This window comes from Bradyrhizobium sp. WSM2793 (assembly GCF_000379585.1).
Lineage (GTDB): Bacteria > Pseudomonadota > Alphaproteobacteria > Rhizobiales > Xanthobacteraceae > Bradyrhizobium.
Window position 1 is genome coordinate 1 of the sequence record NZ_KB902800.1, and the last position, 56,348, is coordinate 56,348.

Sequence of the window (56,348 nt, forward strand, 5' to 3'; positions counted from 1 at the left end):
CCCTGCGCGGCATCGCCCTGGGGCGGAAGTCTTGGCTGTTCTGTGGCTCCGACCGAGGTGGTGACCGGGCCGCCATGATATACAGCCTGATCGTCACGGCCAAGATGAACGACCTCGATCCACAAGCTTGGCTCGCCGACGTCCTGGCGCGCATCGCTGCACATCCGGCCCACCGGCTCGACGAACTCTTGCCCTGGAATTGGCGCGACCGGAACAAGCAAGCCAATCAGGCTGCCTGAGTGACCGCTGCGCGGTACTCACCGGATGCTTACGTTGGAAAGAGCAATGAGCGTGACCGACGACCCACGCAGGACGAACTCGACGAACTGATCGAATACTTCGAGACGAACCGTCGGCAGTTCATACCGATGGGACGGATCGTCAGATACGCTGTGGCAGCGACCTTGCGTCAGGAAGAGAGTCGATGCGGACGATCTCGACGAAGCCGCCTGCGTCCGGGCGTTCGGATTCAAGTTCTCCGAAACCTCGGTCGCAGTTGGCACCGTACATGACATGCTATTTCAGGAAGCCGAGCAATTTGGCGAGGAGCACGGCTCACGGCTGGGCACCAAGCTCGCTGCGACGACCAATTTCTGCGATCTCGATCTTGTCGCCGGCGATGAACTAACCCAGAAAATCATTCTCGAAGACTTGGAGATCGCTGAAGACGCCGCTCGCGTGTATCATCTTTTCGTTCGGTTGGTCGATAAAATCCAAGACAAACGCTTAGAGCGCATCTGCGAAGGACGCCCGATCGAAAACTGTACGCCGGAGCAGGTCATCGATACGACTGACTTCATGGTTAGTCTCAAGGCGCGCTACCATGGTGGCACGATCCCCATCGTGGGAGTTCCGTGGAGCCAAGCCCTCAAAGGCGTCTTGTCGAGCGTCTCTCACATTCTCAAGAAGCCAATGACAGAACTGGCTGCGGAGAAGCAGGATGGCAAGACGGCCACCGATCAGGTCAAGCTCTCCGAATAATCATTCATAAGGTCAAATGCATCGCTCACCGAGTCGGATCGAGCGGTCATGTTTGACCAGCTGATCTATCCAGTGTCGGCGCGTGCGGGAGCGAATTTGATCTGAATACTTTATGGGGTTAATCCGACTTCCGCGACATCTCGCAGAGCTTTCGCGCGACGTGATCCACGCACCGTGCGCGATGCGCTTGTCTCGGACCACGAAGCAATCCAGGCATCGCACGCGCAACGAACGATTGTATCTTAAGTGCTATCTTGAACGACGGCGAAAGCACGTACATGCCGCCGACCCTGGTTCGCATCGACACGCTGACTTTTCGCGGTAACGCTCTTCCTTATCTAGAAGATCGGATATTAACAAATCTCAAAGCAGGAATCGATGCGCACGAAAGTGCTTGAACCCTGTACTCGCTGCGCGCCTGCCGGAGCGTCGGTCGGCTTCGCCGCCCTAGCGCGCGTGCAGCTCCTGCGGCCTTTCCGCGCGCGTGGTCCCGACTACTCGTCCATGCTTCGGTATCTCGCCGCGGACCGCTAGCCGCCAACACGATGGCAGGAGCCGTCTCTGGATGGGCTGCAGCCCTCGAGGCGAGCCGTCGCCGCCTTTTATCTCCCTCGCGGCTGCTTCGTGACGCCATTCAATACGCGGAGCACGGTGTAGCGCTTACCCGTGATGGCGCCCAGATCGCGGCCAATAAGAGCCCGGAGTTGAAGAATTTGCCCGGTGCCTACGCAAGCATTTTCGAGCGTGCGGGGCGACCGATGGTGGAAGGCGAACGCTTCCGGCAGCCCGCCCTCGCGGCATCTCTCCGCCGCCTGGCTTCCGAGGGACTCGGAACTTTCTATAATGGTCCTCTTGCTACGATGATTGCGTCCGATCTGGAGGCGCTGGGAAGTCCACTTACAGCGGCCGACTTCGCCGAGCATTTGGCGGACCGCTCTGAACCGCTTTCGGTAGACATTTCCGGCGCCCGGCTCTTCAACACCGCTCCACCAACTCAGGGGCTCGCATCGCTGCTCATTTTAGCTTTGTTCGACCGCATTCCCGCAGACAAGCCAGAAAGCTTTTCGCATTTGCATGGTCTCGTCGAGGCCACGAAGCAAGCTTTCTTGGTGAGGGACACGCATGTGGGCGATCCGGCCTGGATGAACCTAAATCCGCAGTCGCTCCTGGATGACAGCGACGCCCTCGACAAAATGGCGGCTCGAATCGAAAGTCACCGTGCCTTGCCTTGGCCTCAGCCCCCTTCTGCCGGCGACACCACTTGGTTCGGGGTGATCGACAATGAAGGGCGGACTGTAAGTGCAATCCAGAGCACCTACTTCGAGTTTGGCTCCGGGCTTGTTCTGCCACGCTCCGGCATTGTATGGCAGAATCGAGGGAGCAGTTTCCGATTGTCGCGCGGCGGCTGGAATGCTCTGGAACCGCGCAGAAAGCCGTTCCATACGTTGACTCCAGGCCTGGCCCGTTTCCAAGACGGACGGGTGATGACTTACGGCACAATGGGGGGCGAAGGCCAACCACAAACGCAGGGCGCAATTTTCTCGCGCTATGCCCGCTTTGGCATGCCCTTGCAGCAGGCGATCACGGCACCCCGCTGGCTGCTCGGGCGCGCTTGGGGGGACGCTAGCACTTCCCTAAAATTGGAGGACCGCTTCGACCCGGAACTTTATGAGGCACTACGCAAAGCCGGTCATGAGGTTGAGCTCGTCGGTCCTTTCACGTCTCAGATGGGCCACGCCGGTGCGATCGTTCGGCATCCCGATGGCCTCCTTGAGGGCGCGTGCGATCCTAGAAGCGATGGGTGCGTGGCGGCATGGTGATCTATTGTGCGCCAAGCATAGATCATTCTTGTTTCGCAGTGGAGGGATGGGAGCGACGACATCTGTCGTCCCAATTGGAGTTGTCCGATTCGACTAGCGTCCGTCAGTGATCAGGAAAGCGGTGTCCAGCCCCCCAGAGCCGAGCCGACACAGGCTCAATCGATCGGAGCGCGCCGGGTATGCCAGTCCGTCGCCGATTGGAAGGCATGCCCGGCGCGCGCGAGCACATCCTCCGACAGATGCGGGCCAACGAGCTGCATGCTGAGCGGCAGGCCGTCCGACGCCATGCCATTCGGCAGCGTGATGGTCGGGTTGCCCGAGAAGTCGAACACCGCGGTGAAGCGCAGGATGCTGAGCAGCACGTTCGGATCGGCGCCGTACTCTCCCATCCTGGTCAGTGTCGGGATCGGCACGGGCATGGTGGGGATCAGCAGCAGGTCGATATCGCCAAACAGGGCGGCCAGGCTGCCGCAAAATTTCAGCCGCTCGTGATGGATTTGCGCGATCTCGACGCCACTCATCGACCTGCCCTGCTCGATCAGCTGCGCCAAGTCCGGGCCGTATTCCGACTTCCGCGACGGATAGGTCTCAAGATGCGCCTCAGCGGTCTCGATCGAGCACATCGGAATCCACATGCTCACGAGCTTCTCATAGGCCGGGAACTTGACCTCGCGGATGTCGGCCCCGAGCGCGGCGAGCGTCCGCTCGGCTTCGAGCAACGCGGCGACCACTTGCGGATCGATGCCGTTCTGGGTGTAGCTGCGGTCGACGCCGATCCGCAGGCCGCGGACCCCGTCACCGATGCCCGCGAGATAGTTCGGCACGGGCGCCTGCAGGGCGGTGGCATCGTTGACATCCGCCCCTGCGATGACGCCGAGCATGGCCGCCGCATCGGCTGCGCTCCGGCACATCGGCCCGACATGGTCGAGCGAGTCGGCCAGCGGAAAGACGCCATGGCGGCTGACGCGTCCCCAGGTCGGCTTGATCCCGGTCAGCCCGCAGGTTGCCGATGGAAACCGGATGGAGCCGCCGGTGTCGCTGCCGATCGAGCCGAAGCAGAGCCCCGCCGAGGTCGCCACGCCTGATCCGCTGGAGGACGAGCCGACCCAGTAATCGACGCCCCAGGGATTGAGCGGCGCCTGATCGTTGGGATGATGGCTGGTGTAGGCCCCCTCGGTCATCTTCAGCTTGCCGAGCGTGACGGCGCCGGCCTGCTCGAGCCGGTCTACGATCGTCGCGTTGAACGACGGGACGAACTTGGCGTGGATCGTGGTGCCGCCTGCCGTCGGCGCGAAGCTGGTGTAGCAGAGGTCCTTCAGTCCGATCGGCACGCCGTGCAGAGGCCCGCGCCAGATGCCACTGGCAAGCTCGGCGTCACAGCGCTTCGCCTGCGCCATGGCGCGCTCGGCAAGGACGAGTGCATAACCATGAAATTTGCCGTCGAGCCTGGCGATCCGGCTCAGCATTGCCTCGGTCACCTTCGAGGGCAAAAGCTCGCCGCGATGGAACAGCTCGGAGAGTTCGGTGATCGACTTGTAGTGGATTGGATCTGATGACATCTGACAGCCCTGTTGTTGTCGGAAACGGCTTCGCTCACCGGCGCCGCGACGGCCCGGTCTCGTAATGGCGCGATGCTGGATACGTCTAGAACTGCACCCCGCGCGTGAGCGCACCATCGACGACGAGGTTGGTGCCGGTGATGAAGCTCGCCGCCTTGCTGGCAAGAAACACCGCGCCGTTCGCCATTTCCTGCGGCGTGCCCATCCGACCCATCGGGTTCAGCGCCAGCGCGGTCTTGTACAGCTCGGGATTGCCGTCCTTGATCTGGTTCCAGACGCCGCCTTCGAAATAGGTGTTGCCCGGCGAGACCGAGTTGGCGCGGATGCCCTTGCCGGCAAGCTGGAAGGCAAGTCCTTGCGTGTAGTGGATGATCGCGGCCTTGAATGTCCCGTAAGGACCGCTGGCGAAATCGACTTCGCGGCCCGAAACGCTGGAGATGGTGACGATCGCGGCCGCCTTGCTCTTCTCCAGATACGGCATCGCCGCATTGACCAGCCGCACCGTGCCCATCATGTCGGTGGAGAACTCCTTCTCCCAGCTCTCCTCATCCTGCCCGATCGAGAGCGCACTGACATTGGCGACGACGATATCGACGCCGCCCAGCTTGGACGCCATATCCTCCACCCAGGCCTTGAGCGCCGGGCCATTGGAGACGTCCACCGAGCTGCCGAACGCGGCGACGCCCTTCGCCTTGATCGCGGTGACCGCGCTGTCGACGTCGGCCTGGTTGCGCGCGCAGATGCCGACATAGGCGCCTTCGGCTGCAAAGGTCTCGGCGATCGCCCTGCCGATGCCCTTCGTGCTGCCGGTGACGAGAACCTTTGCGCCCTTGAGTCCGAGATCCATGTTTATTCCCTCCCTATTGACGACTTGAAAGCACGCCTGAGGCCGTTCAGAGCAGAAGCTGTTCCCGCACATTGTCCTCGTTGACCTCGCCGCCGGCGAGCGACCGCGTGATCTTTCCCTTCTCCATGATGTAGCAGCGCTCGGCGATCGCCAGGATCGTGTCGAGGTTCTGCTCGACGAAGATGATGGTGGTTCCGAGCTCGTTGCGAAAGGACCGGAGCGCTTCGCAGATGTGCTGGACGATGGAGGGCTGAATGCCTTCGGACGGCTCGTCCAGAATCATCAGGGATGGATTGCCGATCAGCGCACGGCCGATGGCGAGCTGCTGCTGCTCGCCGCCCGACATGGTGCCCGCGGGCTGGCGCCGACGCTCCTTCAGCCGCGGGAAATATTCGTAGACCAGCTCCGGCAGCTTCTTGCCGGCGGGGCCGCCGATCAGCTCGCCGACCTGAAGGTTCTCCTCGACGGTCATTTGCGGGAACACGTCGCGCCCTTGCGGGATGTAGCCAAAGCCCGCCCGCGCCCGTGCGTCGGCTTCCAGCGCCGTGACGTCCTGCCCCATGAAGCGGATCGTCCCGCGCCAGGTTTGCAGCAGGCCGATCAGGCAGCGCATCAGGGTCGATTTTCCGACGCCGTTGCGGCCGATCACGCCGACGATCTCGCCACGCGAGACCGACATGGTGACGCCCTGCAGGATCGGCGTCGCACCGTACCCCGCCCACAATTCGGCGACGTCGATAATCCGCTCTGAGGACGACGCTTCAGTGAGCATGGGTCTTACCCAGATAGATTTCCGCGACCTTCTCGTCCTGCAGGATGCTGTCGAGCGTGCCGCGCGCAAAGATCCTGCCGAGATGCAGCACCGTGACGCGCTGGGCGACCTGGCGAACGAAGGCCATGTCATGCTCGACCACGAGCACCGTCATGCCCTCGGAATTGAACGACCTGATCAGTTCGCCGGTCCTGAAGGTTTCCTCGGGCGACATGCCCGCGGTCGGCTCGTCCAGCAGCAGGAGCTGCGGCTTCAACGCCAGCGCCATCCCGATTTCGAGCCATTGCTGCTGGCCGTGCGACAGCGCGCCCGCCAGCTTGTCGCAATCCGCCGCAAGATTGAGCAGCGTCAGCAGGCGATCTTCCTCGGCGCTGCGCTCCGAGCCGGACAATCGCTCCTGCAGCGCGGTCTGGATGTTCTGGCGGACAGGCAATTCCTTGAACACACTCGGGGCCTGCATCTTGATGCTCATGCCCCGCTGCACGCGCGCGTAGGGCCGCTCGGCCGTGATATCGACGGTGTCGAACAGGATGCTGCCCTCGGTCGGCGGATAGAGGCCGACGATCAGCTTGAACAGTGTGCTCTTGCCGGCACCATTGGGGCCGATCAGGCAGTGGATCTCCCCGGCGTTGACCGTGAGGTCGACGCCGGAGACGGCAGTCAATCCGCCGAAGCGCTTCGAGACGCCTTTGACTTCGACCAGCGACATGATCAGGAATCTTCCGGTTGCAAGCGGCCGGCCTCTGCCACAACGTCACTAGGCCGTCGGCGTCCCCGCCACCAGTCGGCGGCTAGCTTGCCGATGCCGAGCACGAAGCCCTGCGGCGCCAGCATCACGGTCGCGAGCAGCAGCGCTCCCATCAGCACCAGCGCCGCCTGCTGGCTGTAGACCGTGATGGTCTGGAAGCCGAACAGCAGCAGGAACGAGCCGACCAGCGTCGCGGTCAGATCGCTGCGCCCGGAGAATGCCACCCACACGATGGGCATCGCGGCGGCCGGCAAGCCGATGCTGGACGGCGTGATGAACTGCCCCCAGGACGTGTACAGCGCGCCGCTGAGGCCGGCGAGACCGCTGCCGATCACGAAGGTCAGCAGCTGATATTTCCTGACGTCGTAACCCAGCATCTCCGCGCGCTGCGGATTCTCCCGCGTCGCCACGATGACGTTGCCGATGCCCGAATTCACCAGCATGCGCAGCGCGAGATAGACGATCACGATCAGCGCGACCATGACGTAATAAAGCGCCGATCCCTCGATGTAGAAGTCGCCGACCGTCAGCGGGTCCATGCCCTTCATACCGTTGAAGCCGTTCAACCGCGCCGGGCCGATATGCCATTCCGGCCCGGCCGTCTGGCCGAGGAAAAAAGCCAGCACCAGCGTCGCGGACAGCGTCACGATGCCGAAGAAGATGCCGTTGATGCCGCCCCAGATCATGAAATAGCCGAGGATGCCGGCGGCGATCATCGCCAGGACCACGGAGAGCGCGAGCGCGGCGATCGTCGCGGTGCCGCCGCCCATGTTGATCGCGAGCACGCCGTAGCCGTAACCGGCGATGCCGAAGAACAAGGTCTGGCCGAAGGACAGCATGCCGCCATAGCCCCACATCAGGCAGAGGCCGAGCGCCATGAAGATCCAGATCAGGAAGTAGGCGAAATTGCCGACATCGTAGGAATCGGCGAACAGCGGATAGGCCAGCGCGCCCGCGAGCACGACCAGGAAGCACGACCAGAACATCTTGCCGCGTCCGAGCGTCTGTGGACCTTCGAGCAGCTTGAACATCACAGATTCCCCTTTAGCGTCCACGGCGAACCAGCACGCTGGAGAGTCCCTCGGGCAAGACGCGGATGATCAGGATGACGGCGACCAGCATGCCGATCTGTCCGATGATCTGGCCGTAGCTCGCGTTCAACGCCATCCGGATCATCGCCAGGAACACGGCGGCCGGCGCCGTTCCGAGCAGCACGTTGGCTCCGCCGATCACGACGGTGACAAAACTCTCGACCACGAAGGTCGCGCCCATGGTCGGGATCAGCGTCATGGTCGGCGCGTAGAGCGCGCCGCAAAGCCCGGCAAGGCCGGTTCCGATCCCGAAGCTGATCGCATAGATGCGGCCGGTGCGTGCACCCAGCGCCTTGGCCATTGCCGCATTTTGCATCGTCGCTCGCGCGATCACGCCAAAGCGCGTCTTCATGAAGATGGTGTAGAGGCCGGCCAGCACCGCCACGGCGCAACCGAACAGCACCAGGCGGTAGGTCGAGAACGTATAGCCGCCGATCGCAAAGCTCCCCTCGGGCGTCCCGATGCCGCGCACGGCGGAACCGACGATCAGGAGCATCGACTGCGTCACGATCAGGCTAAGTCCCCAGGTCGCGAGCAGCGAATCCAGGGGGCGCTTGTAGAACCGCCGCACGACGAGGAATTCAACGAGGACACCGATGAGCCCGGCCGTCACCGCGGCCAGCATCTGGGCAATCGCGAGCGGCACGCCGAGATTCACCAAGCCGACGGTCACATAGGCGCCGCACATTATGAATTCGCCATGCGCCATGTTGATGACACCCATCATGCCAAACACGATGGCGAGGCCTGCGGCCGAGAGAATGAGGAACGCGAAGACGTCGGCGAACTGGTAGAACAGCGAGAACACTTCAGCCGACATCTTGGTCCCCTTGCCGATCCCGACGCCGCGTCGTTGCGGCGCCGGTCTTGTTCAGAAACGTGACATCAAACACGAGCAAGATCCGTGCCCGCCTCAGGACTTCTTGGGGAGATGGCTCGGCGTGTACTGATCCTTGTCGTTCTTCTTGGTGAGATCGCACCCGATCTCGCCAAGCCAGTAAGGCTGGATCGTGCCGTAGTCCTTCTCGACCTTCACCTCGTGCTTCGGCCCGACCGATATCAGGCGCATGCGGTGAGAGGTGTGCTGGCTCTTCGGGTCGATGCAGACCTTGCCCTCGGGCGCGTCGATGCAGGCATCGCCGGTCGCGATCACTTTCCGCATGTCCTCGAGCTTGATCGATTTCGCCTTCTCGACCAGCGCCTTGTACATGTAGAGCGCGTTATAGGCGTTGTACCCCATGTCGTTGATGTAAAGCTCGTCAGGGAACTTGGCGTGCCAGCGCTTCTTGAACTCGGTGGCCTCGGGCGTATCGATCTCCTCGAACCAGTTCGCAGTCGCGTGCATGTTGTTGAGGGCCGGCGGCTTGAACCGCTTGTGCTCGAAGCCGAGCATGACCTTGATCGACGAGCCCATCGGCAAATTGAGGTTGGCCGCCGCCGCCTGCTCGAAGAACGAATCTTGGGCAGCGCCGACATTGATCGTCAGCAGCCAGTCGGGCTTGGCCTTCTGGATGTTCTGGATGGTCTGCGCGAACTGCGACACGCCGAGCGGGATGAACTCCTCGCCGACGACCTCGCCGCCGAGTTCCTTCATGATCTTGCGGTTCCACTCCGCCGAGATCTGGCCGAAATTGTAGTCGGCCGCGATGACATAGACCTTCTTGCCGAACTTCTCGACCATCCAGGGGATCAGCGTCGAGAATTGCTGCTCGGGCACCGCGCCCATGCTGATCATGCTGGCATCGCAGACGCCGCCTTCGTACTGGTTGGTGTAGAAATACGGCGTCGTGGTGCGATCGACGATCGGACGCAGCGCCTCGCGCGAGGCCGAAGTGATGCCGCCGATCAGTACGTCCACCTTGTCGCGATTGAGCAGGCGCCGGCCGAATTCCTGGTAGCGTGCGTTATCGCCCTGGGGATCGAGGTGGATCAGCTCGATCTGCCGGCCCAGAATGCCGCCGCTCTTGTTGATCTCCTCGACGGCGAGCTGCGAGCCGTGCAGCTTCGGCATGCCCATGAAGGCAAGATCGCCGGACACGTCTTCGAGCAGACCCACCTTCAGCGGCGGCTCCGCGGCGTTGGCAATACTCATCGACGCCGCGGTTCCGAACATGGCGCCGAGCAAAACCATCCGTAGCTTGTGTCCCGAATTCATCGTGATGTCCCCTCTATGGAAAGCGGCTGGGTGTCATGGCTTGAGGTAATTCTTCAAGATGGACGCCCCCATCGTGTATTTGGGGTCGACCATGTTGCCGAGGCGCATGCGGCCGGCCTGGCTGAGCAGCATGTAGGCGTCGATCTCGTCGAAGCCGTAATCGGCCGCCATCCACCGCACCAGTTCGCGATAGGCGATGCGCGCGGCGTCCTCGAGCGGACGCGCGCTGCCGATCGTCATGATGAAGTCCTTGGTCTCGAGCCGCGGCCAGGCGAAGCTCCAATTCTTGATCAAATCGACCTGGAGCGTGACAGTCGCACGCTGCTCGAGCGCAACGCCGGAGAGTTCGCCGTCGCCCTGCGTTGCGTGGCAGTCGCCGACGTAGAGCATCCCGCCGTCGGTATGCACCGGGAAATAGATGATCGCGCCGGGCGCAACATCGGGCAAATCCATGTTGCCGCCGTGATAGTCCGGCTGCAGCGACGAGATCGCCTCGATCTCCGGCGAGACGCCGATGGTGCCGATGAAGGGCTCGTAGGGCAGCGTGAGCTTGTCGTTCCAGCGCACGCCGCTCCTGTCGACATGCAGCTTCTTTACGCGCTCCGGCAGCGGCGGATTGAGCAGTGCCGTCGACCCGGTCCCGACCAGCCCACCGAACTCCGGAATGATGCAGGTCGTGCCGGCCGGCTGCTCGCCCCGTGTCTCGACGTCGCGAATATAGATCGCGAGGCAATCGCCCTTCTTGGCGCCCTTCACCGCGATCGGCCCGCATTGCGGGTTGAGATAGGGAAAGTTCAACTTGGCGGTGGGACTGTCGGTGTCCTTGGTCAACACGCCGCCGAACGCATCTTCGGTCTCGACGACGACGACCCCGCCGGGGTCGATCGACAGGGTCGGCTTGGCATAGGGACCATAGACGTAGTGGAAGTCCCCCTGCTGCTCGATGGTCAGGCTATGTGTCGTGCCGGTCGCGCCCTTGGCGACGGCGCGCTTGGCCATGATGGATGTCTTCAACCAGTCTTCAGACATGAGATCGGCTCCTCGACTCAGATCGCGGGATGACGCTTGTGCCAGTCGGTGACGCGCTGGAACGCATCGCCCGCGCGAACGAGACCGGCCTCATCGAAATGACGGCCGACGAACTGGAAGCCAATCGGGCCGCCGTTCGCCGCGAAGCCGCCGGGCAACGTCACGGTCGGGCTTCCCGTCATGTCGAACGGGCATGTAAAGCGGAGCAGGCCTCCGATCAGCGAGGCGTCCTCACCGAGCGCTGCCATCTTGGCAAGCGTCGGCGCGGCGAACGCCTGGGCCGGGATCGCGAGGAGATCGACCGTCTCGAACAGCACACGCACGGCGCCGCGAAACGCTTCGCGTCGGAGCGCGATCTTCTGGTAATCCATGCCGGACTGTTGCCGGCCGAGATCGAGCAGGCCGGTCAACGCCGGGCCGTACTCGTCCTTGCGCGCTGGATAGGTCTCCTCATGCGCGACCGCGACTTCGATGCCGCAGAGCGGGAACCAGTCGTCGATGATCGCTTTGGGATCGGGAAAGGCAACTTCCTTGATCTTCGCACCGAGATCGGCCGCGACCCGCAACCCCTCGGCCAGCACCTTGCCGGCATCGCCGTCGGTGCCTTCGCTGGTCCAGCGCCGGTCGAGGCCGATGGTCACGCCGCGCAGATCGCCGGTCAGGCCGGCGAGATAATCGGGTACCGACAGCGGAACCGCCGTCGTATCCTTGGGATCTTGCCCGGCGATCACGCGAAGCAGCGCGCCGCAATCGACCGCGCTCCGCGCCATCGGGCCGATGTGATCCAGCGTCGGTGCCAGCTCGAACGCGCCGTAGCGGCTGACCCGTCCCCAGGTCGGCTTGAGCCCGGTGACACCATTGGCCGCGGACGGAAAGCGGATCGACCCGCCGGTATCGGTGCCGAGCGAGCCGAAGCAGAGGCCGGCCGCGGTCGCCACGCCCGAGCCGCTCGACGATGCGCCGGGCCAGAGATCCGCGTTCCACGGATTCTTCGGCGGGTCGATCTTCGGATGATGATCGGCATAGGCGCCCTCGGTCTGCTGCAGCTTGCCGAGGATGATCGCGCCGGCCTCCTTCAGCCGCGCAACCACCGTGGCGTCCTCGGTCGGGCGAAAGTCGCGATGGATCGTCATGCCATGCGCGGCCGGCGCGCCCTTGGCCCAGCAGAGATCCTTCACAGCGACCGGCACGCCGTGCAGCGGTCCCCTGATCTTGCCGGAAGCGATCTCCTTCTCGGCCGCGGCCGCTTCCGCGAGCGCCGAGTCGGCCATGACATAGGCGAAGCTTTTGAGCTTGCCGTCGAGCTTCTCGATCCGGCCGAGCATCGCCTTGGTGGCTTCGACCGGCGACAGCTCCTCCGCCTGGATCTTCCGTCCGACGTCGACGAGACCGAGATAGTGGAGATCTGTTGCCGCCATCGTTCCTATCCTCCCACGCGATGTGACTCACACGCACGCTCGCGCGCGGACATGCGTCACCGTTCTGGCGACGCGGACGCATCGCCAGCTGTCCTGGCGGCAAAACGAAAAAAGCCACCCGCCCCTCCCGAATGAGGTAACGAATGGCTCAAATGCCGCGGCTATGATCTATCGCTTAGGGGCCGTGATCGAACGAAGCACTTGGTTAGCAAAGAGCTGGACGTCATCGGCCAGATCAGCGCACGCGAGGTTCGACAGGTCGCCCTGTAGGAGAAAAGTCTAAGTAACTGACCATCGTGTTGTCAACGATACTCCCTGCCTAAATTTCGAGAGTGCTGCGCAGCAAAACGGCAAGCCGACTCTAAGCCCCTTGCGCTCTCATCGGCGATGATGATTTCATCTTCGCGTTTCGCGATCGAAAGCCGTCAATGACAAAGCCGTCTGTTCCCGTTGGCATCATCTGCTCGCAGTCAGGGCCCTATCAGGCAATGGGCCGCGAGATCCTCAAGAGCGCGATGATGGCGGTCGACGAGATCAACACGCAGACCGAGTTCGCCTTCTCGATCACGCCCCACATCCGCGACCCCCGCGGCATCGTCTCCGAATATCACACGGTCTGTGACGATTTGATCCGCAATGTCGGCGTCGAGCACATCATCGGCTGCTACACCTCGGCCTCGCGCAAGCAGGTCCTCCCCATCGTGGAGCGCACCGATCGCCTGCTCTGGTATCCCGCCCGCTACGAGGGCTTCGAGTGCTCGGACAACGTGATCTATGTCGGCGCCTCGCCTAATCACAACGTGTTGCCGCTGGTCCGCTACGTGCTCGACAATCTGTCGCGAGAGTTTTTCTGTGTCGGCTCCAACTATGTGTGGACCTGGGAGACCAATCGCGTCACCCGTGAGCTGGTCAGCGCGGCAGATGGCCACATCCTCGCCGAACGGCTGCTCGAGCTCGGCGAAAGCGCCGTCGGTCACATCGTCGACGAGATCGTCCGCCGCAAGCCGCCGATCGTGTTCAACACGCTGGTCGGAAGCTCGAGCTACGACTTCATCCGCGCCTTTGACGCCGGCACCAAAGCCGCCGGCCTCGAGATACCCATGCTGAGCTGCAGCCTCTGCGAGCCGGAACTGGCGATCGTCGGTCCGGCATCGGCCGGCTGCATCACCTCGTCGGCCTATTTCGAGAGCATCCGCCTGCCGGAGAACCGCGCCTTCGTCGCACGCTGGAAGGCGCGCTACGGCGCGGACAGCAGTCCTTCCGTGGACGGGCAGTCCGCCTATGTCGCGGTCTATCTGCTGGCCCGCGCGTTGCAGCGCGCGGGGACGTCCGACATTGCCGAGGTGCGGCGCGCCGCGGCGGGCTATCGCTACAATTCGCCGCAAGGACCGGTGTGGATCGATGGCGGCAACAATCATTGCGTCCTTACACCACGGCTTGCCGTATCCAATCCGCAAGGACAGTTTGATATTTTCTGGGAAGCCGACGCGCCTGTTAAGCCTGATCCCTACCTGACGCAGCTCGACGTTGCCGTCAGCCCGTCGAAAGACACCTCGGCGGGCTGCGCATTGCCGAACGCGCCGCATTTGCGGGTTGTGAAATGAGCAGACCGTCTTCATTTTCGCTACGCGGACGCAAGGCGCTCGTCGCCATCAAGGACGAGCGCGACTCAACCATCGTGCGACGGCAGTTCGAACGTCTCGGGATCGAGGGTGTCGCATGGACGCCGGCGGAGCCCGTCGGCTTCGCCCCTGATCTATCGCTGATCGACGACGAGTTCCTGCCCCTGCTGCAACCGGCGCAACGCGCGTACCTGGCGCGATCGCCCGTCATCGCCCTGCTCGGCACCGAAACGCCGAGCCGCCTCAAGCTGGTGTTCGAGCTCGACCCGGCATCGTTCCTGATCAAGCCGCTGCGGTCCGCCGGCATTTACGCAGCGCTCGTCATGGCATTCGAGCGCAACGAACGCACAGGCGAATTGAAGCAGCAGATTCTCAAGCTTGAGCAGCGCCTGCGGTCGCGTCGCGTCGTGCTCGCCGCCGTTCTCCAGGTGATGCATTCGCATGCGCTCGCCGAACCTGCCGCCTTTGCCCTGATCCGCAGAACCGCGATGGAGCAGCGCAAGACGATCGAAGAACTCTCGGCGGAGATCACTGCCAGGGGCGTGCTCCCGCGCGCAACTGGTTAGACTGCCTGTACTGCTCCGCACAGCGAACAGCCAGGCCCCCGCCTATTTCGGAAACAGCTTGTCGCGAATGTAGCGCGAGGTTGGGGTCAGCTTCAGTCCGCGCGGCTTGCGCCATTCCGCCCGGTCGAGCTCCTTCTTGTCGCCGATCTTCAGGGGACCCGAGGCCTTCTTGCCCAGGAAGATCGCATCGCTCATCCTTCGGCCGGACCTGCGGTTCTTGCCGTTGACTTCCTTCCACAGCCTCAACTCGCCAAGCCTGAGCTTGGGCAGCTCCTCCATGATCTCGCGATCGAGGCACTTTCTCTCACTCTCGCCGGCACGCCTGCGGCCGCCCGGAAACATCCAGCGCTTGTCGCGCCGCCGCCTGACGAGGAGCACCCTGCCCTTCCTTGCCACAACAAGCTTTGATGACTTCGCCATTCTCTAGTCCGCCACTTCGATCCCGAGGGGTTGGTGGTCGGACGCATCGGTTGCTGCGTTGACCTCGATGCTGCGCACGCGACGGACCAGATCCTCCGTGACGAAGATGAAGTCGCGACAGTCCGGCCCGTCGGGCCATTGCGCGCGGTCGTAGATTCCGCATGTTGGCGCCCGCTGGCGTCCCGGACGATTGGCGGTCCACGCATCGCGGTAATTCAGACCGCGTCGCCCGGAGCGGTCGATCAGGGTGTGCTGGGGATCGGCCACGTCGAAATTGAAATCGCCGCACATCAGGCTCGACGCAGCGACGGTCTGGCTTCCATATGGCTCATCGTGCCCGGAGCTGGCCTGCTTGGGACTCCCCGATGCGTCCTGCTGCAGATCGAGCAGCCGCGTGATCTGCGCGTGACGCTGATCGGCCGAATGAAACTCGAGATGCGTGTTGACGATGCGGATCGCGCCAAACGAGGCTTGAACCGTCACCTCGAGGGCGTGACGGCGCATGCTGCGCACCCCACCCGCGCCCGGGAACGGCAAGAGGTGATTGGCGATCTGCAGCACCGGCAACCGCGACAGCGTCATGTTGCCGAAACAGTGGATACTGCCCGCGCGATCCACCGTCTCGATCGCCGGCCGGAATATCGCGGAGTAGCTGGGCAGCAAGGCCACGAGCTGGGCGCTCTGATCCGCGCCATCGCCAAATCTCGAAAAATTGGCGCTCACTTCCTGGAAGCAGAACACGTCGGCATCGAGCGACTGCCTGGCGACGGCAACGATCCTGGACAGATCGGTGACGCCGTCGCACCCCTTGCCGCACTGAATGTTCCAGGTGAGAAGCCGCATTACCGGATACCCGCGCGCATGAATGACTGAACGAACTGACGCTGGAACAGCAGGAACGCGATCAGCAGCGGGGCCATCGTCATCACGGTCGCGGCCGTGATCACCGACCAATCCACACCAGTTTCAGGCGCGCCGAACACGGCAAGACCCACCGTGAGCGGACGCGCTTCCACCGAATTCGTGACGATCAGCGGCCACAGGAAGTTGTTCCAGTGATAGCTGACGGAGACGAGGCCGAAGGCGACGTAGGTGGGGCGTGCCAACGGCACATAGACCCGCCAAAGGATCACGAGTGGGCCTGCTCCCTCGACCCGCGCGGCCTCGACCAGCTCCTGAGGCACGCTCTTGAAGGTCTGCCGCAGCAGAAAGATGCCAAAGGCGCTCGCCATGTAAGGCAGCGCGATGGCAGGGATCGTATCGAGCAAGCCCAGCTTGGCAATCGCGCGATAGTTCTCGACGATGAGGACGTCGGGCATGATCATCAGCTGGAGCAGCACGAGGGCGAACGCCATGCCGCTACCTTTGAACCTGAAGCGCGCAAAGGCATACGCAGCCAGCGTCGACAGGATGAGTTGGCCAACAAGAACCAACGTCACCAGCACGACCGTGTTGAGATAGTACCGGGCGAACGGCGCCTGCTTCCAGGCCCGCGTGAAATTCTCCAGCGTCCAGGGCGCGGACAGGCTGAACGAGGTGGCGTAGGCAGCCGGATGCAGCGCGCTCCAGAAGGCATAGGCCAGCGGGGCGAGCCAAATCAAAGCCAGGAGCCATGCTGCGACGGCTTCGACGGGGTGTGTCCGGCCTCTCATTGGTAGTGGATCCTGCGATCGAGATAGCCGAACTTGATCAGCGCAATCGCGCTCAGGAGCATGAGAAGCACAACCGTCAACGTTGCCGCGTAGGACGAATCCTGGAACGTGAAGGCGACCTCATAGATGTAATAGAGCAGTAGCGTGCTGGCGTTGTTGGGACCGCCCTTGGTCATGATGACCAGATGGTCCACCAGCTTGAACGAGTTGATGACCGCATTGATGGCCACGAACAGCGTGGTCGGCATCAGCAGCGGAAAAGTGATCCGGCGGAACGTGTACCATCGGCTCGCNCCCTCGATGGAGGCGGCCTCATCGAGGTCCGGCGAGAGCTGCTGCAGCGCCGCCAGATAGAAGATCATGAAGAAGCCGGCTTCCTTCCAGATCACCATAACGATCAGGCAGCCCATCACCGTCGAGGGATCGCCGAGCCAGTTCCGGCCGCCGAGGCCGAACAGCCCGCGCAGCTGATCGAGCGCGCCGTAATCCGGCGTGTAGAAGAACAGCCAGATGTTGGCGACGGCGATCATCGGCAGCACGGTCGGCGTGAAGTACGCCAGCCGCAGAAAGCCGCGGCCGCGCATGTTGCGATTGACCCAAACGGCCATGATCAGCGCGAGCGCGATCGACGTCGGGATCGTGCCGAGCGCGAACCAGAAATTGTTGACCAGCGCCTTCCAGAAGATCGGATCGGCCGCCATGGCCCGGTAGCTGTCCGCCCCGACGAAGACCTCGGTGCCGTTCCGCTTGGTGATGAACAGCGAATGCCGGATCGTCGCCAGGATCGGCCAATGCGTGAACGCAACCAGCAGCACCGCCGCCGGCAACAGCAGCAGCCACGCATTCACGGCATTCCACCACGCCTGCGACCGGGCGCGGCGTTCGGAGATTGGCGATGAGGCGGCGAAGTCGGTCATTCTAGAGTCGGCGGAATGGCGGCGAACCGCCACCCCGCCATGTCCCTTACTTTGCGCTTACTTGGCGGCGCGCAGCACGCGGTCGGATTGCGCCTGCGCTGCGGCCAGCGCTTCCTGCGGCTTCTGCGAGCCCGTGACCGCAGCCTGCACGGCATCGTTCACGAACTTGTAGATGCGACCGTTCTCGTGGACGGAGAGCTCCGGCACGGCATGCTCGAGCTGATCGCGCGCGACGGTCGCCTGCGGAAAGCCCTTGGCGTAGTCTTCCATCGCCTTGGTCTTGTAGGCGGCCGGCGACACCGCGACGTAGCCGGTCTTCATGCTCCATTCCGCCGCACGCTCGGGCGCCGTCATCCACTGGATGAACTTGACGGCGGCCTTCTGCTGCTCGGCCGAAGCGCTCTTGAAGATGTAGAAGCTGCCGCCGCCGGTCGGCGATCCCCGCCGCTCCTTGGCCGGCAGCATGGCCACGCCGAACTGGAATTTCGCGGCGTCCTTGACCGCCGTGAGGTTGCCCGTCGTGTGCCACATCATCGCCGTCTTGCCTTCGAGGAAGTCGGTGCGGAGCGTCGCCCAGTCGATGCTGCCGGTCGGCATGACGTTGCGCTTGCGCGACAGGTCGACCCAGTAGTCGAGCGCGCCGACCGTCTTCGGCGCGGTGAGATACACCTCGGTGCCGGCCTCGTTCATCATCTTCTGGCCGTTCTCAATGGCGAGCGCCTGCAGCATCCAGTAGCCGTAGCCGGTCGTCGGGATCTCGACGCCCCAACGCGTCGTGTTGGCGCCGTCCTTCCTGACCAGCTTCTTCGACATCTCGACCATTTCGTCCCAGGACGCCGGCGCCTTCTCGGGATCGAGGCCGGCTTCCTTGAAGGCGTCCTTGTTCCAGTACAGCACGATGGTCGAACGCTGGAACGGGATGCTCCAGGTCTTGCCGTCCACCTGGCTGTTGGCCATGAACGCGGGATAGAATTCCTTGAACCAGGCCTTGTCGCCGACGAGGTCATCAAACGGAACGATGGCGTTCTCGTCCATCAGGGTGAAGACGTCGGTCGACAGCAGGACCGACAGTTGCGGCGGCTGTCCGCCCTTCATGGCGGTCATCGCCTTGGTCATCGCGTCCGTGTAGTTGCCGGCATAGACTGCCGTTACCTTGACGTCCGGATTGTCCTTCTCGAAACGTGAGACCATGTCATCGATGATCTTGGTGACGGGACCTCCGACCGCGACCGGATAGTACATCGTCAGATCCACCGCAGCGGCGGGACGCATCGAGAGCACGGCAAGTGCGGCTGCCATCAACATCGTTCGTCGCGCAAACATCTCTCTCTCCCTCTGTAATCCGCCGAGCGCCTGAAACCACCGCTGCTATCCAGCGGAGGTCGCCAGCCGGCCCTCCCTGGCTGAAGTTTCCCATCGGCATTCCGTAGCCGGATCGAACCGATGCTCGTGACCGGCCTCCCAGGCGAGCCGAACATCCTCGCCGGGCTGAACCTTGCTAAACCCGTCGAGCCGCACCGAGATCGGCTGACCGTCGATGTCGCACAGCACGATGCTGTCGGCTCCGAGATGCTCGACGGCCTTGACCCGCGCGGCATGATCGCCACCGGACACGATGCGAATGTGCTCCGGCCGGATGCCGATCAGATGATCGCCCTGACGCACCAGGTTCATCGGCGGTGTGCCGATGAAACGCGCCGTAAACGCCGTCGCCGGCCTGTTGTAGAGCTCTTCCGGCGAGCCGTTCTGCTCAATACGGCCATCGCGCATCAGGACGACGCGGTCCGCCATCGTCATGGCTTCGGTCTGATCATGGGTCACGTAGACCATCGTCATGCCAAGGCGCTGCTGCAACGCGCGGATTTCCGTTCGCATCTCGTGCCGCAGCTTGGCGTCCAGGTTGGACAGCGGCTCGTCCATGAGACAGACCCGCGCCTCGGCGATGATGGCGCGTCCCAGCGCGACGCGCTGGCGCTGCCCTCCCGACAATTGCGACGGCTTGCGATCGAGCAGATGCGCAAGACCAACGATGTCGGCGACGAGACGAAGCCGGGCGTCGCGTTCGGCGCGCGACACCCGCCGCACGCGCAGGCCGAAAATGATGTTCTCGGCCACGCTCAAATGCGGGAACAGCGCATAGGACTGGAAGACCATGGAGATCTTCCGGTCCGCCGGCGACAGGCGGGTCACGTCCACGCCGCCGATGGCGATCGTGCCGGCATCGGCCTCCTCGAGCCCGGCGATCAGCCGCAATGTGGTCGACTTGCCGCAGCCGGACGGCCCCAGCAGCACCAGCAGCGAGCCCTCGTCCGCCGTCAGACTGATGTCATCGACGGCGCGCATCGCGCCCCACGACTTGGAGACATGATTCAGCGTAATCGCCGACATGGCCGGTTCGCTCTCAGCATGATGCAGCTACGCTGATGGCGGCTCGCTCCAACGGAGCAGCACAGTGCCGGTCAAAGACCAGTACATGCGTCCTCCCTCGAGCCACGCTCATTCATCGGCGTAGCAGCTATTATGTTCATATGAACATAGTGTGGCACCATATGAAACAGAAAATTGCCTCTTGCCCCTTCAAATGATATTTTTGTCGCGAACGGAGGGCTCATGGCCAGGAGCGCCAGGACACGTCAGGTCCACATACTGGAGATCGTGCGCGAGCAAGGCTTCGCTTCCATCGAGCAGCTTGCGGCGCGTTTCGAAGTGACCCAGCAGACTATCCGCCGCCTTGTGAATGCGCTCTGCGACCAGGGATTGCTTCGGCGCGTGCATGGTGGGGTCAGCCTCCCCGTCCAGAATCAGAACCTCGCCTACAGCAGCAGGCACAGGCTGAACGCCGAAGCCAAGCGGCGGATCGCGCTTGCGACCGCCAAACTCATTCCCGACGGGACGTCGCTGATGATCGGGCTCGGCACGACTCCCGAATATGTCGCGCAGGCACTTTCCCGCCGACGGGATCTGCGGGTGATCACCAACAGCCTGAACGTGGCCGCAGCCTTCTCGCACAATCCGGACGTGGAGATCACCATCGCCGGCGGCACGCTGCGGCCGCTCGACCGCGACATCATCGGCGAGGCCGCCGTGCATTTCTTCTCTGGATTTCGCGCCGACTTCGGAATCTTCGGCGTCGGCGGCGTCGATGCGGACGGCTCGCTGCTCGACTTCCATGTCGATGAAGTCAAGGCACGCCAATCCATCGCCGCCAATTCACGAACGTCCGTGCTCGTGGCCGACATCACCAAATTCGGGCGCAATGCGACGGTTCGCGGCGGCCACCTCGACGAGTGCCACCATCTCGTTATCGACGACCGATTGCCGGCAGCGTTCGAGCTGAGCGCACAACGATATAGCGGCCAGATCCATACGGCCGGCGACGCTCGCGCAGATTTCGAGCTCCTCGGCGACATCTAGCCGACACTGCATCTGATCGCTGCTCGGCTTGATCGCGCCTCCCGGAGGCGAGGTCCGCGGTCGTTCCCCGCTCCGCGCTGGCAGCAGGTTTCCGGCGAGACCATCACGGTCGCCGTGATCCCGGCGAGCTATTTCGAAAACCTCATTGCACTGGCGCCGCAGTTCAAGGCGCTCACCGGCATCGACGTCCGCTTCGAGAAGATCCCGCCGGCGCAGATCCGGCAGAAGAGCGTCATCGACCTGACCTCGAAGACGGGCACCTACGCAACCCACGCTGCCGATCCCATGTATTACGCGCTCTATGCCGCGAACAAATGGGTCGAGCCGCTCGACACTTACCTCGCAGACAAATCGCTGACCGATCCGGCCTGGTTCAAGCTCGACGACATCATTCCGGCCTGGCGCAGCGCCAACGGCATCGACGGCAAGCTCTACGGCATGCCCTATGACGGTGAAGTCACCATTCAGGTCTATCGCAAGGACCTCTACGACGCGAAAGGCCTGAAGCCGGCCGACACACTAGAAGCCTACATGTCCAATGCCGCGGCGTTGAACACGCCGAACGATCGCGTCTGGGGGGCTGCGCTGCGCGGCGTCGCCGGTGCCGGCCAGAACATGTACATCTATCCGTCGATCTTCCGCGAGTTCGGCGGCGACTGGATGAAGGGCGGCAAGCTCACTGTCAATGGCCCCGAGGCCGAGGCGGCGCTCGCCTGGTACGTCGACATCATGAAGAAGTACGCGCCGACGGCAGCCGCCAACTGGAATTGGCCGGATGTCGCCGACGCCTTCTCGCAAGGTACCGTCGCCAGCTACATCGACGCGCATTCGTCGGCTTCGGTCATCAACAATCCTGAGAAGTCCAAGGTGATCGGCAAGGTCGCCTATGCCCGCTGGCCCAAGGGGCCCTCGGGCAAGCGCACCACGTCGATCTGGAACTGGGGCTTTCCGATCAATTCCGCGCTGCCGGAGAAGAAGCGGAAAGCGACCTGGCTGTTCATCCAGTGGGCCGCGAGCGCCGAGACCCAGGCGCGCACCGCGCATAAGTTCGCCGGTCCCACCAAGCGCTCGGGTGTCAACCGCACCTCGGTGTGGAAGGATCTTCGTTGTAGGTGGGAAGCAGCATGGCAGTGCGGCTCGCGATCGCAGGCAGCTCCGCCTCTGCCGCGAAGGCGCGTTATCGCCGGCGACCGGCTGGAGCGCTGTGTTCAGGGAGCCCATCGGTAGACCAGACTTCCGACAAGGGTTTGTCGCCCTCTGTCAGAAATGCCCGCAGCTCGATCGGCTCTCCCTTCACCTGGCACTGGAAGCTCTGCCGCCAACCGCCGGTGTAGGGATTGGGCTGCGTGACGATATTCTTCACCTCGGACTTTTCCGCCGTCACGACCCCTTTGACGCCGGCAGGATCGACGCCCTTCAGGTTGTCGCCGAACAGATCGAGGACGAAGAGGCGGGCGTCTTCGCCCCTCGCCCCTATTCCGCTTCGCGTGAAGCGGGCCAGCGAATGCGGCTTCGGGCTATCAGGTCCCCAGTGCAGTCGATAGGTGTAGTTGTGTTCGCCCTTGGCCTGTAGCGGATTCTTCGGGCGCCAGAGTGCGGCGATGTTGTCGTGAACCTCTTCCTTCGTCGGGATCTCGAACAGAACGACCCCGCCCTCGCCCCAATCGCCGATCGGCTCCATCCAGAGACTGGGGCGTTTTTCGAAGCTGGATTCGATGTCCTGATAGGCGAAGAAGTTTCGCTCCCGCTGCATCAGCCCGAACCCGCGGGGATTTAGATCCTGAAACGTGCTGATCTGGAGATCGCGGGGATTGTTGAGCGGCCGCCAGAGGCTTTCTCCCTTCCCGTTGAAGATCGCGAGGCCGTCGGAATCGTGGACCGACGGGCGGAAGTCGTCGATATCGTTGCGTCGTTCGGACCGTAGAAGAACGTGCTGGTCATCGGCGCGAGACCGGCCCGCTGCATTTCGACCCGCGGATAGACTGACATTTCGACGTCGAACACCGTGGTTTCGCCCGGCCGCACAGTGAAGCGGTAGCTTGCCGCGCAGCTCTTGCTGTCGAGAAGAGCGTGGATCACCATCGAAGTTGCACCCGAAGCCGGCCGCTCGAGCCAGACGGCCTTGAAGAGCGGAAATTCCTCGCCCTTTGCTTCGCCCGTATCGATCGACAGTCCCCGGGCGGAAAGGCCGTATGTCTGCCCTTTGGCGACAGCGCGGAAGTAGGTCGCGCCCAGGAAGACGCAGACTCGTAATAGTCGGGACGGTTCATCGGCGCATGGATGCGGAAGCCCGCGCACCCGAGATCGCTGTCCTCGAACGGCGGGAACTTCTCGCCGAAGGAAAAGTCCGCCTTGCGGTACTTGAGGTCGGTAGCCTTTCCGTCCGCGACCTCGAAGATGCTCACCCTGTTCTTGTAGAAGAAGCAGCGATGGAAGAGCTGCGCCTCGAACGGAAGATTCTTGCCGCGCCAAAGGGCGCGCTCGGGCTGGAAGCGGATCGAACGGTACTGATCGTAGTCGAGGTTCTTCAACCCGCCTGGCAGCTTCTCATCTGGCGCCTCGTACGGTTTGCGCCCCAGCATACGGGCGAGGTCCCTCACGGTGGAAGGACCGAACGCGCCCTCCGGCGGGCCAGCAGCAGCGAAACCGCTCCGCGAAGCGAGCAACAATGCCGGCAGCAACGCCGACCCTCGAACAAACTGGCGTCGGTTCACGGGTTCTCCTACTCGCTACTGCTATCGCGGCCAAGCAACGGCCACCGCGCCCGCGAGTTCGACCCGACCGGCCATCACTGGCGGGAGGAAAGTTGAGCAGCCCAATCACGGGCATCTGCCGGAATCCGGGGTTCCGGTGCCTCAAAACGTGCTGGTTGATCAGGTTCAACGGAGGCCCGCCCGCAGTTGGTGGATTTCTCTCATCCAATTGTCGCCTATTGGCGCGTAGCCTGACTTTCACGGTGATGCCCGCTGAGCGACGCTTCTGGCCCATAGCCGACCCACAGCGTCTCCCGCCAAGGATGAGTGACGAGGCAGAAGGTCTGCTCTCATTCACCACATTTAAACCTTAAGATTTTACGAAGGAGGACTCACCACAGACCGCAGGAACATGCGAACAGCCTTTGTACAGAAGCCATCCGTGGACTTCGGGCAATGAAGGTTTGGCAGACGAGCTGCATCGCGGCTGCGGTCGCATCCGTGGGACTTTATCTAGCCGCCGGTAACAGGCCGGCCGGGACGGGGCCGAATGTCATACTGGGCGCTGCAGCGAACATAGCGGCTCCCGAGAACATGGCGGCTCCTGCGAACATGGTGACGCCCGCCTTGTACGCCGAGGCATCGGCCAGACTTGCGATAGCGCTTCGGGCAGAAGGAGCCAAGCTGGGCTCGGTGACGTCAGCAGGTTCCGGGCCGTTGAGCACCGGAGCCGAGATCGTCGATGAACCCGTCACGACCAAATTGGCGTCGTTGGGGCAGGATATCGTCAAACCGCTGCCGGCAGGACGCGATGCGTCCAACGATACTCCGAAAGCGGCGTCGACGCCGGATTTCCGTTATCTGGTCTACTACGTCTGGTCTGAACTGCCGTCCGCCGAGAAACCGGCGGAGATCGTCTTGCGTTCGTTCAAGGACATCCCAGTCGGAACGCCGGCCGAAGAGATCAAGCGCGCTTCCGACGCGTTTGGTCTCGATTTCAATTTCATGATGGCGGTTGCCAAGATCGAATCCGGTTTCAATCCCAATCAACGCACCGGGTCGTATATCGGCCTGTTTCAGCTGAGCCAATATGAGTTCGGGAAGTTCGGCTTCGGGCAGATTCGCAGTCCGAGGGATAACGCCGTTGCGGCCGCCTATAAGGTCATTACGGAAGGCATCCTGTTCGAGTGGATCACGCACCGGAAGCCGGATTTGAGCGATCTTTACCTGATCCATCAGCAGGGCTGGGAAGGCGCCGCTGAGCACATCAGCCAGCCCGCTCGCATCGCTTGGAAATCCATGTGCGCCACCAGCGAAGGCAAGGAGAAGGGCGGAAGGTGGTGCAAACGCGCTATCTGGGGCAATGCACTTCCAGCGTTCAAGCGTACTTGGAAATCGGTGGACAACGTGACTTCAGAGGCGTTCGTCGGTATGTGGCGCGGCCGGGTCGCCGAATTCTACACGAAATATGTGGCGACTGCCGCTGCGGCGGCAAGCCAATAAATCCGTTTTCGGCAGGCCCTGCCACCGCTTGCAGGCTATACCAAGTCCGCTCATGCCCCGTAGCTGACCATCCGCACTGCTTGAGCCGACGCCCGCAATGACCCAAAGCTGGCGTGACGCATCGCAGTTTGACTGCGCCAGCTGGCGCGACGTGTTCTGCGCTTTGTCGACGAGCTAAGCGCAGGTCCAATGTCAGGACAGCTGACGTGCCACACGGCCACGTCCATCTCTGGCTCTTCTCCGAACGGAATTGCATGGTCGGCCTGTGTGAACAGGCTTAGAATGCGCGCCTCGCAAAGTTAGTTCTCGCGTGGAGGCAGGTCATGATCAAGACGCCATTCGCTATCGCGGCTACGGTTGTGTTGGGCCTTTCGTTTGCACAACCTTCGTTAGCAGAATCGGACGGCGATCAGCTCGGTACGGTGCATTTCGAAACATCGTGCAAGCCGGAGGCGCAGAAGCTTTTCGATCGCGGGATGCTGTACCAGCACTCGTTCTGGTACCGCGCGTCGCAGCACGCGTTCGGAGATGCTCTGAAGGCCGATCCGGAGTGCGGCATCGCATACTGGGGCATTGCCCTCAGCCTCTTGTGGAATCCCCACGTTCCCACCCCCGCGAAAAACCTCGCCGAGGGTGCTGAGGCGATCGCAAAAGGAAAGCTCATCGGCGCCAAGACCCAGCGCGAACGCGACTACCTCGATGCGCTTAGTGCCATGTACGCCGACTACGACAAGGTCGATCATCGCACGCGCATGCTGGCTTACGCCAAGGCCATGGAGCAACTTGCGCAGCGGTATCAAAACGATGACGAAGCGCAGATCTACTATGCGCTGGCCCTCAACACCTCGGCGTCGCCGGCCGACAAAACCTACACTAACCAGCTCAAGGGTGCGGCAATCCTTGAGCCGATCGCAATACGGCAGCCCCAACATCCCGGCGTGGCGCACTACTTGATTCATCTTTACGATTATCCGCCAATTGCCGAAAAAGGGCTCGAGGCTGCGCGACGCTACGCCAAGGTTGCACCAGCGGCAGCCCACGCCCAACATATGCCGTCCCACATCTTTACCCGCGTCGGATACTGGAGGGAGTCGATTGCTTCCAACACCGAATCGTCGCGTGTGGCGAGAGCGGACAAAGAGGGCCACGATCAGCTGCACGCAATGGATTACCTCGTCTACGCCTATTTGCAACTCGGGCAGGACGAGAACGCAGCAGCCGTTGTCGACGAGATGAAGGGGGTCACAGGCTTCACCGAGACTTTTATCGCCGGGCCATACGCGCTGGCCGCCTCGCCGGCACGCTATGCAGTGGAGCGCGGCGATTGGAAGGCTGCTGCGGCGCTTGAGGTTCGTCCCAGCCTGCTGCCTCACGTGCAGGCGGTAACCTATTTCGTGCGGGCGCTGGGCGCGGCCCGTGCAGGCGAGCCAGAAGTCGCGAAGGCCCACATCGCCAAACTCGCCGAACTGCGCGACAAGCTACGTGCCGCCAAGGACACCTATTGGGCCGAACAGGTCGAAATTGAGCGGCAGGTTGCGACGGCTTGGCAGCTTTTCGCCGAAGACAATCGTGACGCTGCGCTGAATGCCATGAGCGCCGCCGCCGCTGCCGAGGACAAAACGGAGAAGCATCCAGTGACGCCGGGAGTGCCTAAACCGGCGCGCGAACTCTATGGAGAAATGCTGCTTGAGAGCGGCAAGGCAAATGAAGCGCTTGGGGCATTTGAAGCAACGCTGCGGAAGGAGCCAAACCGGCTCGGCGCTTACGTAGGCGCAGCCAAGGCGGCGGAAAAGTCCGGCGAATCCAACAAGGCTCAGCAATACTATAAAAAGGTCATAGCGATCGCTGATGCAGCTGATAGCACCCGAACGGAAGTTGCCGAGGCGCGGGCATTTCTGATGAAGCGCTGAGAAACGGGCACGAGAGGCATGGGAGCACACGTGAAATCAATATTGCTGGCGATCGTTCTGGGCGTTGTTGCGAGTGCGGGAAACGCTCAATCGCTCGAGGTTGTCGGATATTCCGGTCACCTCGGCGAATGGGAGTTGACAGCCACCGTCACGGAAGCGGCCTCCGGCCAAGTCATAAAGGAGTACTCCGGACCATTGACGATGAAGCACGTCGGGTTGTGCACTCAGGATGGTCCGGAGGAGAGGATCGGCGAAATGCGCCTGCGGATGTCAGTCTTAGCATCGCGATTGAACGCGACATTTTCGTTTTCTGGCGTCGAATGCACCTACACCGGAAGGCTGTCAGACTACTACACAGGCACGATGATTTGCCCTGATCGGCAGCCGGTTCCGCTCAAACTATGGGTGAAATAGTTGGGTCAGGAAACAGCCAGGTTCTTGGAAGAAGGACGAGCACTGCGCTGATCGCGAAGAGATGGGCTAATCGCCTGCCAAGGCTTTTACGTTTGAAGCGCTCGCCATTCCCCCGCCGGCGGGCACGTGGCTGCCGTAAGTCCGTTTTTGGCCCATCGGCGAAGTTGCGCCTCGACTGGCGGAGATCCGCTCATGGCGGCAGAGCGGGCCAGATTTGCTCAACCTGAGCTCTTCACAGGTTGACCCTAAGATGACCTCAGTCGGCCAGGCACATGCAATGTGGCTTGACGTCGTTGGCAACTGACCTACTATTCGCACCAGACATTGATGGGGATGGAGTCCCCCGATAACTGCTGCAATGCTGATGGCTCCTACCAGACGCAGGGCGTCGGTAGGGACCTATTTGCTCCCAGCAGCGCCCGAGAAAGGGCGAACAATGGCTGGGCTTCCTTTTTGCTTGCCTTTCGCAAGTTGGTTTGTACCTGCCCTATGGTTGGTCGACACGATTGCGTACTCAGTTGGTTACGCGACTGAACTTGTTTGGCTCTCAACCTGGATCGGATCGGGCTGTACGTTGATTGCGCGGCACCATCTTGCGATGAGGCAAATCTTTAGGCCGGGAGAGTGCCACGACTGAAATCTGGACCTTGGCCGCTCTATGGCTCGGCCTCGCACTCGTGGCCACCCTGATATCAATCTGGCTGCGCATCGCGACTGCATTGTCAGAAATCGTAGTGGGAACCATCGCTCAGCTCGTGATCGGCGCGACAATAGGCTCTGCCATATTGGGCACCGATCAGACATGGGTAAAGTTCTTGTCGGGAATGGGCGCGATCCTGTTGACATTCCTCGCGGGTGAACCGGCGGCAAGACAGGCCATCATGCGCGGTCAAGAATATGAGAAGCTTGCTTCCCGCTATATGGGCCTGTTCACACGCACAGCGCGAATTAGCTCGGCTCGACGGGGCCGGACCGGCCTGTCAGAATTCCAGTTGGTCGCGTACCGCCTCGATCCCTGCTTTCGCGCACGCTTCGTCCGCGTCGCCGCCGGGGGCCCCGGATACTCCGACTGCGCCGACCAGAGAGCCGCCAGCTTCGACGATCAGTCCTCCTCCGATGATGACCGCTCCTGGCAGATTGCGAATGCCTGCCTGCATCGTGCCCGGCTGGCTGGCCGCATTCAGCTCGGTCGTGCTCGTCTTGAAGGACATGGCGTCCATGCCTTGCCGGAAGCGGTCACGGGCGCGCGAGGTCCCGCAAAGCGATCGCGGAGCAACACTTGAGTGACGCCGAAGCGATCGACAACTGCCACCGCGACTTGGTAGCCACGGCCACGGCAGCTATCCAAAGCAGCGCGCGCCAAATCGAGGGCCAGCTCCGGACTAAGCGATTTGTAGACGACGATGGCCTCTGTCGCCCGGGCGGGACTGCCGAAGAAGGTCAGCAGGGCGGTCGCGACTAACACACCTCGCACATCCATGACTATCTCCGGCAGAGCTGAGCGGCGGTCTAATTGATCTCGCCATATGCCAGATCATCGAACAGGGTCAAACTGTCGGCCTTGGTCCACAAGCCAATCATGCCGGCGTCAGGAATCGTGCCGTCCTCCACCTCGAATATGGGCTTTCCATCATAGGTCACCTTGAACCGGCTTCCCATGAAGTCGCAACGCAGCGTGTGCCATTGCCCGGACGCCACCGGCGCACTGATGCCATAGCCGCCCTTGCGTCCGACAATGTCGAGCGAGGTTCGGACGCCTTTGATGGTCTTGTAGAGCACCACGTTGTCTTCCAGCGCGTTGGCTCGCACGACGTAGTAGTTCTCGGCGTCTTTCGCGCGCCAGATGATGCCTGCGGCGCGATCCTCTGAGCCGGCGATCGCCTTGAATTTGACCTCCACGAAGCCGTCACGGACGTTGGAATCGCTCCTGATGGCCACGGGGAAGGTCGCCCGCCCGGATTGCTTGAGCACGTTCGGCTTGCTCGGCGCCGTGGCGTCGGCCTCAACGGTCCATTTCGATTGTCCCCGGCCGGTCTTAGTCAAAGTCCATCCTTCCGGCGGCATTCCGGCAGGAGTGCTGTCAAAGTTCAGGGTGTTGGCCACGGCGTTACCTCCCATCAAGAAAATCAGGATGACCGTCCAGGCAAACTTCGCCCGGCCTAAGAATTTGCGTGGAAGGACAGATGGGCAGATCGATTTGCGTTTCATCATATCCTGTCCTTAAGCGCGCTCTTTACGAACCAAGCCCATCCCGGCGAGTTGATGCAGACCTCCAGCGAGGAAGGGAGATCATCATGAGAAATTCAGCATCGGCAGCCCTGTTGTCCTCTGTCGTACTGGCCTTCGCATTCGGTGGAGGCGCGGCACAAGCGCAGTCCACCCCTGTCCAGCAACCTCAGTCGCCGCAGCAGTCGGAACAGTCGCGCGAGCAGGACCGCAGCCGCGCGGAAGACGTCACGATCGGACGCGACTGGAAGGCTCAGGGCGGGGAGGCCGATCACGCCGGCCAGGCGACGCCGAACGAAGACCATCAGACTGTCGGCCGCGACTGGCGCGCTCATCCGGACGACAAGAATCGGCAATAGGCGCCCTCGCCAGACTCGAGATATTGGATGTGCAGCGGTAGAAGCGATCGCCGCACTTCGCTCCGCCGCCACACCATTCCGAAGCCCCACGCGCATGGTTACTTCTCCCAGAGCCCGATGAGCACCAAGCCGGCTGAAGAATCGGATGGGCGACCGGACCCACGATGGCCGTGACGGCAATCAGCGATGCCCGTCGCCGTCATCACTTCGTCCCATCCCCTTTGAATGCTGGCTCCAATATGCCGTCGATCGGACCGCCGGGCCCCGTTGGCTGCAGCTCAAACCGTTTGCCGCTTTGTGTCACGCGATAGCAGTCGTCGCCCATGTCCTTGATATAGAGACAATTTCATCCTTCTGGATTCGCCATTTTCCGACCTGCTTCACACCCATCGAGTAAGTTCGCAGCGTCCCGTCGCCGTCATAAACAAACCGATAGTGGACCTCGTCGGTCAGTTGCTTCCCGGTGAAAGCCGCTCGGATCTGCGCGCCGGTCAACGCCCGAACGCTTTCGGCTGCGGCAAAGCCGGCATCGAGGGCGACCAGTCCCCCGATGCCGGTAGCGAGTGCCCCGATAAGACACCTCGCAAGTTGGCTGTTCGATTCCGCCAGCCTCACTTTTTGCACGCCTTCCGACACATCTGGTACTCTGTCTTGCATGCTGGCCCGGCGTAGTTTCTCACGCAGGCGGCACGCTGATTGGCGCAAACCTTGCAAGTTTGCGCCCCAGCCGCCTGTGGGGTGACAAGACAGGCCAGCGCCAAAACAGCGACGGCAATGTTTCTCATCCCAATAATCCTTCAGATTTCCTTCGCGTATCGATCGTAGAGCGCGGAGGCGTTTTCCCAACGGATGGCCTCCATGTAGACGTCGACATAGCGGGCTGCCGCAGCGCCGAAGTCCATGTGATAGGCGTGCTCATACATGTCGAGCACCAGCACCGGACGACCGCCAGCGAGCGTCGTCGTATGATCGGCAGCCCACTGGTTGACGAGCCGCTTGTTGCGAGGGGAATAGGAGAGGATCACCCAACCTGAACCACCGCCCTCCGCCTTGCCCATCGCAGCGAACTCCGACCGCCATCGATCGATGCTGCCGAAGTCGCGCACGATCGCTTCGGCGAGCGCTCCGCCCGGCCTACTGGCGCCGCCAAGACCATCGAAGTAGATCTCATGCAGGATCATCGAGTTCGCCGCGATCAGCTCTTCGCGCTTCAGGCCGTTGACGACGAAGTTCGGTGCCTTCGCGAAGTCTAGCTCGGCGAGCTGCGCGCTGATCGCGTTCAGCCGCTTCACCGCGCCGCCGTAGTTGTTCTCATAGTGACTGACGAGCACCTTTTCAGAGATACCGCTGATCGATTTTGGATCGAACGGCAGCGGCTTGGTTTCGTAGAGCATCAGGCGACTCCTTCGTTCAAGCTTCGGCTCAACTCTTCGTACTGGCCGTCTTGTCGAGCGCCGCACGCAGGCCTTCGGCGAGCTTCACGGCGTCGTCGTTCGCCCAGAAGTGCATGAAGAAGAGCCTCGGCTGCTCGTCGAGCATGTGGCTGTGCAGCGCGGTCACCTCGATGCCGTGTGTCCGCAGCGCCAGGATGACCGGGTTAACCTCGTCACCGGTCAGCACGAAGTCGCCCGTGATGGCGGCCTTCCCGCCTCCCGTCGGCTGGAAGTTGATAGCGATCGCGACGCCCATCGGGCCGGCCGGGGTCAGCGGCATGCCGTCCTGCGTGATCGGGTCTCGCCGCTTGACGTTGAACTGGTAGACGCCGCCATTGGCCTGGCCTTTTACGCCGATGATCTGGTCGAGCTTCGCCGTGTCGACATCGATGGCCGGCGGCGGGCTCGACGGCGCCGCGGCGGTCAGCGGCGTCTTGCTCTCGGCGAGCGCATCATGGATCGCCGACGCAAGCTTGACCGGGTCCCCGTGGCCGGCCACGTGCATGTAGAAGGTGGCCGGGCTCGCCCGCAGCAGATGATTGTGCACGGCCGTGATCTCGAGGCCGCTCGCGATCATCTTCGCCATTACCGGGTTGATCTCGGTTTCGAGCAGCACTAGGTCGCCCATGATCATGGCGCCGCTATGGGCGGGCTTGAACGCGACCCATCCGCCTAGGGCGAGCGCCGGCTTGATCGCCACCCCATCCAAGGTCACGGAAAGGTCGCTGCGGGGAAAGCCGTAGCGGCGGACGTCGTCAGACACCGCTGGCTTGCGGCCAAGTGCCTCGTCTACCTTCTGCCATTCAGCATCTTGAGCATACGCCGGGATGAAGGGCGCGAAGCGAATTGCGAAAAAGCAGACGGCGAGGCCGACCACAGCCAAGATGGTCCTTTTCATGGTGCAGCTCCTCGACCTCAATTCCGCTCTTTGATCTGGCCACTGCTGTCGACGACCAGCTTCACCGGCTTGCCGTCCTTCACCGCATTGGCGGTGATGCCTTCGGCCGTCGATTTGACGTCTTGCACCTGCGAGTAGCCGGCCGCCTGAATCTTGGCGATCAGCTCGTCCTGGGTTAGGGCGTGAGCGGGCGTCCATCCGCTCGCCACCGCGAGCAAGATAGTTGCTTGAAGGAATGCACGTGTACGCATGTTGGCTCTCCTGGTGTTGTCCCCAACCCCGGTGAAGGGTGTGCGTAGCAGTGTCCCTAGATGACGCCTCCCAATCGCAGCAAGATGCCCGAGACGCAGGAAGCGGCCAAAACGACGAGCATTCCAATGTTGAACCGGAAGATCGCCGTCGCCGCGGCTACTGATAAGGCGAGCGCCGGTAGGTCAATGCTAGTCAGCACTGGGGCGTCGAAGGACAAGCCGAATCCCTGGACCGGAAAGGTCTGCCGGAACAGAGTATGGAGCGCGAACCAGATCGACAGGTTGAGGATCACGCCGACCACGGCGGCGGTGATTGCCGAGAGCGCACCGGCGAGCGCCTTGTTGCCCCGCAGCGCCTCGATGTAGGGCGCCCCGACGAAGATCCAGAGGAAGCAGGGAGCGAAGGTCACCCATGTCGCCAACAATCCGCCGAGCGTTCCCGCCGCCATGGGAGAGAGCCCGGTTGCTTCGCGGAAAGCGGCCATGAAGCCTACGAACTGGACGACCATGATTAGCGGGCCAGGTGTCGTCTCGGCCATGCCGAGGCCGTCGAGCATCTCCCGCGGCGTGACCCAGTGGTAATAGCCCGCGGCCTGCTGCGCGACATAGGCCAGCACCGCGTAGGCACCACCGAACGTCACCATCGCCATCTTGCTGAAAAAGATCGCGATCTGGCTGAAGACCTCGTTCGGACCAAGCGCGATCAGAAGAGCGAAGACGGGAACGAGCCAGATGGCGAGCCATACGGCCAGAACCCGCAGCGTGCGCGTCGTATTCGGCCGAACGTGGTCCGGAATCCCCTCACCCAGCATGCTGTCGATCACAGCGGAGTTCTTGCCGCCATGCTCCAGCGCCGCGAACTCCGGCCGGTCAAGCCGGGCGCCGACAAAGCCGATCAGGGCTGCCGCAACGATGATCAGCGGAAACGGCGCTCCAAAGAAGAAGATCGCGACGAAGGCGATTGCCGCCAGCGCGACCATAATTGGATTGCGAAGTGCACGTTTGCCGACGCGGGCCACTGCCTGAATCACGATGGCGAGCACGGCCGCCTTGAGGCCGAAGAACAATGCCTCGACAAAACCGACGTTGCCGTAGGCGGCGTAGATGTAGCTGAGCCCCATGATGGCAAAGACCCCGGGCAGGATGAACAGGCCTCCTGCGACGATGCCGCCAACGGTCCTGTGTAGCAGCCAGCCAATATACGTGGCCAACTGTTGCGCCTCAGGACCAGGGAGGAGCATGCAGTAGTTCAGCGCGTGCAGAAAACGGCTCTCCGAAATCCAATTCTTCTCCTCGACCAGAATACGATGCATGACAGCGATCTGTCCGGCCGGCCCACCGAAGCTCAAAATAGCTACTCGCATCCACACAAGAAGCGCTTCGTTGAAGGTGATGCCGTGGGCCGGCGCGTCTGCGCCGGCCTTCTGGGTTGCAGCGATATCAGTCATGCCTTCACCTTGTTGGTTGGCCAGTTGTGCAACTCCTTGGTCGCGTCGCGGCACCATCGGTAGAATGCATCATAGAGCTGGAGACCGGCGTTCAACTGCTCAAGGTCATCGTCGAACATGCGCGATAGGCCGAGCGATGCAGCAAGCAGGCCCGGCGCCTCCGGAGACAGATCGAGGCGTCCCGTGTCGGCGGCGCGGACCATCGTCGCCAGCCGCTCCAACGCAGGCGACGACAGGCCAAACTCCTTGACCATGACGTCGAAAGTGCAGAGCTCGCCGCGATGGCTCCAGAAGACGTTCTCGATGTCGAAAGGCGTGGCCTCGAAACGTTCGGCAACCGCCTCGACTTCAGACGGCGCGACGAACAGGAATACCGCAGTGGGATCGACGAAGCGGCGGATCAGCCATGGACACGCGATCCGGTCGATCTTGGGGCGCGCTCGCGTGACCCACACCGTGCGACCACGCCCATCGCGCTTGGGAATCCTGGCGGCCGGCACCGTCGGATGGTTCGCTTCCTTCCATGCGACTTGACCACCTTCGAGGTTCTCGGCGGCGACGTTGCAGCAGCGGAGCCAGACCGCAGTCCCCTCGCTGAGCTTCTTGCCCTTGTGACAGACCACGACGACGGACTGGCCCGTCAGGCGGAACGCCCAATCCTGGATGTCGAGATGCGAGCGCCGCACGGCGCCCGGGATCAGGCGCGGATCGGCCGAGAAGTCCTCTTCGATGCGCACGTCGATGAGCGTCGGCGCGGCCGCCGTGCCGACCAATCGAGACAATTTATCGGGTGAAATGGAGGTGTACGATGCTGACATGCTGCGCCCTTGGTGATCAGGACGCGATTCTTGGGCATGACGCCTCGCGGGGAGATCGCACACCCCCGATCCGCGAATAAAAGCCCAGTTAACCGGGCTGTCAACCCGCGGGGAGGCGAACGATTCCAGAAATTATCAGAAGAGCGTCACGGAGATTTCATCCAAGTAAGGAACTAAGCCGACAAGTTAAGCCTCAATGAAGCCTCCGACGGAGTTTCTTGATGATTTCCCGGAGATCCTTCGCATACTCTTCGATGATCTTTACGGCTTCCTCCAGACGCGAGTGCCCGGACTCCGGAACTTCCCTATCTCGCTCTGGTCGGTCCGTATCGTTCATGCCCAACGATTCGACGGCGGCGACAAGCGGTGTTGAGCCAGATCAAGGTTCGTACGCTACGATCTTGAAAGGTCCGGAGGAATTCACGTAGACTGCCGGTCCGGGACGAAGCAGACTCCCGGCGAGACTTCGGTCCAAGTTCTGCGCAGCACGCAACAACGTGGAGCTTGCGCATGGATACCGAACGACAATCCTCTCCCAAACGTACCGTTGCCATCCTCTCGCGAGGAGATGCGGCCGCGCGCCGAGATGCGACCTCGAAAAGCGGCCGCTTCGCCGACGTCTTCCAAGCGCTGGCCGCCGTCGGCGTCGAAGGGCGCCCCGCGATCTACGACGAAAGCTTCGCCGATGCCGTCCGCGAGCAACTGCTTGCGGTGGACGGCGTGCTCGTCTGGGTCAATCCGATTCAAGACGGCCGAAGCCGCGCAGGCCTCGACGCCCTGTTGCGCGACGTCGCTGCGCAGGGCGTGTGGGTGAGCGCTCATCCTGACGTCATCCTCAAGATGGGCACCAAGGAGGTCCTCTATCGCACTCGCTCGATGAGCTGGGGATCGGACACGGCGCTCTATCAGACCGCAGAGGCGATGCGCGCCGAGCTGCCTGCACGGCTCGCCGCCGGTCCGCGCGTGATCAAACGCAACCGGGGCAACGGCGGCCAGGGCGTCTGGAAGGTCGAGAAGCTGCCGACCTCCTCCATGATCAAGGTCCTGGATGCGACCAAGGATGCGCCCGAGGAGCTCACGCTCGATGATTTCCTTCGTCGCTGCGCGGAGTATTTCGAGAGCGGCAGCGTGATTGACCAGGCGTTCCAGCCTCGCCTGAGCGAGGGTGTGGTGCGCTGCTACATGGCAGGTGACCGCTGCGCTGGCTTCGGCCATCACAAGGTCAAAGCCCTTGTCGACTCGCCGGCCGCGCGTTCAGAGGCTGGACCGCGGCTTTACTCGTCGAACGCGGACCCGCGCTTCCAGCGGCTGCGGCGGTTGATGGAGGACGAGTGGACGCCGCAGCTAATTTCGCTGCTGGAGATCGCGCGCGGTGATTTGCCCGCGATCTGGGACGCAGACTTCATGCTCGGGCCGGTCCAGACCGACGGGAGCGACAGCTACGTGCTTGGCGAGATCAATGTCAGCTCGGTGCATCCCTATCCGAACGAGGCCCCCGTGGAGATCGCCCGGCGGGTTGCCGATCGGCTGCAGGTTAAGCTTTGACGCATGCTGACGATCAGAGGGCTCAAGCGCCTGCACCTCTCCGTATCATTTGACCTGCAGGACGGCGAATGCGTCGTCCTGCAGGGGCCTTCCGGAGCCGGGAAGACCTTGCTGCTCCGCTCCATCGCGGATCTCGATCCCAACGAAGGAACAGTCAAGCTGGACGGCATGCTCCGAGAGGCGATGCCCGCTCCGGCATGGCGAAGGCGGGTGACCTACCTCGCCGCCGAGCCGGGCTGGTGGTCTGACACCGTGCAAGATCACTTCGCCGCCTGGGAGGATGCCCTTCCGCTGGTCGCGCGACTGGGCTTGCCGGACGACTGCGGAGCGTGGTCGATCCAAAGACTTTCGACCGGCGAGAGACTGCGGTTGGGACTTGTGCGGGCGCTCATGCTGCGATCGCGAGTGCTTCTGCTGGACGAGCCGACCTCGGCTCTCGACCCGGCAGCCGCTGCGGCTGTGGAAGGTGTGATTGCCGAACTCATCTCGGATGGAACGAGTGTCCTCTGGACTACCCACGACGGCGCCCAAGCCCGCCGGGTCGGGACCAGGATTTTCGTGATGAGGCCCGACGGCGGGATCGAGGAAAACCGGCCGTGACCTACATCCAGCTCTCCTACGCCGACTTGGTTCTACCCGCGCTCCTCGTCGTCATGGACGGCATCTTCTCGCTCATTCTCCGCCTCAAGCTCGAGAAGCAACTGGCTATTGCGGCCGTGCGCATGGTGGTGCAGCTCGTCCTCGTCGGATACGTGCTGACCTTCCTGTTTGCCGCGGTGTCGCCGCTCTGGACCGCTCTCGCCGCCCTGATCATGGTCCTCTTCGCCTCGAGAGAGATCGTCGCGCGGCAGAAGCGGCGCCTTCAGGGGGTTTGGAAGTACGGCCTGGGCGCGGGATGCACGCTGCTCGCCGCAGGTACGGTCACGATGCTCGCGCTCCTTACGGAGCTACGCCCCGATCCGTGGTATCATCCGCGCTACGCGCTGCCTTTGCTGGGCATGATGCTGGGCAACACCATGACCGGAATAAGCCTGGGCTTGGACGTGCTGACGAACAGCCTGGTGCGCGAACGAGCCGCGGTTGAGGCGTGTCTTGCGCTAGGCGGCACCCGACACCAAGCCCTGCTGCCGGTCATAAGGGACGCCTTGAGAAGCGGCTTCATGCCGATCATGAACAGCATGGCCGCGATCGGGCTCGTTTCTTTACCGGGAATGATGACCGGTCAGATCCTTGCGGGCGTCGAGCCGGTCGACGCCGTCAAATATCAATTGCTGATCATGTTCCTGATTGCCGGCGGCACCGGGCTGGGAACGCTGGCCGCTGTGCTAGGTGGCGCGCGCCTTTTGACGGATCACCGACATCGCCTGCGTCTCGATCGCATTCTGATCGATAAAAAGGAATGCAGGTCTCTTCTCTAGAAGCAGGTGGCAGATCAAGAAGGTTCCGTTGAAGCGATGGCGGTCGCCTACCCTCGCAACAGGTTCTTTCACTTCTGCTTCTGGCCACAGCTGACCTGTTGCGACGTTCGCCGACTCGTCGGCTTGTGACCCAAAGTGGACCTTTGGCAGTCCAATATATGCTGCCCAGCCTCTTTGACCTAGCTCAGTGGATCGTCTGGTCTTAGCCGATCAATAAGGCCATGAAAGCTCCGCCCGAAGAACCGCCCCCGGATAAAGATGAGCCCCGGAGCGTGGAAGCGCGCCGGATCATAGAGGACTTTGCGAACACCCTACGGGAGATCATCAAGAAGCTACGCAAGCTTCTGAATTAGAGGCAGCCGTACTGTCATACTGTGGGGTCTGTTCTTTTATCTGGTGCAACCCTTCCATTGGTGACACGTTAGGAACTATCACCGAACGGATCGTGGCTTTTATCGGTGATGAGAACGCCGGTAGCGCTCCCGCCTTCCTCTCACGGAAAGGAGCCGCGCGTGCAAAGGCGACGCCGTTTCAAACAAACCAAATCCCTTGAAGAGCGCCTTGCCGAAGAAGCAAAGGAGCTGCGCACCGTGGCCGCAACGCTTCCACCCGGCCCCACGCGGGACGCGGTGCTGCGGAAGGCCCGGCAGGACGAAACTGCCGCACACATGACCGGGTGGCTTAGCTCGCCCGGCCTCAAGCCGCCGACCTAAGCCGGGTTCTTGTGCGTAAAGAGCTGGTCGAGAAATGCCGAACGAGGGCGGAGCAATGCCGCTTGAATGCCAAGAACGCACGGAGCGGCTTTGATGAAGCTGCGTGGCTCGACCTCGCTGACGACTGGACAAAGCTAGCGGAAGCCTTCGAACATGAGGACGATCCCAAGTGGACGAACTAGGGGGCAGCTCAGGCTCGTCGCTTAATGTCGCCTAGTGGCCTCAAGCCGTCCAACTTCGTCGCTTGGGCTGGTCTGGTATTGAGGGCAGTCCGGACTTCGCATCAGCGATCCTTCGACCGCCGCTTGTGACCCTAACCGGACCTCGCCCGCTCAGTCCGGCCGAGTTTGCAACAACATCGGTTTCATCGTTGTCCCGTAGTAGTCGGAGCCCATCTTTCCAAGCGCATCCCATGCGTGGGCTGCAATAGACGGCAGTGGTTCTATCCAAAAGCTCTCGGGTATGACTTCACTCGGCGGAACGCGACTGAACTCCAGATCGGTAAGAACAAAGCCTTCACCGTCGTATGTCATGCGCGCCAGAACCTCCCCAGCGCCGTTCACTATTTGGGTCTCTCCAAGAAATCGTGAGCGATATGGCTTGCCCTCGTTGCCGGGCGTGCGTCCTTCAAAGTCTCCAGCGTGCGACCGCTTATGGCCAATAGCTGGCCTTCGTTGCGGTGCGGCTGAGGGCTGCTTGTGACCCATTTCGGAACTCAGCCTGAAGATCAGAAGCGAGGTGAAGAGAACCCGACGGCGGCCGGGACAACTGTTTGTGGGCCGAGTTCAATGCACGTAGCAGAAAGTGATTTGCTAAGCTATTCTTGTCGGGTTGTGGGAGCACGCAATGTCGAAGGCAATTGCCGTCTTGGGCTCCGCTCTGTTCTTCGTCATTGCGCCGTTGGTGCTGGCAGGCTTCGTTCCTTGGTGGGTCACGCATTGGGAATTTCGGCCAGCTTTTTTCGGCGTCGATCTAACCCGCATCCTCGGCGGTATATTGATCATCGTCGGAGTGCCCGGACTCGTGGATTCATTTACCCGTTTTGCGCTGGAGGGGCTGGGGACGCCCGCCCCGATCGCGCCGACACAAACGCTCGTAGTGACTGGCCTTTATCGCTACGTGCGAAATCCGATCTACATCGCGGTCGTCGCAGTCATTTTTGGTCAGGCCCTTTTGTTTGGTGATTGGCGGCTCCTCTGGTACGGCGCGCTACTCTGGCTTTTTTTTCATGTCTTTGTGGTGATTTACGAAGAACCGACGCTCAAGCAAACATTTGGCGCGGAGTACGAGAGCTTTCGGGCTAATGTGCCGCGCTGGATTCCGCGGTTGAAGCCATGGCGAGCCGCATAAAAGAATTGCTGCAAGCGGCTCGACGCCGGCTGCAACAAACATTGCGAGACGGCGAAGCGTAGCAAGCGCGCCTAGCGGCCTCGCCCCGGAGGGCCACTACCTTAGCCGCCGGGGTCGAAAATAGCACACGGGCCGGGCAACTGCTCCGCACGCCGTGTCTTTCCGATCTGGAGGAAGACCGGCCGTCTGCGCCTGCGCATTATGAGAACCGAATCTGCCCGCTGGAGACCGTCCGCCGGCGCTCAACATGTCCGTCCACCAGAGCTAACCGGAAGTCACGCTGCGCGTAGCGATGCGCTGAACCCTCAACGGACATTTATGGGGTCTGTTCCAGCCAATAGCTTAAGGATATAATCTGGCCAGCCTCAGTCGGACTGCTGCTAGGTTCAGACCCCTGAAGCGGTGGCGCCCAGTCAGCATTATCTGCATGGTTGTCACTGCGGGCCTGCTAGATGCCGGGGCCCTTGTCGTTGGTCAGTCACGCGTGCCGACAGAAGCCATAGTGTCCTCGGTAACACGTACACCGGAGCTTATTGAACGCGCGTGGCACCTGCCAGTGGCAGCTACGTTCCACAGGAACGTTAACTGGCAATCAAATAGCTCTCGTTGCGGACCTGCAGCTGTTGCGAATGCGTATAGGTCGCTCGGCGAGGCGGCAAGCACGGAGGGCAAGGTGCTGCGGCACCGGGCGGTGCTGGACAGGCTTATGCATCTGGGTCTCACGCTTGACCAGCTGGCCGAGGTCGCGGGGACCAACACGAGCCGCAAAGTCACTGTCTTGCGTGATCTCAGCGAGGACCAGTTTCTGGAGCATCTGCGTCGCTCCAACGATCCGGGCCGACGCTACATCGTGAACTTCAATCGCGCGCAAATTTTTGGTGCTGGTGTTGGACATCATTCGCCCATTGGCGGCTATCTGGAAGCCGAAGATCTAGTTTTGGTGCTCGATGTCAATTCCAGCTACCAGCCATGGCTAGTCGGTCGAAGACGGCTGTTCGCAGCTGTAAATACGTACGATGGCGATAAGAAGCGCGGGCTGCTGCTGATCGAGTAATTGCAAATCCCTGCGGCCTGTCAGGCGAAGGCGAGCGAGGCGGTGGAGGTGACCAGGCGATCGAATCAAACAAGGCTGCGAGCTGCTGCCTTGCGACGGGCCTGCTCGTGGCCCGATGCTGCCAAATGCTGCTCCGAGGTCGAGTGTCGAGTGCAGATCGGAATCGGTTTGCAGGCCCTTAGACCGCCGGTTTTGATTCCGACATTTGTCGCACATAGGCCACGCCATAAGCTAAGCTCGGTGGAGCGATTGGAGGCCGGGAATGAAGTGCCTGCGCATATATGCAACTCCAGACGGCGAATCCCATTTTGGGGAAGTTGATGTTCCCACGACCCTAACGCGGTCGTTTCCGAATGGCGCGCCTGCCGCTAACTATGAATCCGCACGTTCCGCTTTCTACGAAGCTTCGCGAGTTCGTTTTGTTCATATCCCTCCAGGGGCGCGCGAAGCGGAATTTCATAATTCACCGGGCCGGCTCCTAGCCATCTGGCTGGATGGCGAGGTCGAGTTTGAAACGAGTGACGGAGAGGTTCGACGTGTCTCGGCTGGAAAGGCAGTTCTAGTTGAGGATGTGCACGGGAAAGGACATATCTCGCGCCATCCACCGGAAGGGCAGAACGTTATACAGGTCATGCTGCCACACGGCCTTGACGCGCCCGCTGCGTAGTCGGTGGTTGGCCCGATGGCGAAGTTCGGTTCGGCTCAGATATGGTCTGCTGATCGGGGCACACCGGAAGTGACACGGCGCCGTTCAAACCCGCGCTTTTGACCCATTGCGGACCTCGCCTGTGGCTAACCTGACGCCGTTCTAGGTAGCCGGGAAAAAGCTTGAGCAATCAGATCGGGCGGGCGATCAGCGCTTGTCTGCCGTTTGATCGTTGGCCTTCTTCTCGAGTTCATCGATTCTGTCGAGTGCGTTGCTAAGGAGCTCGCCTAGCACCGGCAGTGTCGAGTAGAGCTGCTGCGACATACCGGGTGTTGCAGCATGTATCACTCGCTTTATTTCCACTCGCATCGCCATGGCCGTTCTCGCAGTGCCTATCCTGATCGGAGCTAAGTTAGACGCGACTTCGTCGACTCTCCGTTGGCAGAGTCACTTGCGACGATCCTGCTCAATCTGGTTAGCAGTGGCGAGTTTTCCCTTGATGTACTGCTTTAGATCACCGACCTCTTTTTCAAGGGCCTCCCGCGGGATGTTTTGACTCTCGGCCCCCTCAACGAGGCGATCAACTAATACGTCCACGCTTTGTGAAGCGCCCGGCGTCCCATATTGCTCCGCAGCGTGAACGCTGTTCTCGACCCAAAAATCAATGTACTCGCGTGTCGTCGGTGGCATGTGAAGTTTCTGCCAGTATTCAATGAGCTTCGTGTGGAGCGTAATTATATGCAGAGCTGGAGGCAAGGCGGCGCCCGCATGGCGGAGCCTTAGCCATCGGACGTTCCAGTTTTGGCCAGGTTCTCCCGGTTTTGCCAGCTGTCCTGCTTCCATCCTCAGCGGCCTGGTCGATTTCGCAGTCGCCTGTTTTGCCTCATGAGTGCATAATGGGGGATGCCCGATTCCCACTACCGAACCTGCCACTGTGGAGCAGTCTATAGCCGAAACGAGGCCATGGCCCCCGGTCGGCAGATCGCCAGCTTCGAGTGCTCGGTTTGCGGCGAGACCACGGAATCGTGGAACACCGCCTGGGTGCCCACCTATAAATTGATTGCTGGACCCGTCCGCCTTCCGCGACCCAGCTAGTTATTGCAACGCTTAGCAATTCCGCGGATTAGCCATTGATGGCAGAGTCGTTCGGCACTTCATTCACTATCGTTGAGGTGACTTCGGACGACGCTCCGAAGCCAACGAAGCAGATGTGGCTCGCCTTTGCCAAACCCAAACAGGCATTGACGCTAGTGCTTGCTGCCGTTCCCGAAGGCTGGACCGCGGAAATTGTGCCGGCCGTCCTGACTGAAAAGCAGCAGAGGATGTTCGAGGAGCTCGACCTCGAACCCGGCGATGTTTACCGGATCGCTCCAGATCAAGAGATCCTCGGTGGGGCGCCGTCTACTATTCACCAGGCCGGATATGGCTCGAACGAGGTTCCCTTTTCGACCGCCTTCTGACATAATTCGGCATGGCAAAAATAAAAGTGAGCTTCAAACCAGTCCGTAAATCCGAGGGCGATTGGGCTATCATTGCCGAGTACCCGGGCACAGAAGCGCGAGAGATTACGGGCTTCGCGAGCAAAGCCGATATTGACGAGTGGATGAATGGAGAGCGTCGGATCGCTTGGCTCCGATCACAGGGTTACGCGAAGTGACTCGATGACCCCTTAGGGCGCGCCCGGCGCTTCGTGCTCAGAAGATTCGACTCACTGTCTCGCGGGCGGCCGAGACTCTCGCGGCAAGCGGGGGCTGAACGCTCGTGGCCCGCAGGTAATCCCGCGGCCGGTAGCCCAACGTGTCGACCCACAAAGAAGTGTTAAACTCGCTTACAAGTTGGCGGCAGCCTTGAAGTGGGCCATCAGGCGTCATTAGGCGAGTTGGCCGTGAGCGATGAGTGCAAGGATCCTACGCAAACGGCGGGACCTCGACCAGCGTTCCGATCAATCGCAACAATGCTTGCTGTTCGGGTCCCTTCCCGTCACGCAAGAACTCACCCAGCTCGATGTGAGAGAGCCGGCCACCAGAGGGCGCATTGGGTTGGTGGATGATGAAAGCGTAACCGTTTGCGGGCTCGCGTGCGATGAACCATGCGTCCCCGTTTGGGCTCCGATAGAGCTCCCGCCGGTCTGACATTTTTCCTCCCTGCTGCCTCCTGGCATTGTCTGATGGACGCTTGCGGGAAAGATGCGGAGATCAGTGAAAATACGAAAGCTGATCTTCCGTAACCACGCGCTCGATGTTCTCGGACCTGCACTTGATGCGGTATCTTACTCGTCCATCGGACTCGATCGGCATGCACTGTACGATCGTGTAGATCTTTGGCCCTTCAGTTGCGGCGCGTCCTTGGGGACCTTGAGCTTGGTGCCGAACCTCTTCGTTTAGCTTATAGGCGTATGACATATTTTCCTCGATGTTTAGGGCGCTCTCGGAGGTCTTGCTAGTCTTCAAGAATGGATTTGGTTGCATCGAATATCTGTTCCGCTGTGCCCTTAATCGTGCCCTTTGCCCAGGCTTGGAAGACTGCGACGTAGGCGTTCTTGTAAGCCGCTTCGTCTGCGGAAAAGTAGACTTCGTCCGTGGCGGTATCCAGGACAAGCGCTCCTGTATCGATGCAGATTTCCTCGATCAGGACTAAGCGTTCTTCTTGCTCGGCCAGATGACGTTTAACGATGCTCATTGACTCTCCTGCTTGGCACTGAGGAATCACGTTCCCGATGCGGCCGGTGAACATGCTGACGTAGTCCACCGGACACAGGCGCAACAGGAAGCCGCAAGTCGCGCCCGCTTTTCGATCTTTTTACCTGCTTGAATGAAAAACCCCGCCCCGATAACTCGGGAGCGGGGCAGGACCACAAGCTCTACCAGTACATCCGTGGCTAGAGCGACAGGTCTGTCGTGCTCTTAACTAAGCAGCACGAAGATTTTCGGCAGCGGATTTGCCAGTACGACGGTCTGCGACGACATCGTAAGACAGGGTCTGACCTTCGGTCAGAGTTCCCATGCCGGCGCGTTCGACCGCGCTGATGTGAACGAAGACGTCGTTGGTGCCGTTTGATGGCTGGATAAAGCCGAAGCCCTTTTGGGTATTAAACCACTTCACTGTACCGGTGTTCATCAGGTTTTCCTTCTTGTGCGCGCAGGACCTGGCGCGCTAGTTGCGGCCAGTAGTCCGGTTAGTCGATGTTGGAGAATGTCTGAAACGTGCGCGCCGTCAGGATCTGAGGCGAAAGCGGAACAGTTGTTCGGCCAGTATCGATACGTGAGACAGTACCCTAGCAGTTGACAGACTTCAAGAAGAAAGCCAACGGCGCGTTAGCGTGGTAGTGCACCGATGGTCGAGAAGAGCACGTCGACCCGGCGACTAGCGCCGGCGAGGCTTGAGTGGTCCAAGTTGGATCGGAAGCATGGTATGTTCCACATGTCGGGATCAGCTACAAACGACGCAGTAACGTCCTTACGTTCCCTCCAGAGCGTTTCGAAGGGTCTTGAGTAGATACTCAGGCCTCCACGACTTCCCGACATTGACCGCGTCTCGCAGGGCTGGATGGGCTTGGAGGTCGGCGGCAACGTAGCCGCTGGCAAGAATGAACGGTACCGACATCGCCCGGAGCGCTTGCGCGACGGGGGTGACCCATTCTCCAGCGAGGTTGACATCGAGGATGGCCGCGTCGGGCCGGTCAGCCCTCAACAGCTTCAAAGCGCGATCAATGTCTGGGACGGGACCGATCACGCGGTATCCCCCAGTCCTTAACTGGGTGTCGAGCTCCAATGCGATGAGATACTCATCTTCGACAACCAAGATTCGGGGAGCGTCGTGCACAATGTGTCCCCGGGGGTTCAAGACTCCACAGGCGCGGTGATGTGCACCCTTAAACCGGTCGGCTCATACTTCAGTTCCACGGAGCCGGCTAAGCCCTGCACTGCGCTGAGATCGATCAGCCTAGAGCCGAAGCCGGAGCGAGTTGGCGGAGTGACGGGTGGGCCGTTTTCCTCTCGCCAGTCGATGTGCAGGAAGGTTTTGCCCTCCTCTTCCGGCGTACGCCAGCTCAGGTGCACGATTCCTTCGGGGCTGGAGAATGCTCCATATTTCCAGGCATTGGTCACGAGTTCATGCAGAATGAGGCTCATCGGCATGATCTGCCGTGGGTTGAGACGCACCGCCGGTCCGGGGCTCACCCGGTATCGCTCGGGGCCTGCGACCTTTAGCGATTGCTCCACAAGGGCACTCAGATTGGCTTCAGCGCTGCTGGCCAGCGCGATGGTCTCGGCTTCGGCCACGGCCTGGAACCGTCCCAAGAAGGCATCGCGGTATTCGTTGGCTGTGCGGCCCTCCACATCCGTCTGATTGGCAAGGGAGCGTACGATCCCCAGAAGGTTCTTCATCCGATGGCGCGTTTCAGCGAGGAGAATGTCTTTTTGGACGTCGCTTTGCCGCCTGTCGGTCACGTCCTCCAACAGGATCAGGAGGCTGGTGCTGTTATTGTCAGGGTGAACGAGACGACGTGCGCTGACCAGCATTGTGCGTCGACCGATCGTCGGGAACTCTGCTGTAACCTCATATCCGACGACGGCGGTAGACCGGGGAATGATCTCGCCGACGAGCCGCCTGAGTTCGGCTATGTCCCATTGACCGCCACCAAGGTCGAATAGGCTGCGTCCAACCGTCTCATCCCGAGCCACCCTGAAGGTTTCATAGAACCCGCGGTTGGCCGTAAGGACGCAGCCCGCCCGGTCAAGCACCAGGAGGGGCTCCTCCAGTGTGTCAACGATCCCTTGCGCCTGGACATGCTCGCTGCGCAGAAGCCGGTATAAGTCTTCGAGATTCATCTGCCCGCTCACCCAAAGGTTTCTTATAAGCTAATACTGGGCTGGGTCGTTCACAAAGGAAATTGGGCCAGTATGCTGGTAAAGATGTCCGCACTTAACGCGGGCCCGTCCCAACTAAGAGCCACTGAATGTGGCTCAAGCGTCCTGACACTTGCCCTTGAGTCCGTTCAGGGTACCTGCGAGCGCTTCCGCTGAACACCTGGGCGCGCCCCTGCTTCTCACAGGATGTCCTCGTGGCCCATCTGCGAAGTTGCGCCTCGTCTCCCGGAGGTCCGCTGATGCGGCAGAGCGACCAGATTTGCTCGACCTGAGTTCTTCGCAGTTTGACCCATAGCGGAAATTCGTTTGACGACGCCGCCCTATGGTCTTCGGTTTCTGCTCGTGATCAAATGTGATGTTTCAGCCAGTACCCAAACTAGGGGCGAGTATGAGGCGGCGGGAGTTGTTGCTCATTGCCATGGTTGGCGCGGGATATTTTCCCGAATTGCTTCGCGCTCAGCCCGTTAAGGGCAAGATAGGTTATCTGCATCCCGTTACGATAAATCCTAATCACATTACCTTCTCGGTGCTTGCGGGGGAGTGGCGCCGCCTCGGGTATGTCGAAGGCGAAACTGTTTTGACCCGCTCCGGAGAGGGTGACCCACAGCGACTTCCCGAGTTAGTCCGAGATTTGACCGGCAAAGGAGTGGGCGTCCTGATTGCCGTCGGGGCCCAAGCCGTCCGCGCGGCTGCTAGCGGGGCCTCAAGCACTCCAATAGTGGCTATCGATTTGGAGACTGACCCCATCCAAGCCGGGCTCATTCGCAGCGTTGCGCGGCCCGGTGGCAACGTCACAGGGCTTTTTCTCGATACACCTGTCCTTGCCGCCAAGTGGATTCAGCTGATGCGCGAGATGGTTCCAGCTTTGGACCGTGTTGCTTTTGCTTGGCAGCCATCAGCCGGAAGAAGCCAGCTCGACGTGGCGCTCCGTGTTGCCGAGAACCTGGGGGTCGAAACGACTGTTCTGGAATTTAGCGTCAACGACGATTTCCCCAGTCTGCTCTCAGCCATCGCAGGACCGAAAAGAACCGGCATCATCCAGCTCTCAGGCCCTGGGATTACCCCTGTTGCGGAGAAGTTTGTTGCTGCCGCAACGCAGATCAATCTGCCAACCCTCTCGTTTCTCGGTGAAGCGGCAAGGCGCGGGTTCTTGATGAGTTATGGGCCCAACCAGAGGGATTACTTTCCCCGCGCGGTTCAGTTAGCTGATCGAATATTGGGTGGCGAGAAAGCATCTGAGCTCCCGGTGGAGCGTCCCTCGAAATTTGAGTTCATCGTGAACTTGAGGACAGCAAGAGCGCTCAATCTGGTTGTGCCGCCGACATTGCTGGTTGGTGCGGACGAGGTTATCGAATAAGATCCGCTGTTGGCCGATTTTGTTGCAAAAGTCGGCTGTAACCGATGGGTGTCGTTCGGCCATTCGCTAGGGGCCGACCGGCTTTGACCCGCCGCCCCTGACGCTCTCAACGCAACTCCTACGCTACGCAATACACAGGGTCTGAGCAGGTGGTGGTTGCGCAGCCAGCGAAGCGAGGCGCCTCAGATTTTGAGCGATGGCAGCCAGAACAAACTCATCCTGGGCGCCTTGTGGACCACGAAGGCGAAGCCGACCAAACCTCAGGATGCGCTTCAAGTGCGCGAACCGCATCTCGACCTTCTTGCGCTCGCGGCGGGACCGCTCAAAGCCCTCGGTGCCAGCGAACGATCGGGGGACGTCTCGGGCATGCTCATGGATATCGCGCGGGATCTTGCGTGACGGCTCCTTTGGGCAGCACTGCGGCTTGAGGGGCATACATCGCAGTCGAGCTTGCTTGCACGATATAGAAGCGTCTTTCCCTCGTGCACGGTGCCACTTGTTCCGAGCTGCTTTGCGCCCGGACAGTGGTAGACGTCGGCGGTCGGATCGTATCGAAAGTCGCTGCGCGAGAAGGTGCCATCATCTCGTTTCGATTTGTCGAGAACAGGAATATGCGGCGCGATGCCCTTCTCGACCAGCCAGTTCAGCATCGGAGCTGCCCCGTAAGCGGTATCCCCGACAAGCCTTTCCGGTTGGATGCCGAAGCGCTCCTCTGTTCGCTCGATCATGGTCCTTGCTGCGCCGACCTCGGCCTGGCGAATGGCACGGGAGGCTTCGATATCGAGGATGACGCCGAACTTCACGTCGATGAGATAATTGTCGGAGTAAGCGAAGAATGCCGGCCCCTTGTGAGCGCCGGTCCACTGGGCCGCGGGGTCGGAGAGCGAAACGAACTTCGGAGTAACATCGCTGGCAGCGCCCCACGCCGTATCGTCGAGGGTCTCTAGATACTCCTTCACCGCGCGGCTTGACCTCGCCGGATCACGATCCCTGCGCCAATCCTGACCCGCAATCGAGCGCTGCTTGTTAGCGTCGGCCGCAATCAGGCTCGCATCAACGGCAAAGCCTTCGCCACCAACCAGACCGGCCGCAATGCACGCCTCGACGACACGTTCAAATACGCGACGAAAAACATCCCCCGCGCGAAAACGCTCATTGCGGGCACGCGAGAACGCCGAATGATCCGGCACAGCATCCTCGATACCCAGTTTGCAGAACCAGCGATAGGCGAGGTTCACCTGCACTTCGCGACAGATCAGCCGCTCCGAGCGGATCGCGAAGACATACCCCACGATCAGCATCCGGATCATCAGCTCCGGATCGATCGACGGGCGCCCCGTGGACGAATAATGAGGAGCAAGTTCGCTGCGAAGCCAAGTCAGATCGAGAGCAGTGTCGATCCTCCGCACCAGATGATCTTCGGGGACCGCGTCGCTGAGATGAAACTCGTAGAACAGTTGACCTTGGTCACTCTTCAGACGGCCCATCATGGATCGACCTCGCCGAGAATCGCGTCAACCCAACGGAATCACCGTTCGAGGTCTTACCGACTTTTGCAATAAAATCGGCCAAAAGCCGAACAAGGCTGCGGCCATTGTGATTGGCCGCTACTTCCCCCTGAACCGGACGCGGCGCCGAGCTCACCTCGACCGCTGCTTATGACCCATTGTGGGCCCTAGTTTCGGTCAGACTTACGTCAGTGCCTTATTCAATGGCGAATCCGGTGAGGTAAAAAGGAACCATCGGCCTTCTTGCGCGTTCTAGCTTGTTGGCCGGCCAACGGGGTGTCCGCCAATCTTTTCCCGAACAGAATGGCCCTGGCGTGGGCCTCCTCTCGCCCCGAGAGACCCTTTTTATGTCCAGTGTCGAGGAATTTCCGCTCTCCTCCCGTCGCCAGCCGACGGAGTTCGAGGCACTGGTGGCAGCCGGCCAGGCCGCACTGGATGCCATTCCTGGGGCGGTTTACCTTTGCGATGCCGAGGGATTGCTGGTCGCCTTCAATACCGAGGCGGTGGAATTGTGGGGCAGAACCCCCAACCTTGGCAAAAAGGAGCGCTTCTGCGGTTCGCACCAACTCTACCTTCTCGATGGAAGTCCGCTGGCCCATAGCGATTGTCCCATGGCTACGGCAGTTCGGGCTGGAACGACCACGCGCAACGCCGAAGTCATCATGGCGCGGCCGGACGGCTCTCGCTTTACGGCCCTGGTCAGTATCCGAGCGTTGCGCGACCACTCCGGGATCATCCAGGGCGCCATCAACTGCTTTCAAGACATCACTGAACGAAAGCGGATCGAAGAAGAAATACGACAGAAAACGCAGGACCTGGAGGATTTCTTCGAGAACAGCGCGGTCGGTCTTCATATCGTCAGCGGTGAAGGCATCATCCTTCGCGCAAACAGAGCCGAATTAGCTCTGCTCGGGTATAGCCCAGAGGAGTACATTGGCCGTCACATCGCGGAGTTTCATGCCGACGCTCCCGTGATCGGCGACATCCTTCAGCGCCTTTCCTGCGGCCAGCCGCTCGAACGTTATCCCGCGCGGATGCGAGCGCGAGACGGCTCGGTGAAGCATGTGCTGATTACATCAAACAGCCGTTTTGTGGACGGCAAGTTCGTCAATACACGTTGCTTCACCGTCGACGTCACGGACTTGCAAGCCGCCAATGAGGCGCGTCAGGCCAGTGACGCACGACTTGCAGCGACGTACGAGGCTGCCATCGTCGGCATATCGGAGGCGGACGAGCGCGGGCGCTTCTTGCGGGTGAATGATGCTCTTTGCGGAATAACTGGCCGCTCGCGCGACGAACTGCTCGGGATGACTTTTCTCGACTACACCGATCCGGATGACCGGGCGAAGGACGCCGAACTCTATGCAGCTCAGGTGCGCGGCGAGGTCGAGAACTACAAGATCCGCAAGCGTGCGCTTCGGCCCGACGGCTCTGTGCGCCACCTCGATATCTCGAGTTCGACGGTGCGCGACCCGAGTGGTCGCTTTCTCTATGGCGTGCGTGTTGCCCAGGACGTCACCGCTACCAAACAGCTGGAGGATCGACTGCGTGAAGGCGAGCAGCGCATGCGCGATCTCCTTGAGGCTCTGCCCGCCGCGATCTACACCACTGATGCCGAGGGCCGGATCAACTTCTTCAATCGCGCCGCGGTCGAGATGGCGGGCAGAACCCCCCAGCCTGGCGATGAATGGTGCGTAACCTGGAAGCTTTATTGGCCCGACGGCTCGCCTCTGCCGCACGATGAATGTCCAATGGCGGTCGCGCTGCGTGAAAACCGCCCAGTTCGCGGAGCGGAGGCAATTGCCGAGCGTCCAGACGGCAAACGCGTGCCTTTCATTCCTTATCCGACGCCGCTGCGCGATGCGGAAGGAAACTTGATCGGCGCCATCAACATGCTCGTCGACATCAGTGAGCGCAAGCTCGCAGAGAATGCCCAGAAGGTGCTCATCGACGAACTGAACCACCGCGTCAAAAACACGCTTGCCACCGTGCAGTCCCTCGCGAGCCAGACTGCCCGCCATGCTGCCGATCTGCAGGAATTTCTGCCGACGTTCACAGGACGGCTGTTGGCCCTCTCGCGTGCGCATGACCTTCTGACGAGGCGAAATTGGCAAGATGCTCCTTTCGAGCAACTGGTTCATGATATCGTCGCGCCGGTCTCCGGCGGGCGGGTTGTCACAGGCGGGCCGAACGTCAATCTAGATGCCCGCACGGCACTAAGCGTCACCATGGTGCTCAACGAGCTTCTGACCAACGCGGCAAAATACGGCTCTCTGTCGGCCCCGGGGGGAGCGGTGTCGTTCACCTGGAGGGCTGTGGAGGGCGAACGGTCTCAATGCGGGTTAGAATGCGAATGGCGCGAACGCGGAGGCCCTCTGGTCGCGCCACCCAAGCGGCGTGGGTTCGGCACCCGGCTGATGGAGCGTTGCGTCGAACATGATCTCGCAGGCGAGTTCGACCTGGCATTCGAGCCGGAGGGTACGCGCTGTCGCATGAAGTTTCCCATTAGGGTCACGTCTACCAATGTCTGAGGTATCCGCCGCCAGGGTCCTCCTCGTCGAGGACGAGGGTTTGGTCGCCCTTATGATCGAAGACATGCTGGAGGAATTGGGTCTTAAAGTCGTTGCCTCTGCGGCTCAACTGAAAAAGGCATGCGAGTTAGCGACGACCGGCTCCTTTGATCTGGCGCTTCTGGATGTCAACTTGGCTGGAGAGTTTGTTTTCCCAGTGGCTCGCGTCTTACGCGAGCGAAGGATTCCCTTCCTCTTTAGCACGGGATATGGCGCACCGCCCCTCGAGGAGGAGTTCAGAGATGTCCCTGCTATCGGTAAGCCCTTCTCGCAGGACCAGTTGAGCGAAAAGCTGCAGACGCTTCTGTCGCGTTCGTAGCCTCCTCGGATCACAGACTTCGTTCTGCTGCTGACGGTGATCGCGCGTGGATCTTTGGAAAAGCCTATCTCCTTGGCGAAGCTCGCGCTCCGGGTCCGCGAGATGTTGGAGAACGGCGTTCGCCTAAGCAGCCATATCCGCTTCTAGCCCTGAGCTGAAAACTACTGAGCCGGTTTGGATGTCTGCTGTTAGCAGTTGACCGGACACGGGGCCGCACCTGCCCGACCGCCGCTTTTGACCCCGAGGCGAAATCGAGGATTCGCCGGTCTTCTGCTTTGCATCAACAAGCGGACCACTTACCAACGGACCGCCACCTACGGTCCGGCGCGCATCGCGATCCTGCCTCCATCGGCCACTCGGTCGCTGGGATGCAGAACGACCCGATCTTCCGCGGTGAGCCCAGAGAGGACCTCGGCCACTCGGCTGTTTCGGTGGCCGACGGTGATCGCGACGGTTTTGGCGCGGCCGTTCTCGTCGGTGAAAACGGCCCAGTGGTCGCCTTTCCGAAACAAAGCGCTCACCGGCACCGTCAGGGCGTCCGGAGCGCTCCAGGTGGTCACGTGGACGACGACCCGGTAGTCATGCCCAAGCGAGGCCCACGCCTCGGGCGGATCCGCGAAGTCGATGGTCACCCGAACCCGCTGTTCTTCAATGCCGAGGGCGGAGATTTTCAGGAATCCGGCCGGGTCGACGCGGACCACCTTCCCCTTGATGGTTTGGCCACCCCACCCGTCGATCCGGACGGGGGCGCCGACCTTGATCTGGACCGCATCGGTCGAGAGCAGGTCTGCCACAACCTCCAGATCAAGTGGGTTGCCGATGTCGACGAGGGGCGTCCCGGGAAGGACGGTCGCCTCGCTGTCCTGGGCGATCTTCAGCACTCGTCCGCTCGCCGGCGCGAGCACCCGGACGCAGCAAGTCGGCTCCGCAGAAGGCGCGGCGTTGGCCGGGTCCATCAATCGAGCGGCCAGGCTGGTTCGCACCGCGCGGCGCATCTCGACTTGGGCCTTGGCGCTCGCCAGATTGGCTTCGCTCGTCGCCACCTCGAATTTCGCTTTGTCGAAGGCCTGGGCCGAGGTCGACTGCGTCCGCAGCAGCGTTTGCGCCCTCTGGAACTCGGCCCGAGAGAACTCCAGCGCGGCCTCGATGCGCTTCACCTCGGCCTCCTGCTGCTGGATGGCTGCATCCGCAGCAAGAACCTCTGCCTGAAGCTGGTCGCGTGAGCGCACGTCGATGAAGCCCGGCAGCGTCGGCTGCATCAGGGCAATGACAGTCTGGTTGGCGACGACTTCGTCGCCGACGTGAAGCGAAGGTCCTTGGTCGCCGAGCGGATGCGAGATTCTCAGGACCTTTCCCGCGATCGGCGCTGAGACGGTGTAGACGTGACGCACACGGGTCTTGCCGTCGTCATCCGCCGTGACTTCGATCGGCCCCTTCCTGACGGTCGCGAGGTCAACCAGAGTAGGCCGCGGCCAGGCGAACCAGACCAGCCCTCCCGCGATCGCGGCCAGTGCCGCAGCGCCGATGATACGTTTAGTCCAGTTAGCCTGCATGGCTAGTCTCGCGTCTTGAGGACCGCGACGAGGTCCAGGTTGTCGATACGCTGGCGGATGACCGCGGCGGAGGCGATGGCCGCCAGCACTACGACGGACGTCGCGACCACGTAGGTCGAGTCCTCGACGACGAGGCGAACGCGCATCAGTTCGCCCGCGAGATTCGTCTTCATGACCCAAGCGAGCCCGTAGCCCACGAGCCAACCCGGCGGTTGCGCGACCAGCGTCAGGATTGTCAGCTCCAGCAGCAGGATCCGCAGGACCTCGCCGCGCGTGAAGCCCAGCACGCGCAGGCTGGCCAACTCCCGAGCCCGTTCGGAGAGCGAGATCCGGGCGTTGTTGTAGACGACGCCGAACGCGATTACCGCGGCCAGTCCGGTGTAGATGCTTGCCATCGTGGTGACGAGGAGCGCTACGGTCTTGCGGAAATTCGCCAAAGAGACGCGCTGCAACGCCACGCCGCCGACCGTCGGCATGGACTTCACGGCCGCGTAGAAGTCCTCCTTCCGATTCTCGTCGAGGCTGAGGTTCACGCTGTTCACGACGGGCGCCTCGCGCATGAGTCTGCGGAGCGCCTCGATGTCCATCATGCCCCGGATGCCGAAATAGTCCTCTACGGTTGCCACGATCGGCATGCTGACCGTGCGGCGGGCACCCTCCAGCAGATCGAGTTCTACCGTGTTGCCGGCCTGTACGCCGAGGATGTGACCGAGCATGGCGGAAATGGCGAGGCCCGTCCCGGGGAGTGCGACCGGCCGGAGGTCGGCGTCGATGATGCGCCGCAGATCGGCACCGGCGGGCCGGCCGCTGATCGTGATCGTGCGTTCGACGTTGCCATGGCGGATCCGCACGGGCACCTCACGGAACGGCTCGGCAGCGAGTACGCCCGGCAGCCGGTTCACCTGCTCCACGACGTTCTCGATCCGCTTCTCGGCGAAGCCGATGGTCACGTCCTGCCTGTCGGCGAGGAAGTATGTCACGTCGATCAGTTGCTCCATGGTGTCGCGCGTGAACAGCGAGACGACCAGGATGGCGGTCGCCAGCGCCATCCCAAGCGTCGTGAATGCTGCCCTGACCGGATGGCGGGCGATGTTCCGGATCATCATCAGCGTCGGTTGCGACATGACCTGGTCGAGCTGGATGCTCGCCGGCAGCAGCCGCCGATAGACCGGAGGCGCCGGCGGTTGCATGGCGACGGCCGGCGCCAGCTTGACCACTTCGCGCAGCGCCCGCAGCGCGCCGACGGCGGCGGCGGCGGAACTAAGGGCGCCGGCGGTGAGGTATAGATCCGGCGCCTTCGCGAACACCAGGAAGGGGAAGTGGAAGAAGTCGCCGAACAGCGCGGTGACGCGATATCCGAGCCACGTGCCGGCGACGCCGCCCAGGATGACCCCGATAACCACGATCAGTGCCACGAACTTAAAGTAGTGCAGCACGATGCTGCTGTCGGCGTAGCCCAGTGCCTTCAAGAGACCGATCTGCTCCCGTTCGAGCGCGACCAGGCGGGTCAGGGTGAGATTGACCAGGAAGGCGGCGACCAGCAGGAAGATCGGAGGCAGCGTACGGCTCATGTTGTTGAGCATGTCGAGCTCATGATCGAGCCAGGCGTGCGAGGTCTGGTCCTTCCGGCCGTGGGCCGCTTGGCCGCCGTAGGGATCGAGCAAGACGTCGAGCCGCGAGATCACCTCGCGCTCGGACGCACCGGGCTGCAGCTTGATCGATACCGCAGAGAAGGCGCCATCGAGATCGTAGACGCCGGCAAGCGCCTTCTCCGACATCCAGACGATTGCATAGCGGCGGTCATCCGGCATCAGGTCGCCTGGCCCGACGGTGTAGACGAACTCCGGGGACAGCGCGGTGCCGACGATGACGAGCTCGCGCTTCTTGCCGTTGAGTATGGCCGAGAACCGCGCCCCTTCCGAAAAGCCGTGAGCCCGGGCGAACGGCTCGTTGACGACGACCTCCTCGGCGCGCCCCGGCTCCGGAACCCGTCCGGAACGCACGTAGAGCCGATTGAGATGCGGCTCGCCGTTGTCGGGCAGCGAGACGAACTGTGCGCTGGCGGGCTCAGAGAACCCGGGAATGTCGAGTAGCGCCGGCTTGGCGATGCGGGCATCGACAGCGGCGACGCCTGGTATTTCGCCTATCCTGTAAGCGAGTGCCTTGGGGGCCCGCTTCGCCTGCGCGAACACGTCGGCGAAGCCGTAGCGTTCGTAGTACGCGATCCGGGTCTCCTCCAGAGATCGGTGCGAGCCGACAGCGAGCACCAGCGTAGCGACGCCGCCTCCGACGACGAGCGCGACGGCAAGGACCTGCGCCCAGAGCCGCCTGACGTCCCGGAACAGCTTGATGTCGAGCGCGCTCATGCCCTCACCAGGTGAGTTCGGCCGCTTCTCGGCGGGCCTCGTTCTTCCGGACGCGGGCGATCCGGCCGTCGGCGAAGAATAGCACCCTGTCCGCGACCTCTTGGATGCTAGCGTTGT

General features: G+C 61.7%; 53 protein-coding genes, 3 pseudogenes and 1 riboswitch (1 of these 57 running past the window's edge). Of the genes and pseudogenes, 20 read left to right on the plus strand and 36 right to left on the minus strand.

The window, feature by feature from the left end:
• From A3AS_RS43980 to A3AS_RS43985, 3 genes are all read left to right on the plus strand, one after another.
• A partial coding sequence (locus tag A3AS_RS43980; protein ID WP_198293738.1) for a transposase domain-containing protein occupies positions 1–239 on the plus strand: 239 nt, incomplete at its 5' end.
• A 274-nt stretch (positions 240–513) separates the two neighbouring features.
• Positions 514–981, plus strand: a complete 468-nt coding sequence (locus tag A3AS_RS0128960) for a hypothetical protein (RefSeq protein ID WP_018321003.1) — start codon at positions 514–516, stop codon at positions 979–981.
• Between the two features lie 410 nt (positions 982–1,391).
• The gene (locus A3AS_RS43985) at positions 1,392–2,801 is read left to right on the plus strand and encodes a gamma-glutamyltransferase family protein (RefSeq protein ID WP_256375109.1); all 1,410 of its coding nucleotides are present in this window, start codon (positions 1,392–1,394) and stop codon (positions 2,799–2,801) included.
• 155 nt (positions 2,802–2,956) lie between these two features.
• On the opposite strand, the gene A3AS_RS0128970 is transcribed toward A3AS_RS43985, so the two are convergent.
• From A3AS_RS0128970 to A3AS_RS0129010, 9 genes are all read right to left on the minus strand, one after another.
• Positions 2,957–4,360, minus strand: coding sequence for an amidase (locus A3AS_RS0128970; RefSeq protein ID WP_018321005.1), 1,404 nt, complete (start codon positions 4,358–4,360; stop codon positions 2,957–2,959).
• 85 nt (positions 4,361–4,445) lie between these two features.
• A complete protein-coding gene (locus tag A3AS_RS0128975) occupies positions 4,446–5,207 on the minus strand; it encodes an SDR family NAD(P)-dependent oxidoreductase (protein ID WP_020508758.1) in 762 nt (253 codons plus the stop codon).
• A gap of 46 nt (positions 5,208–5,253) precedes the next feature.
• Positions 5,254–5,979, minus strand: coding sequence for an ABC transporter ATP-binding protein (locus A3AS_RS0128980; protein ID WP_018321007.1), 726 nt, complete (start codon positions 5,977–5,979; stop codon positions 5,254–5,256).
• Positions 5,969–6,688 carry an ABC transporter ATP-binding protein gene (locus A3AS_RS0128985; RefSeq protein ID WP_018321008.1) on the minus strand — a complete coding sequence of 240 codons (720 nt, stop codon included), beginning with the start codon at positions 6,686–6,688 and terminating at the stop codon, positions 5,969–5,971. The genes A3AS_RS0128980 and A3AS_RS0128985 overlap by 11 nt, the downstream gene beginning before the upstream one ends.
• A gap of 2 nt (positions 6,689–6,690) precedes the next feature.
• Positions 6,691–7,758, minus strand: a complete 1,068-nt coding sequence (locus A3AS_RS0128990; protein WP_018321009.1) for a branched-chain amino acid ABC transporter permease — start codon at positions 7,756–7,758, stop codon at positions 6,691–6,693.
• Between the two features lie 13 nt (positions 7,759–7,771).
• Positions 7,772–8,638 carry a branched-chain amino acid ABC transporter permease gene (locus tag A3AS_RS0128995; protein ID WP_018321010.1) on the minus strand — a complete coding sequence of 289 codons (867 nt, stop codon included), beginning with the start codon at positions 8,636–8,638 and terminating at the stop codon, positions 7,772–7,774.
• A 93-nt stretch (positions 8,639–8,731) separates the two neighbouring features.
• Entirely contained in the window at positions 8,732–9,949 is a 1,218-nt protein-coding gene (locus tag A3AS_RS0129000) for an urea ABC transporter substrate-binding protein (RefSeq protein ID WP_018321011.1), read from the minus strand.
• Positions 9,950–10,006: 57 nt separating this feature from the next.
• Complete coding sequence (locus tag A3AS_RS0129005; protein ID WP_018321012.1) at positions 10,007–11,002, minus strand: acetamidase/formamidase family protein; 996 nt, start codon at positions 11,000–11,002, stop codon at positions 10,007–10,009.
• A 17-nt stretch (positions 11,003–11,019) separates the two neighbouring features.
• On the minus strand, positions 11,020–12,420 hold the full coding sequence (locus tag A3AS_RS0129010; protein WP_018321013.1) for an amidase: 1,401 nt from the start codon (positions 12,418–12,420) through the stop codon (positions 11,020–11,022).
• Between the two features lie 428 nt (positions 12,421–12,848).
• Here A3AS_RS0129010 and A3AS_RS0129015 point away from each other — a divergent pair, with 428 nt between their 5' ends.
• Together A3AS_RS0129015 and A3AS_RS0129020 are read left to right on the plus strand one after the other, a co-directional pair.
• Positions 12,849–14,024, plus strand: a complete 1,176-nt coding sequence (locus A3AS_RS0129015) for a transporter substrate-binding domain-containing protein (RefSeq protein WP_018321014.1) — start codon at positions 12,849–12,851, stop codon at positions 14,022–14,024.
• Positions 14,021–14,608: an ANTAR domain-containing response regulator gene (locus tag A3AS_RS0129020; protein ID WP_018321015.1), complete on the plus strand. Its 588-nt coding sequence runs from the start codon at positions 14,021–14,023 to the stop codon at positions 14,606–14,608. The genes A3AS_RS0129015 and A3AS_RS0129020 overlap by 4 nt, the downstream gene beginning before the upstream one ends.
• A gap of 42 nt (positions 14,609–14,650) precedes the next feature.
• On the opposite strand, the gene A3AS_RS0129025 is transcribed toward A3AS_RS0129020, so the two are convergent.
• From A3AS_RS0129025 to A3AS_RS49315, 7 genes are all read right to left on the minus strand, one after another.
• Positions 14,651–15,028: an NUDIX hydrolase gene (locus A3AS_RS0129025; protein WP_018321016.1), complete on the minus strand. Its 378-nt coding sequence runs from the start codon at positions 15,026–15,028 to the stop codon at positions 14,651–14,653.
• Between the two features lie 3 nt (positions 15,029–15,031).
• Complete coding sequence (locus A3AS_RS0129030; protein WP_245283309.1) at positions 15,032–15,982, minus strand: endonuclease/exonuclease/phosphatase family protein; 951 nt, start codon at positions 15,980–15,982, stop codon at positions 15,032–15,034.
• Complete coding sequence (locus A3AS_RS0129035) at positions 15,871–16,680, minus strand: carbohydrate ABC transporter permease (protein WP_018321018.1); 810 nt, start codon at positions 16,678–16,680, stop codon at positions 15,871–15,873. Before A3AS_RS0129035 ends, A3AS_RS0129030 begins: the two co-directional genes overlap by 112 nt.
• Positions 16,677–17,597, minus strand: coding sequence for a carbohydrate ABC transporter permease (locus A3AS_RS0129040; RefSeq protein ID WP_018321019.1), 921 nt, complete (start codon positions 17,595–17,597; stop codon positions 16,677–16,679). The genes A3AS_RS0129035 and A3AS_RS0129040 overlap by 4 nt, the downstream gene beginning before the upstream one ends.
• 57 nt (positions 17,598–17,654) lie before the next feature.
• Positions 17,655–18,902, minus strand: coding sequence for an ABC transporter substrate-binding protein (locus A3AS_RS0129045; RefSeq protein WP_018321020.1), 1,248 nt, complete (start codon positions 18,900–18,902; stop codon positions 17,655–17,657).
• Between the two features lie 63 nt (positions 18,903–18,965).
• The gene (locus tag A3AS_RS0129050) at positions 18,966–19,985 is read right to left on the minus strand and encodes an ABC transporter ATP-binding protein (RefSeq protein ID WP_018321021.1); all 1,020 of its coding nucleotides are present in this window, start codon (positions 19,983–19,985) and stop codon (positions 18,966–18,968) included.
• 189 nt (positions 19,986–20,174) lie between these two features.
• Positions 20,175–20,372 (minus strand): hypothetical protein, encoded by a 198-nt coding sequence (locus A3AS_RS49315; RefSeq protein WP_245283313.1) that lies wholly within the window; start codon positions 20,370–20,372, stop codon positions 20,175–20,177.
• On the opposite strand from A3AS_RS49315, the gene A3AS_RS0129055 reads away from it, so the two are divergent.
• Entirely contained in the window at positions 20,277–21,011 is a 735-nt protein-coding gene (locus tag A3AS_RS0129055; protein ID WP_245283312.1) for a DeoR/GlpR family DNA-binding transcription regulator, read from the plus strand. The genes A3AS_RS49315 and A3AS_RS0129055 overlap by 96 nt on opposite strands.
• 114 nt (positions 21,012–21,125) lie before the next feature.
• Entirely contained in the window at positions 21,126–22,238 is a 1,113-nt protein-coding gene (locus A3AS_RS0129060; protein ID WP_018321023.1) for a sugar ABC transporter substrate-binding protein, read from the plus strand.
• Here A3AS_RS0129060 and A3AS_RS0129065 read toward each other — a convergent pair.
• Positions 22,220–23,725 (minus strand): annotated as a pseudogene (locus tag A3AS_RS0129065) (glucan biosynthesis protein G). The gene A3AS_RS0129060 and the pseudogene A3AS_RS0129065 overlap by 19 nt on opposite strands.
• 435 nt (positions 23,726–24,160) lie before the next feature.
• Between A3AS_RS0129065 and A3AS_RS0129070 the strand changes: the two are divergent.
• The 3 genes from A3AS_RS0129070 to A3AS_RS0129080 all read left to right on the plus strand — a co-directional run bounded on the left by A3AS_RS0129070 (position 24,161) and on the right by A3AS_RS0129080 (position 27,531).
• On the plus strand, positions 24,161–25,207 hold the full coding sequence (locus A3AS_RS0129070; protein WP_026202471.1) for a transglycosylase SLT domain-containing protein: 1,047 nt from the start codon (positions 24,161–24,163) through the stop codon (positions 25,205–25,207).
• A gap of 323 nt (positions 25,208–25,530) precedes the next feature.
• On the plus strand, positions 25,531–27,117 hold the full coding sequence (locus tag A3AS_RS0129075) for a lipopolysaccharide assembly protein LapB (protein WP_018321026.1): 1,587 nt from the start codon (positions 25,531–25,533) through the stop codon (positions 27,115–27,117).
• Between the two features lie 30 nt (positions 27,118–27,147).
• Entirely contained in the window at positions 27,148–27,531 is a 384-nt protein-coding gene (locus A3AS_RS0129080) for a hypothetical protein (protein WP_157644419.1), read from the plus strand.
• Positions 27,532–27,851: 320 nt separating this feature from the next.
• Positions 27,852–27,912, plus strand: a riboswitch (Fluoride riboswitch).
• Between the two features lie 599 nt (positions 27,913–28,511).
• Here the strand turns inward: A3AS_RS0129080 and A3AS_RS0129085 are convergent.
• Both A3AS_RS0129085 and A3AS_RS0129090 read right to left on the minus strand, forming a co-directional pair.
• Positions 28,512–29,011: pseudogene (locus A3AS_RS0129085) on the minus strand (heme-binding protein).
• 29 nt (positions 29,012–29,040) lie between these two features.
• The gene (locus A3AS_RS0129090) at positions 29,041–29,742 is read right to left on the minus strand and encodes a hypothetical protein (RefSeq protein ID WP_018321028.1); all 702 of its coding nucleotides are present in this window, start codon (positions 29,740–29,742) and stop codon (positions 29,041–29,043) included.
• A gap of 83 nt (positions 29,743–29,825) precedes the next feature.
• Between A3AS_RS0129090 and A3AS_RS0129095 the strand changes: the two genes are divergently transcribed.
• Positions 29,826–30,116 (plus strand): hypothetical protein, encoded by a 291-nt coding sequence (locus A3AS_RS0129095; RefSeq protein ID WP_049815020.1) that lies wholly within the window; start codon positions 29,826–29,828, stop codon positions 30,114–30,116.
• A 300-nt stretch (positions 30,117–30,416) separates the two neighbouring features.
• Here A3AS_RS0129095 and A3AS_RS0129100 read toward each other — a convergent pair whose 3' ends face one another.
• From A3AS_RS0129100 to A3AS_RS48555, 6 genes are all read right to left on the minus strand, one after another.
• Positions 30,417–30,752 carry a hypothetical protein gene (locus tag A3AS_RS0129100; protein WP_157644420.1) on the minus strand — a complete coding sequence of 112 codons (336 nt, stop codon included), beginning with the start codon at positions 30,750–30,752 and terminating at the stop codon, positions 30,417–30,419.
• A gap of 161 nt (positions 30,753–30,913) precedes the next feature.
• Entirely contained in the window at positions 30,914–31,510 is a 597-nt protein-coding gene (locus A3AS_RS0129105; protein WP_018321031.1) for a superoxide dismutase, read from the minus strand.
• Positions 31,511–31,538: 28 nt separating this feature from the next.
• The gene (locus A3AS_RS0129110; RefSeq protein ID WP_026202472.1) at positions 31,539–32,447 is read right to left on the minus strand and encodes a DUF1259 domain-containing protein; all 909 of its coding nucleotides are present in this window, start codon (positions 32,445–32,447) and stop codon (positions 31,539–31,541) included.
• A 17-nt stretch (positions 32,448–32,464) separates the two neighbouring features.
• Complete coding sequence (locus tag A3AS_RS47720) at positions 32,465–32,698, minus strand: PepSY domain-containing protein (protein ID WP_026202473.1); 234 nt, start codon at positions 32,696–32,698, stop codon at positions 32,465–32,467.
• A gap of 56 nt (positions 32,699–32,754) precedes the next feature.
• Complete coding sequence (gene chrA / locus A3AS_RS0129120; RefSeq protein ID WP_018321033.1) at positions 32,755–34,146, minus strand: chromate efflux transporter; 1,392 nt, start codon at positions 34,144–34,146, stop codon at positions 32,755–32,757.
• Positions 34,143–34,964 carry a sulfurtransferase/chromate resistance protein gene (locus A3AS_RS48555; protein WP_026202474.1) on the minus strand — a complete coding sequence of 274 codons (822 nt, stop codon included), beginning with the start codon at positions 34,962–34,964 and terminating at the stop codon, positions 34,143–34,145. Before A3AS_RS48555 ends, chrA begins: the two co-directional genes overlap by 4 nt.
• A gap of 510 nt (positions 34,965–35,474) precedes the next feature.
• Here A3AS_RS48555 and A3AS_RS0129135 point away from each other — a divergent pair.
• From A3AS_RS0129135 to fetB, 3 genes are read left to right on the plus strand one after another with little or no spacing between them, the layout of a single operon-like run.
• Positions 35,475–36,509 carry a Cj0069 family protein gene (locus A3AS_RS0129135; RefSeq protein WP_018321036.1) on the plus strand — a complete coding sequence of 345 codons (1,035 nt, stop codon included), beginning with the start codon at positions 35,475–35,477 and terminating at the stop codon, positions 36,507–36,509.
• Between the two features lie 3 nt (positions 36,510–36,512).
• Positions 36,513–37,109, plus strand: coding sequence for an ATP-binding cassette domain-containing protein (locus A3AS_RS0129140; RefSeq protein WP_018321037.1), 597 nt, complete (start codon positions 36,513–36,515; stop codon positions 37,107–37,109).
• Positions 37,106–37,927 (plus strand): iron export ABC transporter permease subunit FetB, encoded by an 822-nt coding sequence (fetB, locus tag A3AS_RS43990; protein ID WP_018321038.1) that lies wholly within the window; start codon positions 37,106–37,108, stop codon positions 37,925–37,927. Before A3AS_RS0129140 ends, fetB begins: the two co-directional genes overlap by 4 nt.
• 1,045 nt (positions 37,928–38,972) lie before the next feature.
• On the opposite strand, the gene A3AS_RS0129155 is transcribed toward fetB, so the two are convergent.
• The gene (locus A3AS_RS0129155) at positions 38,973–39,173 is read right to left on the minus strand and encodes a hypothetical protein (protein WP_157644423.1); all 201 of its coding nucleotides are present in this window, start codon (positions 39,171–39,173) and stop codon (positions 38,973–38,975) included.
• A gap of 313 nt (positions 39,174–39,486) precedes the next feature.
• On the opposite strand from A3AS_RS0129155, the gene A3AS_RS0129160 reads away from it, so the two are divergent.
• Both A3AS_RS0129160 and A3AS_RS0129165 read left to right on the plus strand, forming a co-directional pair.
• Positions 39,487–39,990, plus strand: a complete 504-nt coding sequence (locus A3AS_RS0129160; RefSeq protein WP_026202475.1) for an isoprenylcysteine carboxylmethyltransferase family protein — start codon at positions 39,487–39,489, stop codon at positions 39,988–39,990.
• Positions 39,991–40,417: 427 nt separating this feature from the next.
• Positions 40,418–41,044, plus strand: a complete 627-nt coding sequence (locus A3AS_RS0129165; protein WP_049815021.1) for a phytochelatin synthase family protein — start codon at positions 40,418–40,420, stop codon at positions 41,042–41,044.
• 853 nt (positions 41,045–41,897) lie between these two features.
• Here A3AS_RS0129165 and A3AS_RS47735 read toward each other — a convergent pair.
• Entirely contained in the window at positions 41,898–42,065 is a 168-nt protein-coding gene (locus A3AS_RS47735; protein WP_018321043.1) for a hypothetical protein, read from the minus strand.
• Between the two features lie 72 nt (positions 42,066–42,137).
• Complete coding sequence (locus A3AS_RS0129175; RefSeq protein WP_018321044.1) at positions 42,138–42,380, minus strand: hypothetical protein; 243 nt, start codon at positions 42,378–42,380, stop codon at positions 42,138–42,140.
• Between the two features lie 443 nt (positions 42,381–42,823).
• Between A3AS_RS0129175 and A3AS_RS0129180 the strand changes: the two genes are divergently transcribed.
• Positions 42,824–43,150, plus strand: a complete 327-nt coding sequence (locus A3AS_RS0129180) for a hypothetical protein (protein ID WP_018321045.1) — start codon at positions 42,824–42,826, stop codon at positions 43,148–43,150.
• A 979-nt stretch (positions 43,151–44,129) separates the two neighbouring features.
• Here A3AS_RS0129180 and A3AS_RS0129195 read toward each other — a convergent pair.
• The 4 genes from A3AS_RS0129195 to A3AS_RS0129205 all read right to left on the minus strand — a co-directional run bounded on the left by A3AS_RS0129195 (position 44,130) and on the right by A3AS_RS0129205 (position 46,519).
• Positions 44,130–44,369, minus strand: a complete 240-nt coding sequence (locus A3AS_RS0129195) for a hypothetical protein (RefSeq protein ID WP_157644424.1) — start codon at positions 44,367–44,369, stop codon at positions 44,130–44,132.
• Positions 44,370–44,597: 228 nt separating this feature from the next.
• Entirely contained in the window at positions 44,598–44,807 is a 210-nt protein-coding gene (locus A3AS_RS45725; RefSeq protein ID WP_018321049.1) for a cold-shock protein, read from the minus strand.
• A gap of 339 nt (positions 44,808–45,146) precedes the next feature.
• The gene (locus A3AS_RS0129200) at positions 45,147–45,491 is read right to left on the minus strand and encodes a response regulator (RefSeq protein ID WP_018321050.1); all 345 of its coding nucleotides are present in this window, start codon (positions 45,489–45,491) and stop codon (positions 45,147–45,149) included.
• 38 nt (positions 45,492–45,529) lie between these two features.
• Positions 45,530–46,519: an HWE histidine kinase domain-containing protein gene (locus A3AS_RS0129205; RefSeq protein ID WP_018321051.1), complete on the minus strand. Its 990-nt coding sequence runs from the start codon at positions 46,517–46,519 to the stop codon at positions 45,530–45,532.
• 442 nt (positions 46,520–46,961) lie between these two features.
• Here A3AS_RS0129205 and A3AS_RS0129210 point away from each other — a divergent pair, with 442 nt between their 5' ends.
• A complete protein-coding gene (locus tag A3AS_RS0129210) occupies positions 46,962–47,915 on the plus strand; it encodes an ABC transporter substrate-binding protein (protein WP_157644425.1) in 954 nt (317 codons plus the stop codon).
• Between the two features lie 123 nt (positions 47,916–48,038).
• Here the strand turns inward: A3AS_RS0129210 and A3AS_RS0129215 are convergent.
• Positions 48,039–49,405 (minus strand): annotated as a pseudogene (locus tag A3AS_RS0129215) (transposase).
• Positions 49,406–49,770: 365 nt separating this feature from the next.
• Here A3AS_RS0129215 and A3AS_RS0129220 point away from each other — a divergent pair.
• On the plus strand, positions 49,771–51,954 hold the full coding sequence (locus tag A3AS_RS0129220) for a PAS domain S-box protein (protein WP_026202478.1): 2,184 nt from the start codon (positions 49,771–49,773) through the stop codon (positions 51,952–51,954).
• Positions 51,947–52,312 carry a response regulator gene (locus A3AS_RS0129225; protein ID WP_018321054.1) on the plus strand — a complete coding sequence of 122 codons (366 nt, stop codon included), beginning with the start codon at positions 51,947–51,949 and terminating at the stop codon, positions 52,310–52,312. The genes A3AS_RS0129220 and A3AS_RS0129225 overlap by 8 nt, the downstream gene beginning before the upstream one ends.
• 314 nt (positions 52,313–52,626) lie before the next feature.
• Here the strand turns inward: A3AS_RS0129225 and A3AS_RS0129230 are convergent, their stop codons facing one another.
• The 3 genes in view from A3AS_RS0129230 to A3AS_RS0129240 are tightly spaced (at most 4 nt apart) and all read right to left on the minus strand, a layout consistent with a single transcriptional unit that may run on beyond the window.
• Positions 52,627–53,865: an efflux RND transporter periplasmic adaptor subunit gene (locus A3AS_RS0129230; RefSeq protein WP_018321055.1), complete on the minus strand. Its 1,239-nt coding sequence runs from the start codon at positions 53,863–53,865 to the stop codon at positions 52,627–52,629.
• Between the two features lie 2 nt (positions 53,866–53,867).
• On the minus strand, positions 53,868–56,231 hold the full coding sequence (locus tag A3AS_RS0129235; RefSeq protein WP_018321056.1) for an ABC transporter permease: 2,364 nt from the start codon (positions 56,229–56,231) through the stop codon (positions 53,868–53,870).
• 4 nt (positions 56,232–56,235) lie between these two features.
• Positions 56,236–56,348, minus strand: the end of a protein-coding gene (locus A3AS_RS0129240; RefSeq protein WP_018321057.1) for an ABC transporter ATP-binding protein. 595 nt of this gene lie beyond the right edge of the window; the window shows 113 of its 708 coding nt (coding positions 596–708); its start codon lies off the right edge, out of view; its stop codon occupies positions 56,236–56,238.

What these genes read in the sequence shown, in the direction of transcription:
- A3AS_RS0128995 (WP_018321010.1), bottom strand. Translation starts at nt 8,638, where the DNA reads ATGTCGGCTGAAGTGTTCTCGCTGTTCTACCAGTTCGCCGACGTCTTC.
- A3AS_RS0129165 (WP_049815021.1), top strand. Translation starts at nt 40,418, where the DNA reads ATGGTTGTCACTGCGGGCCTGCTAGATGCCGGGGCCCTTGTCGTTGGT.
- A3AS_RS0129105 (WP_018321031.1), bottom strand. Translation starts at nt 31,510, where the DNA reads ATGCTCTACGAAACCAAGCCGCTGCCGTTCGATCCAAAATCGATCAGC.
- A3AS_RS0129110 (WP_026202472.1), bottom strand. Translation starts at nt 32,447, where the DNA reads ATGAAAAGGACCATCTTGGCTGTGGTCGGCCTCGCCGTCTGCTTTTTC.
- A3AS_RS0129220 (WP_026202478.1), top strand. Translation starts at nt 49,771, where the DNA reads ATGTCCAGTGTCGAGGAATTTCCGCTCTCCTCCCGTCGCCAGCCGACG.
- A3AS_RS0128985 (WP_018321008.1), bottom strand. Translation starts at nt 6,688, where the DNA reads ATGTCGCTGGTCGAAGTCAAAGGCGTCTCGAAGCGCTTCGGCGGATTG.
- A3AS_RS0129020 (WP_018321015.1), top strand. Translation starts at nt 14,021, where the DNA reads ATGAGCAGACCGTCTTCATTTTCGCTACGCGGACGCAAGGCGCTCGTC.
- A3AS_RS49315 (WP_245283313.1), bottom strand. Translation starts at nt 20,372, where the DNA reads ATGCACGCGCCGAAGCAATCCCTGGTCGCAGAGCGCATTCACAAGGCG.
- A3AS_RS45725 (WP_018321049.1), bottom strand. Translation starts at nt 44,807, where the DNA reads ATGAACACCGGTACAGTGAAGTGGTTTAATACCCAAAAGGGCTTCGGC.
- A3AS_RS0129005 (WP_018321012.1), bottom strand. Translation starts at nt 11,002, where the DNA reads ATGTCTGAAGACTGGTTGAAGACATCCATCATGGCCAAGCGCGCCGTC.
- A3AS_RS0128970 (WP_018321005.1), bottom strand. Translation starts at nt 4,360, where the DNA reads ATGTCATCAGATCCAATCCACTACAAGTCGATCACCGAACTCTCCGAG.
- A3AS_RS0129135 (WP_018321036.1), top strand. Translation starts at nt 35,475, where the DNA reads ATGGATACCGAACGACAATCCTCTCCCAAACGTACCGTTGCCATCCTC.
- A3AS_RS47735 (WP_018321043.1), bottom strand. Translation starts at nt 42,065, where the DNA reads ATGGCGATGCGAGTGGAAATAAAGCGAGTGATACATGCTGCAACACCC.
- A3AS_RS0129175 (WP_018321044.1), bottom strand. Translation starts at nt 42,380, where the DNA reads ATGCCACCGACGACACGCGAGTACATTGATTTTTGGGTCGAGAACAGC.
- A3AS_RS0128980 (WP_018321007.1), bottom strand. Translation starts at nt 5,979, where the DNA reads ATGCTCACTGAAGCGTCGTCCTCAGAGCGGATTATCGACGTCGCCGAA.
- chrA (WP_018321033.1), bottom strand. Translation starts at nt 34,146, where the DNA reads ATGACTGATATCGCTGCAACCCAGAAGGCCGGCGCAGACGCGCCGGCC.
- A3AS_RS0129180 (WP_018321045.1), top strand. Translation starts at nt 42,824, where the DNA reads ATGGCAGAGTCGTTCGGCACTTCATTCACTATCGTTGAGGTGACTTCG.
- A3AS_RS0129090 (WP_018321028.1), bottom strand. Translation starts at nt 29,742, where the DNA reads ATGATGAAACGCAAATCGATCTGCCCATCTGTCCTTCCACGCAAATTC.
- A3AS_RS0129155 (WP_157644423.1), bottom strand. Translation starts at nt 39,173, where the DNA reads ATGACATACGACGGTGAAGGCTTTGTTCTTACCGATCTGGAGTTCAGT.
- A3AS_RS48555 (WP_026202474.1), bottom strand. Translation starts at nt 34,964, where the DNA reads ATGTCAGCATCGTACACCTCCATTTCACCCGATAAATTGTCTCGATTG.
- A3AS_RS0129140 (WP_018321037.1), top strand. Translation starts at nt 36,513, where the DNA reads ATGCTGACGATCAGAGGGCTCAAGCGCCTGCACCTCTCCGTATCATTT.
- A3AS_RS0128975 (WP_020508758.1), bottom strand. Translation starts at nt 5,207, where the DNA reads ATGGATCTCGGACTCAAGGGCGCAAAGGTTCTCGTCACCGGCAGCACG.
- A3AS_RS0129075 (WP_018321026.1), top strand. Translation starts at nt 25,531, where the DNA reads ATGATCAAGACGCCATTCGCTATCGCGGCTACGGTTGTGTTGGGCCTT.
- A3AS_RS0129095 (WP_049815020.1), top strand. Translation starts at nt 29,826, where the DNA reads ATGAGAAATTCAGCATCGGCAGCCCTGTTGTCCTCTGTCGTACTGGCC.
- A3AS_RS0129230 (WP_018321055.1), bottom strand. Translation starts at nt 53,865, where the DNA reads ATGCAGGCTAACTGGACTAAACGTATCATCGGCGCTGCGGCACTGGCC.
- A3AS_RS0129015 (WP_018321014.1), top strand. Translation starts at nt 12,849, where the DNA reads ATGACAAAGCCGTCTGTTCCCGTTGGCATCATCTGCTCGCAGTCAGGG.
- A3AS_RS0129050 (WP_018321021.1), bottom strand. Translation starts at nt 19,985, where the DNA reads ATGTCGGCGATTACGCTGAATCATGTCTCCAAGTCGTGGGGCGCGATG.
- A3AS_RS0129035 (WP_018321018.1), bottom strand. Translation starts at nt 16,680, where the DNA reads ATGAGAGGCCGGACACACCCCGTCGAAGCCGTCGCAGCATGGCTCCTG.
- A3AS_RS0129195 (WP_157644424.1), bottom strand. Translation starts at nt 44,369, where the DNA reads ATGAGCATCGTTAAACGTCATCTGGCCGAGCAAGAAGAACGCTTAGTC.
- A3AS_RS0129225 (WP_018321054.1), top strand. Translation starts at nt 51,947, where the DNA reads ATGTCTGAGGTATCCGCCGCCAGGGTCCTCCTCGTCGAGGACGAGGGT.
- A3AS_RS47720 (WP_026202473.1), bottom strand. Translation starts at nt 32,698, where the DNA reads ATGCGTACACGTGCATTCCTTCAAGCAACTATCTTGCTCGCGGTGGCG.
- A3AS_RS0129160 (WP_026202475.1), top strand. Translation starts at nt 39,487, where the DNA reads ATGTCGAAGGCAATTGCCGTCTTGGGCTCCGCTCTGTTCTTCGTCATT.
- A3AS_RS0129205 (WP_018321051.1), bottom strand. Translation starts at nt 46,519, where the DNA reads ATGAATCTCGAAGACTTATACCGGCTTCTGCGCAGCGAGCATGTCCAG.
- A3AS_RS0129000 (WP_018321011.1), bottom strand. Translation starts at nt 9,949, where the DNA reads ATGGTTTTGCTCGGCGCCATGTTCGGAACCGCGGCGTCGATGAGTATT.
- A3AS_RS0129045 (WP_018321020.1), bottom strand. Translation starts at nt 18,902, where the DNA reads ATGTTGATGGCAGCCGCACTTGCCGTGCTCTCGATGCGTCCCGCCGCT.
- A3AS_RS0129025 (WP_018321016.1), bottom strand. Translation starts at nt 15,028, where the DNA reads ATGGCGAAGTCATCAAAGCTTGTTGTGGCAAGGAAGGGCAGGGTGCTC.
- A3AS_RS0129235 (WP_018321056.1), bottom strand. Translation starts at nt 56,231, where the DNA reads ATGAGCGCGCTCGACATCAAGCTGTTCCGGGACGTCAGGCGGCTCTGG.
- A3AS_RS0129010 (WP_018321013.1), bottom strand. Translation starts at nt 12,420, where the DNA reads ATGGCGGCAACAGATCTCCACTATCTCGGTCTCGTCGACGTCGGACGG.
- A3AS_RS0129070 (WP_026202471.1), top strand. Translation starts at nt 24,161, where the DNA reads ATGAAGGTTTGGCAGACGAGCTGCATCGCGGCTGCGGTCGCATCCGTG.
- A3AS_RS0128990 (WP_018321009.1), bottom strand. Translation starts at nt 7,758, where the DNA reads ATGTTCAAGCTGCTCGAAGGTCCACAGACGCTCGGACGCGGCAAGATG.
- A3AS_RS0128960 (WP_018321003.1), top strand. Translation starts at nt 514, where the DNA reads ATGCTATTTCAGGAAGCCGAGCAATTTGGCGAGGAGCACGGCTCACGG.